Below are 57671 nucleotides of genomic sequence, written 5' to 3'. Positions count from 1 at the left end.
AGCAATCACGAATAGGATCTTGATATATGAGTTCTTTGCATTGTTCGCTGCGCGCATGAGCATCACCAATAGAGCCGACTTCTACACCCAGTAATTTTAATTTGGTGCTCATATCTGCACCACTAAAAGATAAATCACCACCGATTAGATGACTAGCCGCCACACGTGCCATATTATAGCCAGGGGCAACTAAACCGAATAATTTTTTATCCCATAAAGCACATTCACCAATTGCGTAAATAGACTCATCTGACGTTTGGCATTGATCGTTTATCACAATACCACCGCGTTCACCTAAGGTTAAATCGGCCACTTTCCCTAATTGATCATAAGGGCGAATACCGGCTGAAAACAGAACAATGTCGGTCTCAAGAAACGTGTCGTCCGAAAAATTTAACCGATAGCGTAACGTTTCGCCGGCCACTATTTCAGTTGTTGCTTTTGCGGTATGTACACTAACGCCTAATTTTTCAATTTTATTTCGTAATAAGGTACCGCCTTGCTCATCAAGTTGTACTGCCATTAATTGTGGCGCAAACTCAACAACATGGGTATGTAAGCCTATTTGTTTAAGTGCATTCGCTGCTTCAAGACCGAGTAAACCACCACCAATAACTACGCCGACTGTGCTTGATTGGGCGCTACTGTGTATTTGTTCTAAATCTTCAATTGTTCTGTATACCAAACAGTGTGCTTGATCATTACCAGGGATTGGTGGGACAAAAGGATAAGAGCCGGTTGCCAGTACTAATTTGTCATAACCATATTCATTACCCTCTTTTGTAATGACTAATTTTTCTTGGCGGTTAATATTTTCAACCCATTGCTTAGTATGGACATTAATATTAAGCGAATTGTAATTTTCCAAGGTGGTTAATGCTAAGTCGTCGACTGTTTTACCATCAAAAAAGCTTGATAAATAAACTCGATCATACGCTAGGTTTGCCTCACCACATAGCACAGTGATTTCGGCTTGAGGATCACTTTGGCGCATTTGTTCAACAAAATGGTGCCCAACCATGCCGTTACCGATAACGAGAATTTTTTGAGATGCTTTCATTTGGCATTCCTTAAATGACGGTTTAATTTTAGCCAACAAAAAAGCCCACACTATTAAATACAAAATTTGTATAAATAGTGTGGGCTTCTTTGCCTAAAGTGACTTTACAAATAATTGCAAAGGAACTTTTATGTAAACTCAATTAAATGAGCATTAATAATCAATATAAAGCAAAATAGCGGCCAAAGTTATAATGCATTGATTTTAAATGTCTTTTAAATTTAAAGACGATATCAATCATAAATTTTGTCTACCTTTGGTGCATCTTTAGCACTATTTGAGTGCGTTTTATACAAGTGCTAAAGTTGTAATTTGCTCATATACATTTACGTTTAGTTTTCAAGCTTCCCCGTAGCTGACTCAATATGTGCTCTAACAAACCATTGAAATTGTTCTAATTCAGCAAGTTGCGCAATAATCATATCTTCGGATACTGGATCGGTTTGTGCTAATGTTTCCAGTGCTTTTCTGTGATCTGCATTGATACCGTTATATACCTTATTTAACGCGATTAAATGCTCTTTTACATTGCCCTTACCAATTGGGTAGTCATTCCATGAACGACGATCGACAATTGACTGAACAGTCCCCACTGGTTCACCCCCTAATGTTGCTATTCGCTCGGCAATGGTGTCGGTCATTTCACGGATCACCGCCACTTGAGGATCTAACATTTCATGGACACTAATAAAATTAGGCCCAACTACATTCCAATGAATGTGTTTTAGTGTAAGTTGTAAGTCAATTAACGAGACCATTCTATTTTCAAGCTGTGCGATGGTTTTTTCAGCAGAAGGTTTATCCATACCTGGCGCGGTGAAATCAGCTACTTTATTCGTTTTCATCTACTTATCTCCTAATTTAAACAAAAGCTTATTTAATTTTAATTGATTGTTTTATATTTAAAGCAACCGTCATGCCGATTAAAAATTAGATTTAATATCAAGGGGTTATGATTTAATGTTGGTAGAGGAATTACTATAAAGCAGGGTCTTTCTGAATTTATTTCAAGTTTTTGTAATATATACAGATAAGAATTTAAATATGACATTTTAATTAAATTACGACTTAGCATCGTATTTATTGCATGATTTAATTTATTATGTGCACAAAGCTAATAACAATAGAGAACGTTATGATCACAAGAAGAGAGTTTATTTTAGCCGCGGGAAGCCTTGCATTTGCTGGGTTATCGCGCAGTGCGTTTGGCAAAAAGCCACTTCCTGAGTTATCTAACAGTTTATTTGCATATGGTGCGTTACTCCCAGATGAAAATAAACTGTTAGATTTACCTGCTGGGTTTAATTATCAGATTATCTCGCAATTAGATGAACCAATGTCAGATGGTTTTACCGTCCCAGATAAAGCAGATGGAATGGGGTGTATAGGCCTAGATAACGACACCGTGGCATTAATTCGTAATCACGAACTTAAACCAACTGATTTAACAAAGAGCCATGGAGCCTTACAAAATCATAAAACATCATTAGCTTATGACTCAAATGAGCAAGGTGTTGCCTTACCTGGGGGCACCAGTCATATTATTTATAATGTTAAAACGAGAAAAAAAGAGCAAGAATTTTTATCGTTAGTCGGCACAATACGTAATTGTTCAGGGGGAATAACCCCATGGGGTACTTGGCTAACATGTGAAGAAACAACACTCACCACTGCAGATGGCTTTAATGAAGATCATGGTTATATATTTGAAGTACCGGCCAGTGCAAAAGGATTAGTAAAGCCAGTACCGTTAAAAGATATGGGCCGTTTTAATCACGAAGCCGCAGCGGTTGACCCAAAAACAGGCATTGTTTATTTAACCGAAGACAAAGGCGACAGCTTGTTTTATCGCTTTATTCCTAAAGAATATGCAAAGCTCTCAAAAGGTGGGCAGCTACAAGCTATGGTTATCAAAAGCAGCGCTAAATTCGATACACGTAATTGGGCTGGTAATAACATGCCTTTACATCAAAGTATGGATGTTGAATGGATCGATTTACAAAATCCACACAGCCCTAACGATGATTTAAGGTTGCAAGGTTATGAAAAAGGCGCAGCACTTTTTGCTCGTGGAGAAGGTATTCATTGGGGTGACAACGAATTATATTTTTGTTGTACCAATGGGGGCAATAAACAACTAGGCCAAGTAATGAAATACCAGCCCTCAGAATTTGAAGGGCAAGCTAACGAGCAAGAATCGCCAGGTAAAATTCAATTATTTTTAGAAAGTACAGATAAGTCTCTTTATAACTTTGGCGATAATTTATGTGTTGCGCCAAACGGACACTTAATTGTATGTGAAGACCAATACACCGATGTGGTCGATAATCACTTACGTGGTGTAACCCCTAAAGGCGAAGTATATAATTTCGCTCGTTTAAGTGCACAAACAGAACTTGCCGGAGCATGTTTTTCTCCCGATGGTAGTACATTGTTCGTTAATGTATATAAGCCAAGTAAAACCATTGCCATAACAGGCCCATGGGAGCGCTTTAAAAAATAATCACTAATCCTCTTATAAACGCTGTTGCATTTGATACTAAAATATTTAAAACGTGTTCAGGTGTAACAGCCTCCGTTTTTCAATGAATAATACACAGTAGAATTATATTACTGGCCTTCAATGTTAAATGGAGTCACACAAGTTTAAAATACTTCATTTAGCGTTGTATAAACACTTAGCAAAAGAGTGGATGAGATACAAACAACTCGTTATTAAGCGAGTCGTTTAGTGATAGATTGAGACTAAGCGATTAGTTATAAAACTTGCCACAAAGTGAAAGCCCATACCGATAAAGAGGTTACTAAGTCAAACCTAAGACTGACGACTTAATTAAAAAAAAGTGAGTAAATAATAAAGATGAATAACGTCTTGTATACGCAAGATTAAAAAAATAAAAGCGAATGATGTATATAAATGTTGGTACGACTGAGTGGATTCGAACCACCGACCCCTACCATGTCAAGGTAGTGCTCTAACCAACTGAGCTACAGTCGTACAATAATGAATGCTTAAATGTAATTTATTCGTAGGTGGAGGAATAAATTTGGTACGACTGAGTGGATTCGAACCACCGACCCCTACCATGTCAAGGTAGTGCTCTAACCAACTGAGCTACAGTCGTATTACCGATTTAAGATTTAGTAATTAAATTACTAACCGGCGCTAATATATAGCGTGGCGGGTGTTGAATCAAGCCTGTTTTACATTTTTAAGTTTGTTTGATGTTTTTTTATCCGCATTTGCTTGTTTAAGATACGATTTATTTTTATTTTGAGTGAGTTTGAGTTTTTTCACATACGTTATTTAATACATTGGGGGAGTAATATTTACCCATACTATAATGAGCGTTTATTTTATTAAGGAAATGTTTTTGATTAAGAGGGATGTGATTTGTATTAGATATGTTGATTTAGTCAGTGTTAATTTAAAGCTTATTTAATAGCGTAAATATCACTTTTATCTAGGGTGGTTTTATATAAAAGGCCGATACGACCTTTTATATAAAATGAGTAGAGTTTAGTGGCTTTTTTTCATTCGGCTCATCTGAGTATGGCAACCTTGCATTGTTAACAATGTTTTTGCTAGGGCTGCTTCGCAGTCTGCTGGTTGAGTTTTATCCATTGCAGATTTAATTTCTTCCAACGTTTTATCTTCAACTTCTTCAAGTTCATCGATATAGGTGTTGGCGTTATCTGAGCTAAATTTTGTAATTAATGATGTATAAGCTTTACGTGCTTGCACTGCAAATGATGAACCATTTTCACGCTCACCTTGCTCATTGATTGCATAAGGTTGCAAACGTTCAATGCTTATTTTTCGTGCGTCGATCATGTCTTGAAATAGAGATACAACAGCAGGCTCTTGTACTTTAGCCTGTGCTTTTTCATAAAACTCAATACCACTGTTCATTACTTGGATTATATCAGTAATATTTTTTGGCTCTTGTGTTTGATAAGTATTCATAGGGACCTCTCTAATAGTAAATTAGGCATTAACGCTAGGATGCTTTAAATATATAAAAGCGGGTTGTGCTTAATATAAAAAATCATCCACAGTGTTAATTTATTTATGCTAAATTTTAAATTCACTAATACAAAAGCAATCTATATTCCATTTTTCTATTATATTTTAGTTCATTGATTATAAAGAGTTTTATTCTGTTTAAAGAAAAGTAAGCTAAGATGCTTATGGTATACTTTAAGAAATATTTACACACTTTTGTAATTGTGTTACTTCAATTCTAATGCGACTTCTGCGACTTTTTGTCGCAACCATACATGGCTGGCATCTCGGTGTAATAATGGGCTCCAAATCATATCTAATTCAAAGGGTGGAATAGGGAATGGGGGTTCTAATATTGCTAAACCTGGATCATCTGAATATATATTAGCGGCTTTTGATGGCAAAGTGGCTATGAGGTTTTGCTCTTTTGCTAAGTGAATAGCGACATGATAATTACGCGTAAATGTTGCGATATTACGTTGTTTAGCAAAGTCGGCTAATGCTTCATCTACCCACCCTAATTTTTGTACATCTTTTGGGTTCATACCAACCCCTACACCAAAGCCTGTTTTACTCACCCAGATATGCCTCGCGTTTAAATAGCTATCTAAGGTAAAGTTTTTAATTATTGGGTTATCGGCTTTTACTAAACAGCAAAAACTATCTTTCCAAATACGCTTATGATGAAACGATTGTGGTAAATTTTCGAAGCGATTGATAGCCATGTCTACTTTACCATTTTCAACATCATGAAAAGTAACATCACTGGGTGTTAATATATCTAATGTTGTATCGGGGGCTTCTTCATGTAATTTACTTAACAACTTAGGTGCTAAGGTACTTGCTGCGTAATCGCTAGCCATTATTCTAAATACGCGTTTACTTTGACTCGCTTCAAACTCTCGATTAGGCGCTAATGTTTCTTCAAGGGTCATCAATATCCCACGAATAACAGGCTGAAGCTCTATGGCTCTTTCGGTCGGTACCATACCTTCACTGGTGCGAACTAAAATTGGATCGTTAAATAAGTTACGTAGGCGTTTTAAACCATTGCTCATAGCTGGCTGCGTAATACTTAATTGGTTAGCGGCGCGTGTGACATTACATTCTCGTAATAACGTATCTAAATACACTAATAAATTTAAATCTATTTTACTAATATTCATATGTTCTCCATCTTATGCCACGGATTATGTTTGAACGTCGATAATAAAAAATACATTTCGTGGGATCATAAGTACTTTAGTGATTGCGTTAACACTTATGTTTAACTTGTGACGCAAAATTATTCTATATTCAGCTAGCCTATGGTACTGCACTTCATAATAATCACAAATTATAATATATGTTTACTTTAGCAAGGCGCTCTGACAGGCTGAGATTCAATTTCAAATTGAAAAAGCGCTTTATCTATAGTGTTATAAATGAGGGGTTTATTGTTCAAGCGGTTGTCGTTTAATCGATTATTTGGCCCGTACATCATAATGAATGCTATTTATTAAGTAATGACTTAAAAATAGCGCGGTCCGATGAAAAAGCATTGCTGAGGATTTGTTTTACTACAATTAATTTTTAAATAAAAAGTGACTGATTAACAATAAAAATTATTGATACAGCTTTATTTTATTTTCAAGTTTGTTAATGCGCTTTGTAATATTTTTAACTTGGGTTTTGTAGTGTTTGGCAATATTGCTTAGGTTCTTATTAATATCTTTAGCGAGCTGCTTTTTGTCTTGCTCACTTAGCGTATGATTTAAGCGTTGATGTTGCTTAAATTCTTGTTGATCTTTTTCTCGATTTAATAAGATTAATTTATTTTTATTACTCTTTAATTCTTTCTCTAAATCTTTAATGATTCTTTTTCTTTCTAATGAATTTAATGCTTTGGTAACGTTTTTTGTTGGGCCAGTAATATCATCTTGCGTATTAGTAATGGTATAGCTTTTGGCGTTTTTTTGACAAGGAAACTGTGAAAAGGTGGTACTTTCTACGGTGACACATTTATAATATGTGGTGTTTGCTTGGCTTGTGGTACTAAATAAAATGGTAAAGGTAATAATAAAAAAATAGTGCATAGTGCTATCCATAGCAAAATAAAATCATAGTAAAACTATAACCTAGCTTAACGCTTAATCAAGCTAGGTTTATCGTTATTATTGAGAAAAAGTTTTTAGCCTTTTAATACTTTGTACTAAAAATGGAACATCTAGCCCTTGCTCGATAGCAAAGCCTTGCGCAGCAGAAATATTTCTATAATTTCCATCAGAATCAATTAATGTAATGCGATCTTTTTTATAGGCAATAACAACGCCTTGAGAATAATTTACACCTGTATCATCTTTTTTATTATATAAATTAGCGCCGAGCATTGTTTGTTTAACAACTGTTGGGCAGTTTAAATACTGTGCTATGCTGGTGGCAATTAAATCACTTGGTTGTATTAAACCGGGCATTTCGGTGATTGTTTTATCGTTACTGTACAGAGTTGATGTGCTAAGTAATTCATTAGATTCATTGAGTAAACTAAACGCAAAAACCTGATCTGCATCAGCTCTCACTTTACTGTCACTGTTCGCTTTTACAATTCGGATTGCACTGTTTGTAAAGGCATGTTCATTTATATATTCAAACTCACTGATCCCTTCTAATGATAAGCTGCGGCGTTGTGAATGCCAAGCCGGTAACGTTTTCATCATAAGAATACTATTTTTATAAAATGCAGGTAATCCATACACTAAGCTAAACATTAAATCACTGCGATTTGTTGTTTGTAAAAATTGATCAGTTTTATGTAAGTTAGTATTACTGTTGGCAAAAGCTTTAAGTTGTACCTTGTTATCGAAAACTAAAATATCGACTTTTTGTTGTTTAATATCAGGACAACTCGCAATCAAAGAAGGGGGGGTGTAATTAATATTTTGACTGTTGATAATTACTTTATGCGCTTGTTTATAATTATCTATGTCTAGTAAGTCATTTTTTGCAAGTAAGCTTTTAGCGGTTGTTGGGTATGATAACGGCAGTACATTATCTTGTTTGGTAATATCAAACTTTAAATTTGCATCAGCCCAAATATGAATGCTGTGGCTTAACGCAAAGCAAAGTACTAAAAACGAACTGGCATATCGAGCAAACTTAAGTTGCTTTAATTGTGCTAAATGATGCCATGTGTAATTACTAACAATAAGTTGAAATACAAATATTAATAATACAATTGCGCTAGCTAATAGTGTGGTTATCGCAGGAGAGCTTGTTAAACGATGCCATAATAAAGACACTATTTCAGGCAGTGCACTCGCATTTATATGATAGCCTAAATTAAAATAGACGTAGGCATCGAGAGTTAAAATAGATGCGCCTACAGTAGCTAAAATAGCCGCCATTCCACGAATGTGCTTAGGGTAGGGGAAAACTAAGCTCATGGGGAAAATCGTCAGCACAAATGCTAAAAAGGTAATAAAGCTAGTATGGCTTAACCATGTAACTAGCATATATATAATACCTATAAAACTGGTTGGTTTTGCATCGGCAAATAAAAAGCTCAGACTAATAAAGAGCGCTAAACCTATATTGGCAAAAGTAAACCAATGTCCCCAACTTAGTAATTGACTTGCTTTAGATGAAAACTGATTGTGCTGCGATAAATTCATATAGTTTATTTAACCGATTGAGCGAGGGCTTTTGCAAAGTTCTCGGTCACGGCTTGTCTTTTCCCTTCTGGCACATGCTCTTTTAAGATATGCGTGATAGAATTTCCTAAACACATTAAACTTAAATCAACTGGCGATTTGTGTTTTGTTAACACATCAATAAGCTGGTCGACGATTTGTTCTACTTCATCATTAGTATATTTTGATAAGATTGGCATTAGTTGGTTCAATAAAAAATTATATTTTCATATTTTAACACTAGAGGCGTGAAAAACAAAGATGGCAACAGACGTTAAAAAGTTAGTCGTTCATTATGTAGACAAAAAAGACGATAATACTGAAATCCACCTTCGCAATGACGAAATGGCAATAAACGAAAAAGTAGAAGTGTTTATTGAGCAAATTCATCATGCTTATAATGGTAAGCCAGGAAAAGGGTTTTGTGCCTTCAGTGGTGAAAAAAATAGTGTAGTTGCTTCTGCGATGCAAAGTTACCGTAATAATGAACTTGGTTTTTGGCACATGACGGAGCAAGCAACAACGGTACTAAAAGAAGAACTAAATAAATATGCTTTTAATGAAACAGGTTATTTAATTTTTTGTCATTATCAATATGTGGCTACTGATTATGTTTTGATCGCAATGATCAATATCAAAGAGCATTACTCAATTACCTCAGAACTTGATTTAGCTTCTTCACGTCATTTAGATATCTCTCGAATGCAGCTGGCCGCGCGTATAGATTTAACCGCATGGGATACACAAGCTGAAGAAAACAAATATATCTCTTTTATAAAAGGTCGTGCGGGGCGTAAAGTTGCCGATTTCTTTTTAGATTTTTTAGGTTGTGAAGAAGGTATAGATGCAAAGCAGCAGAGCCAAGTGATGCTTAGCGCTGTTGAGGATTACTTATCTGAGAAACAGTTTGATAAAACCGAAAAAGATGATTTAAGAAAGCAGGTTTTTGATTACTGTAATGACTGTGTGAGCACGGGAGAAGAGGCCAATGTGAGTGACATTTCTGCTACTTTAACAAAAGGCGAAGACAGTCCCTTTGATAATTTTTGTAAAGAGCAAAGTTATGATCTTGAAGACACTTTCCCCGTTGATAAAAAAACCGTAACTAGCATGGTTAAGTTCTCTGGCTTAGGAGGAGGTGTAAGTGTGAGTTTTGAACGTAAGCACTTAGGTGAGCGTGTTACTTATAATGAAGCAACAGATACATTGGTAATTAAAGGAATACCACCAAATTTAAAAGATCAGTTGCAACGTTTTATGGAACAAGAGCAATAAAAATAACACTTAAATATAACTAATTAAAAAGGCCGCATTAAATATTAATGCGGCCTTTTTTAACTAATATAGAGTGGTGTTTATTAATCAACACTCATTGTTTTAGTCATATCGGCACTTGCACGACCAGCAGGCTTGATAGAGCCCGCGCGTAATCCACTATCAGGGATTAGTTCACGTTTATCATGCGCCATTGCCGTAACAACCTGTTCGCTAGCCGTTACAGGAACAGCCGTTGGTTGTGCCATCGGTGCACTTGCAGAACCTTGCTTAATAACTGTTTTAGCAGAGCCCGCCGTTTTTTCAGTCGTTACTGGTGCTTCAGCGGTTACTGGTTCTTCAGCGGTTACTGGTTCTTCAGCGGTTACTGGTGCTTCAGCGGTTACTGGTGCTTCAGCGGTTACTGGTGCTTCAGCGGTTACTGGTTCTTCAGCGGTTACTGGTGCTTCAGTGGTTACTGGTGCTTCAGTGGTTACTGGTGCTTCAGTAGTTACTGGTGCTTCAGTAGTTACTGGTGCTTCAGCGGTTACTGGTGCTTCAGTGGTTACTGGTGCTTCAGTGGTTACTGGTGCTTCAGCGGTTACTGGTGCTTCAGTAGTGACTGGTTCTTCAGCGGTTACTGGTGCTTCAGTAGTGACTGGTGCTTCAGTAGTTACTTGTGCTTCAGTAGTTGCTGGCGCTTCAGTGGTCACTGGCGCTTCAGTGGTCACTGGTGCTTCAGCGGTCACTGGTGCTTCAGCGGTTACTGGTGCTTCAGCGGTAACTGGTACTTCAGTGGTCACTGGTGCTTCAGTAGTGACTGGTGCTTCAGTGGTTACTGGTGCTTCAGTGACTGTATTTTCTTGTTCTTTTTTCGCTTTAAGCTCAGCTTCATACTCCGCAGCGGCTTGATCTGCTACTGGTACAAATGCAGGTGATTCATCAGATTTTGTTTCTGCTGCATCATTTTCAGGGCGCTTGCGACGTTGACCTGATGCACGAAGATGGCGAGGAGAACGACGTGAACGTGTTCTTGTCTGCGAATCATCTTCGCTATCGCTTGTATCAGCTTCAACATTTTTAGGCTGTACTGCTTTTTCTACTGATGGCTCAGATTTAGCTTGAACTGGTTTATTTTGTTCTTTAGATACAGCTTGAACTGGCGTGTCGACGTCTGTTTTAGCAGTACTTTGCTCTAACGTATTATCAACAACTGCTTTTTGTTCTGCGTTTTCATCTTGAACACGTACTTTCTTACGGATATTTCTACGTTGACGACGCACCTTAGGCTTGCTTTCTTTCGGCTCAGGTGACGTTTTAGCTTGAGTAGAACTATCGTCTTTTGTTTCTTGTACTGGTTTATCATCACGTTGTTCGTGACGTTTACGAGCGTTTGGATTACGACGACGCTTATTGCGATTTTCGTTTTTATCCTGTGTCTCATTTGTTGCAACCGTTTCGTTTTTTGCTGTTTCGTCAGCCGGCTTTTCGTTACGAGGCTTTGAACGATTATTGTTGCGACGGCGATTATTATTACGACGACGGTTATCGTTGTGGCCACCACGTTGATTATTACGTGATTGTGGTTTCTTTTCTTCTGTTTTAGTCTCTGGACTTGGTTGCGAGCTAAATAACGCTTTTACCCAGTTACTAATTACAGTAAAGATACTTTCTTGTGAGCTAACATCAGCTTTTGTTTCTTTAGCTGCAGTCGCTTGTGGAGCTGGAGTAGAAGGCATTACTACACCTTTTAAAACAGGCTCTTCACGAACAGGGGCTGCAACCGTTTTAGAGGTTGTAAATACTTCTTGCTCAGGCTCTACTACTTGTTCGTAGCTAACCGCTTCAATTGTTTCATCTTTACGTAATCGCAATACTTCGTAGTGTGGCGTTTCCATATGTTGATTTGGGATAATCACCACATCACATTTATGATCTTTTTCAATACGATGAACGCTACGACGTTGTTCATTTAATAAATACGCAGCGACTGCAACGGGCACTTGTGCATTAACTTGTGCTGTATTGTCTTTAATTGCTTCTTCTTCGATTAAACGCAAGATAGAGAGTGCAATCGATTCGTTTGAACGGACTGTACCTTGGCCGCTACAACGAGGACAAACGCCTTGGCTTGCTTCACCAAGTGATGGACGCAGACGTTGACGCGACATTTCAAGTAGGCCAAAACGTGAAATTTTACCTATTTGTACACGTGCACGATCTGGGCGAGCCGCATCTTTTAAGCGATTTTCAACTTCACGTTGATGGCGAGGTGGTGTCATATCAATAAAATCGATAACGATTAAACCACCTAAATCACGTAAACGTAATTGGCGAGCAATTTCATCAGCTGCTTCTAAATTAGTATTTAGGGCAGTCTCTTCTATATCGCCACCTTTAGTTGCTTTAGACGAGTTGATATCTATAGAGGTTAACGCTTCTGTTGGGTCAATTACAATTGAACCACCAGAAGGAAGGCGAACTTCTCTTTGAAATGCCGATTCAATTTGGCTTTCTATTTGATAGTGAGTGAAAAGTGGTGTATCGCCTTGATATAACTTAACACGGCTCATAAAGTCGGGGCGAAAACGTTCAATGTGCGCTTTAGCTTCTTCAAAAACACGTGGTTTATCAATTAATATCTCGCCAATGTCACGACGTAAATAATCGCGAATTGCGCGGAAAATTACATTGCTTTCTTGGTGGATTAAAAAGGGGGCTTTAGCACTGTCAGCAGCTTGTTGGATTGCTTCCCAGTGAACTAATAATGCTTTTAAATCGTAGTTAAGTTCTTCAAACGACTTACCAACACCTGCAGTACGTACAATTAAGCCCATACCTTTAGGTAATTCTAAACGGCTCAATGAATCTTTTAGTTCAGTTCGCTCATCACCTTCGATACGGCGTGAAATACCACCGGCACGAGGGTTGTTTGGCATTAATACTAAGTAACTACCCGCTACACTGATAAAGGTGGTTAAAGCAGCGCCTTTTTGGCCTCGCTCTTCTTTATCAACTTGAACGATAACTTCTTGACCTTCTTTGATCACGTCGCGAATATTTGGACGACCGTGAAAAGTATAGCCTTGTGGGAAATAAGTACGAGCAATTTCTTTTAAAGGTAAGAAACCATGACGATCTGCACCGTAGTCTACAAATGCCGCCTCTAATGATGGTTCTATACGGGTAATTTTGCCTTTATAAATATTGGCTTTTTTCTGTTCGTGACCAGGGCTTTCTATATCTAAATCATATAGGCGTTGGCCATCAACCAGTGCTACGCGCATTTCTTCTTGCTGCGTTGCATTGATTAGCATGCGTTTCATATTATTACTCTATAAGTTTGTGTCGCTGACATGACGAATTTGTCGCCTGTTCAGGTGTTCCTTTTTTAGCATGTACAACCTCACGGCTGGGTCTTTTTGGAACGACTTAAAATACATTAAACAGTGTTGTAATTAATTGCGGGCCGACAATAACGTTCATTCACATTATTAAATTCATATTGGGTATAAAACTGTTGGCTTTTTATGTAAGCGGCATTTTGCAGTTTTATCCAGAAGTCGGCCTGTTGTATAAATCGTTTTTAATACGCTAGTTAATATCAAACTGTGCTCAGGGAGTTGTAAATAGTATATGACTATTTTTTACTCGTAGAGGTATAAAAGACAGTATGTGTTTTACTGGTTGTATCAATGCGATTTTAATTTAAATAAACTAATTTATTTGTTTTTAAGCTATTTCTGAACGACGTATTTTACGTCGTCACTATCTGACAAATTAATTCTTCATTGCTTTTTTATCACATTAAAGGTGATTCATGTTCAAACTTAAGCAGCAATATATTACACGCATTGCTGTTAATTGAGCGCACGTGATTTTTAAGTATGTATAAAAGCTTTGGAAAACTTAACGTGGATCTGTATGATCACTTACTCAAAATGTGCATCACGAATGTTTTAATGTATAAAAAGCACCGTTGTTATGTGCAAATAACTTATATTTGCGCCGCTGATTATCCCATTAATGTTACCGTGTTAGCAACTAAATTATTTTACTTAAATCAGTGATTAGGCAATGTCAGAAAATACCGGCTTACAAGTTACCTTTGTTACTATTGATGAAGACCATTTAGGTCAACGAATCGATAACTTTCTTATTACCCATTTAAAAGGGGTGCCAAAAAGCGCTGTTTATAAAATTTTAAGAAAAGGGGAAGTACGCGTTAATAAAAAGCGGGCTAAACCAGTCTATAAACTTCAGCTAAATGATATTGTACGTATTCCGCCTATTAAAGTTGCTGAACGCGAAGAATTTGTTCCAAGTAAACTCGATAAAGTGACCCAATTAGAAGATGCCATTTTATTTGAAGATAAATATTTAATTGTGATAAACAAACCTTCAGGTATGGCTGTACATGGTGGTAGTGGTTTAAGTTATGGTTTAATTGAGGCACTAAGGGCATTACGTCCTCAAGAAAAAAGCCTTGAGCTTGTTCATCGCCTTGATAGAGATACTTCGGGCTGTTTGTTAATATCGAAAAGGCGCTCTGTTTTAACAGCGTTACATGAGCAGCTTCGTGAAAAAACAATGGAAAAAAATTATTGGGCTTTAGTTGAAGGGCAGTGGGAGTCAAAAACTAAAAATGTGACCGAGGGCTTGCGTAAAAATACTCTTAAATCGGGTGAGCGAGTTGTACGTGTTGATAACGAAGAGGGTAAACCTTCGCATACACGCTTTAGGGTACTTGAACGTTTTAGTGATTGTTCTTTAGTGCAAGCATCACCTGTAACAGGGCGTACACATCAAATTCGTGTGCATACCCAATGTAAAGGGCATCCTATTGCTTGCGATGATAAATATGGCGATCAAGGTTTTGATGCATTAATGCGCAAGCGTGGACTAAATCGATTATTTTTACATGCACACGACTTAAGCTTTTATCACCCAAAAAATGAGACAACTATGCGCGTAGAGGCACCTTTAGATAAAGCATTAAAAAAATGTGTATTAGCGTTACGAGACAATAAATAAAACTAATTTAAAATAAAAAAGAGTCTGAAATTTCAGACCCTTTTTTATTATGTCACTTTTATATTTTAAATTGATTAACTAACTTGGTTAACTCACTGCCCAAATTATTAACGCTTGCGGCATTTTCTTTCGTTTCTTCTATTGATTTAGACACGCCTTGCGCTGAAATAACAATGCTGCTAATGCTTTCGTTAATACTTTCTGTTGCTTCATTTTGTTGCTGCATAGAGGTGTTTGTATGCATAACGAGGCCATCAATATCTGTAATAGCAGCACTAATTTTATCTAAATACTCTCCCGCTTCAACCGCTTGTGTTACTGTCACCTCACTGGTTTTTTGGTTTTTCTCCATACTCATCACAGCTTTTTCAGATCCTGTTTGCAGTTTTTCAATCATCTTTTGTATTTCTTCAGTACTAACTTGAGTTCTACCTGCCAGCGTACGCACTTCGTCTGCAACAACAGCAAAGCCTCTTCCTTGCTCTCCTGCACGGGCTGCTTCTATGGCTGCATTGAGTGCGAGTAAATTTGTTTGATCAGCAATGCCCCTGATAACCGTGAGTACTTCACCAATCTCGTTAGATGATTCATTTAAATCTTTTACGACCACAGTGCTGGTTTGAATTTCTTGTGCTAAATTACGAATCGAACTCACTGTACTTTCAACGACTTTTTTTGCTTGTTGGCCTTGTGAATTAGCTGATGACGTAGAAGATGTCACATTTTCAATATTGGCGACTATTTCAGAAGAGGTTGAAGACATTTGATTGATTGCAGCGGCAGTTGAATCTGTTTCAGTACTTTGGTTTTGGATTGAGGTTGTGACTGAGTTCAGTAATGAGTCCATTGAAGTGACGGATTGATTTAGTTCTTGCGATGAATTTGAGATTTGTTTTACTAAACCTTGAATTTTTTCTATAAAAACATTAAACCCTGTTGCTAATTGACCTATTTCATTTTTTGCTGAATCATCAACTCGTTGCGTTAAATCGCCTTCACCTTGCGCAATATCATTAAGCCTGTCTGACAGTTCATTGATTGGGATTATTATTAATCTAACAAAAATGAATACCATAACAGTGCCGACAATAATTGCTGAAAACAGAAATACAAATTGTATCGTCACCGCTCCAGCAACATACTCAGCAGCACTTTCATCAGCACTTTCCATAAAATCATCAGATGTTTTTGCTATCTTTTCTAAAATTTCATCTGCTTTATCTACATCTATTTCAAGCAGCTCAGTTAATTCGTCAGCTTTGTACTCTTGTTGTAACTGTGTACGGTAGGAGTCAAAAAGTTGATCGTCATCGTAAGCAAGCTTTTTCCAGTCAGAAAACAGTGAAAGTAATTGCTTGGCATATATTGTATCTTGTTCGGTTTCGGCTAAATCTACAATAATATTAAAAAATGGGGTGGTGTTGTTTGCTAGGGCATTAAATTCATTCGAAATAGATGCTAGGTATTTTGGATTTTCTTCTGCTAAGTACTCTCCTGAGGTATCTTGCATTTCTATTATTAAGCGCTGCAGTTTAAGTGCAGCCTCCACGACTGGGTAATCTTTCTCAAAAAGCTCTCCCAATAAGTCGTTCACTTGTTTTGCGCTACCCCCCGTGGCGATAATTCTGTCGCCAGCATCTTCAGATGTTTGCATTTCGGATTCATTTTCGTTCGCAAACTTTTCTAAAATAGTGATTAGCTCAGCTCCTTGGGCATCAAATTGAACTAACAAGTCTTTCGCTTTTATTTCAGTTAATAACTCTAAACGGTGGGCCGCTATCATGTCTTTGGAATGGATGATGAAAGAAGTATGTTTTTCAAATGCCTGGTCGATTAATGCTTTATATTTTTCATCATCAACAATTGAGCGCAGTGATTTGTTTATTTCGGTAAAAAGTGTTTCTAACTCGATAAGCTCAGTGGCAAGGGTGTCTATTTCATCTAATTCTTCACTGGCTAATATTTCGTTTGCTACTTTGGCTGACTCCCAAAGAGTGGCAATTAAATCATCAGTTTCTTCTATTGTAGGACCGGCTTCATCAGTTATTGCATTAATTTGCTCTTCGAGCGTTTTTAAAGATATTAAACTGCTAAAAGCGGTAAGTGCAACAAAAGCGGTCATTAAGGTTAATGCGATAATTAACCGAGCTTTAATTGATAGATTCATTGTATCTCTTTTCTATAATGGGAACTTAAGTAGATTAAAGATATAGTTAAGAACACACATTAATACAATTATTTAGATTATATTTATTATTGTGCGTCTTAACGATGGGTTATGATGAATTGTTAGCGTTGAATTACTTGTTGTAAGTTAAAACATCAATGCCAAATTCATTGAGTAAATTACATAACTTAATTAAAGGTAAACCTATTAATGCATTAGGATCATCACCTTGAAGCCTCTCAAATAAACTTATACCTAATCCTTCGCTTTTAAAACTGCCGGCACAATTATAGGGTTGTTCCATATCGCAATAGGCAGATATTTGTTTTTGATTGAGGTGTTTAAAAACAACATTAAAGGGTTCGACAATTGTTTTATATTTTGATGTATCAATATCATAGACACATAATCCAGTTAAAAAGGTGACTGTTTGACCACTAAATAAACTTAATTGTTTGATTGCATTTTCTTTATTGTGAGGTTTTCCTAAAATTTGATTATCAAAAATGGCGACTTGGTCTGATCCTATCACAAGCCCTTTTTTAAAATGTTGTTCTGCGGCTTTAGCTTTTTGCCAACTTAAACGTTTAACTAATTGTTCGGGAAGTTCATTGGGTTGTGCACTTTCGTCTATATTAGGTGAAAAAGTATCAAACTCTAGATGAAGTTTTTTTAATAAAGACTGCCGAAAGGGCGAGCTTGACGCTAAAATAAGCGGATGAGACATCGATTTATCCTATAAAATATACATTTCAGTTAGGATAAATCAGATCTGAGACGAAAACACGCGAAAAACTAGGTAAAAACGGTTTTTTATTTTGACTAACCAACTAACTATCTATATGATGCAGCCCCTATGCAAAAGGTAAAAATTCCTATCACCCTTCATCCTGGGAAAGCAGCGCAACACCGTTTATCATACGATGGTATTGTACCGCTTGAGAAACTTGCTCGTTTACGAGGTGTTGTACAGGAAGAAGAAGGTGAAATAGCGGTAAAAATTCAGTGTAAATATGATGAGCAAGGTTTAGTTGTGATTAAAGGCAATTTGTCGACACACGTAACTGTAACTTGTCAACGTTGCAATGATGATTTAGGGTTGGATTTGGATCAAGACTTTATGTATTCGCCAATTGGTTTGGATGCTGAGTCAGATGATCTTCCAGAAGTCTACGATGAAGTAGCGCTTGATGAAAATGGTGAAATTAATGTGTTTGAGTTAATCGAAGACGAGTTGATTTTAGCAGTGCCTATAGTGCCTACACACAACGAAGCTTCGTGTAATTACTCAGCAAAGCCTGCCAGCTTTGGTGTGTTAAAAGCAGAAGATGATAAACCAAATCCATTTGATATTTTGAAACAACTTAAGAAAGATTCTTAGGAGAAGACTAATGGCTGTACAAAAAAGCAAAAAGTCTCGTGCAAGACGCGGCATGCGCCGTTCACACGATGCGATCAACGGTCCAACTTTAACAGTTGACCAAACTTCAGGTGAGACTCATCGTCGTCACCATGTAACTGCTGACGGTTACTACAAAGGCGTTCAAGTAATTTCTAACTAAGAGATTGCTTTTATGCTGACTAATCTAACCATTGCGTTAGATATGATGGGGGGCGATTACGGCCCCCGTTCATCTATCCCCGCTGCAATAAATGCAGTAAATTCCCATGCCAACTTGACGTTGATTTTGTGTGGTAATGAACAAGTTTTAACCCAAAGACTTGCCAATTTCGATTCTGTTTCTCATCCTCGATTAATTATTCGCCATTGTAGTGAAGTTGTAACTAATGCTTGTGAACCTGCCAGTGCTGTTAGAGCTAAAAAAGACTCTTCAATGCGTGTTGCGCTTGATTTAGTTAAATCTGGGGAAGCACAAGCTTGTGTGAGTTCAGGTAATACTGGCGCGTTATTCTTTATGGCGCATTACGTATTGAAAATGCTACCAGGTGTAAAACGTCCTGCATTAATTTCTGCTGTTCCTACTGAGAAAAAAAATCCTGTTTATTTACTTGATCTCGGTGCCAATGTTCACTGTGATGCTCAAACCCTTTATCAATTTGGTATTATGGGCTCTGTTGTGGCTGGCCAAGCTCTTGGTTGTGATAACCCTAAAGTCAGTTTATTAAACATCGGTGCAGAAGATATTAAAGGTCACGATGAGATAAAACGTGCCGCTCAATTAATGCAACAATGCCCACATTTAAACTACAGTGGTTATAGTGAAGGTAGTGATATTTTTACAGGGAAAGCGGATGTAATTGTTTGCGATGGCTTTGTCGGCAATGTGGCTTTAAAAACCTGTGAAGGGATTGCTAAACTTATTATGAAAAAGTTTAGTTCAGCATTGGAAAAGCATTTAATTTATAAATCATTAGCATTTATGTTGGCTCCAATAATAAAAAAACTCTATAAAAGGGTGAACCCCGACCAGTATAATGGTGCTTCTCTGGTAGGATTGCGCGGTATTGTGGTGAAAAGTCATGGTAATGCCTCTGCAAAAGCGTTTAATGAGGCAATTAATGAGGCTGTACGCGAAGTTGAACGCCAACTACCTGATAAAATAGCTGCTATGTTTGAAAAACAGCAAATCACAGATAATGATATTGCTAATGATTAAAGATTAGTAATATACAAAATAAAAATTGTTAAATAAAAAGAGCAAACTATGTCACAAAAAATTGCACTTCTTTTCCCAGGCCAAGGCTCTCAAAGTGTTGGTATGCTAAGTGAATTATTAGCTTCATCTGCTGTTGTTAAAGCGACATTTAAAGAAGCATCTGATGCTTTAGGTTATGATTTAGCTGATTTAGTTTTAAATGGCCCTGAACAAGACTTAAATGAAACCCACCGTACTCAACCTGCTTTATTAACTGCAAGTGTTGCTATATATCGCCAATGGCGCGCTATTAATCCAGATACTGACGTTGTTATGGCCGGACATAGCTTAGGTGAATATTCGGCTTTAGTATGTAGTGATGTTGTAAGCTTAAGCGAGGCTGTAAAGCTGGTAGAAAAACGCGGACTATATATGCAAGAAGCGGTACCTACGGGTGTAGGTTCTATGGCTGCGATTATTGGTCTTGATGATGATAAAATAAAAGAAGCATGTGAGAGTTCGGCGCAAGGAGAGGTTGTCTCTCCAGTTAACTATAACTCACCTGGTCAAGTTGTTATTGCAGGTCACAAAGCGGCCGTTGATAGAGCCTCTCAGGCATGTAAAGACGCGGGTGCTAAACGTGCTCTGCCACTAACTGTAAGCGTACCTTCTCATTGTGAACTAATGAAGCCTGCAGCGCAAAAATTAGCAAACGATTTAGCATCTTTAACTTTAAAATCACCAACGTGTGATGTGTTTAATAATGTAGATGTAAAAGCACAACACTCTTGTGATGCAATAAAAGATGCCTTAGTACGTCAGCTATACAGCCCGGTACGTTGGACAGAAACAGTTCAAACACTTGTTGCGCAAGGTATTACGCAAAGCTATGAATTTGGTCCTGGTAAAGTATTAACGGGCTTAGCGAAAAGAATTGATAAAACATTGGTATGTGGCTCAGTAAACGATACTGCAGCTATAGAAGCAGCAAAATAAGAGTATTTAATATGACGAATCTATTTTCTTTAGAAGGTAAAGTTGTGCTGATCACAGGCGCTAGCCGTGGTATTGGCAAAGCAATTGCAAATACGTTAGTTGCTCAAGGCGCTACAGTAGTTGGTACAGCAACAAGTGAAAACGGTGCACAAAAAATTAGTGAATATTTAGCTGATAACGGTAAAGGTTATGCATTGAATGTCACTGATCCTGCCTCTATTGAAGCGACACTTGCCGCAATTAAAGCTGATTTTGGTGATGTTGATGTATTAGTTAATAATGCAGGCATAACACGTGATAATTTATTAATGCGTATGAAAGAAGGTGAATGGGATGATATTATTGATACTAATTTAAGTTCAATTTTCCGTTTATCAAAAGCAGTGTTACGTCCAATGATGAAAAAGAAAAATGGTCGTATAATTAATATTGGTTCAGTTGTCGGTACTATGGGGAACGCGGGCCAAGCGAACTATGCAGCAGCGAAAGCAGGGGTCATTGGTTTTTCTAAATCGCTAGCTCGCGAAGTCGCCTCTCGTGGCATTACTGTTAATGTGGTTGCACCTGGTTTTATTCAAACAGATATGACTGATGAGCTAACGGAAGATCAAAAATCTGCAACTCTTGCCAATGTACCTGCTGGGCGTTTAGGGCAACCTGATGAAATTGCTGCAGCAGTGTGTTATTTGGCGTCTGATGCGGCTGCTTATGTATCTGGTGAAACTTTGCATGTAAATGGTGCGATGTACATGGTTTAATGCTTTTTATAAGCTTTAAATATTGAAATATGTTTAATTAGTTTATTTAAATAGATTGAAATTTTTGTGAACTTGCTTTAAACATACTTGAAATCGCTATTAAAATAAGCGATAAATGATTAAATAGACATTCAGAGGTTTGACCAGACAATTATTTACAGTCAAATCATTGAATCAGAGAATTATGCCGCGTAAACTACGCGACAATCTGAAAATAACGCATTGGCGTTTTTATTAAAGGAAAAAAGAATGAGCGATATTCAAGAACGCGTAAAAAAAATTATCATCGAACAACTAGGTGTTAAAGAAGAAGAAGTTAAAAACGAAGCTTCTTTTGTTGATGACTTAGGTGCAGATTCTCTAGATACTGTTGAATTAGTAATGGCTCTTGAAGAAGAGTTCGATACAGAGATCCCTGATGAAGAAGCAGAAAAGATCACTACAGTTCAAACTGCAATCGATTACGTTACAGCTCACGCTGAGTAATTAATAGCATACACAGGGCAGCATTCGCTGCCCTTTGTTTATCTATCCAAACCACCTCAAAGTTCATGATACAAATCACACTAATACTCATCAATGCTTATACCTATTTAAGCGGTAGCTTTGTTGTATTTGTGACTCGCACTTTGAGGTTGCTTGGATATCTCGTAATTCCCACAATGGAGGCAAACCGTGGCTAAACGTCGTGTTGTTGTAACAGGCTTAGGAATGTTGACGCCGCTAGGTAATGATGTGCAATCAACCTGGCAAGGTTTATTAGATGGTAAAAGTGGCATTCAAACAATTAGCCACTTTGATACAACTAAATTTGGAACCAAATTTGCAGGTTTGATCAATGATTTTGATGCATCTGCTTATATGCCAGCAAAAGATGCTAAAAAAATGGATTTATTCATTCAATATGGCATTGCTGCTGGTGTTCAGGCATTACAAGATTCTGGTTTAGAAGTCACCGAGCAAAATGCAGCACGTATTGGTGTTGCTGTGGGCTCGGGTATCGGTGGGTTATCTTTAATTGAAGAAAACCACATTAAATTACTTAATAGTGGACCGCGAAGACTTTCTCCGTTTTATGTGCCTTCAACTATCATTAATATGATTTCGGGTCACTTGTCGATTATGCATGGCCTTCGTGGACCGAATATATCAATTGTGACGGCATGTACTACTGGTTTGCATAATATTGGCCATGCTGCACGTATGATTGCATATGGCGATGCGGATGCGATGGTTGCAGGTGGCGCAGAAAAAGCGTGTACACCCATTGGGATGGGTGGATTTAATGCTGCACGTGCTTTATCTACACGTAATGATGATCCGCAAGCTGCATCTCGTCCTTGGGATAAAGATAGAGACGGCTTTGTGCTTTCAGATGGTGCGGGTGTGGTGGTTGTTGAAGAATATGAGCATGCCAAAGCACGTGGTGCAAAAATTTATGCTGAACTGGTTGGTTTTGGTATGAGTGGTGATGCTTATCATATGACCTCACCGCCTGAAGATGGTGCTGGCGCTGCGTTAGCAATGGAAAATGCATTAAATGACGCACAAGTTAATGCTGAGCAAGTTGGTTATATCAATGCTCATGGTACATCGACTAATGCAGGTGACAAAGCTGAAACCTCAGCAGTGAAAAGTATTTTTGGCGATGCGGCTAAAAATGTAATGGTAAGTTCGTCTAAATCGATGATGGGCCACTTATTAGGTGCTGCCGGTTCTGTTGAATCTATCATTTCTATTTTATCTTTAACCGAACAAAAAGTGTCACCTACTATTAATTTAGATAACCCTGATGAAGGCTGTGATTTAGATTATGTTCCCCATACTGCCCGAGATGCAAAACTAGAGTTCTCTTTATGTAACTCATTTGGTTTTGGTGGTACTAATGGCTCGTTACTATTTAAAAAGGTATAATACTTTTTAACAACGATTCAATGATAAGAGCCCAGTTGTTTAGCTGGGTTTTTTTTTATGCATAAAAATACTCAAACAATATTAACAAATGACAATAGCGGCGTTAATGTAAGAGACCGTGGTTTTAATTATGGGGACGGCTTTTTTACTACGGCTAAAGTCGTTAATGGCGTTGTGCAATTATGGGCACTTCATAAAAGTAGATTAATAGAATGTGCTTCTCGGTTAGATTTTCCTGAGATTGACTTTGCACACTTAGAAGCCCGTATTGGAAAATACATAGCCACTCAGACTTTATGTGTGCTAAAAATCGTTATTACACGTGGTTTAGGTGGTCGTGGCTATGCTAGCCCAAAAAGCTGCCATTTAACTATCGTATTAACGATTACTCAATTCCCAGAACACTACCATTCGCTACAAAAAACAGGCATTAGCTTAGGTGTTAGTAATATAAAATTAGCATCGCAACCTTTACTGGCTGGTTTAAAAACGTTAAATCGTTTAGAGCAAGTATTAATTAAAAATGATATGAAAAATGTGCCTTACGATGATGTGCTGGTATGTGATCAGCAGAACCAAATAATTGAAGTTTCTGCTGCTAATATCTTTATTATAAAAGATTCCATAATTTATAGCCCTTTGCTTAATGAGTGCGGGATTAATGGGGTTTATCTGCGCTCATTATGTGATAAGTTATTGATTCAATTTAAAACCCTTTCTTTAAATGATGTACTTCAAGCCGATGGGGTGTTTATTTGTAATAGTTTAATGGAAGTAGTGGCTGTGAATTGTATTTTAGATTGTCAGTTTAATGTGAGTAATAGCGTATTGATATTTAAACAACTTTTAGCCAAGGAGAGCCAGTGTTAAAGATCATACTTTCTACGTGTATCGCTATTTTAGTTGTATTATGTGTTGTGTACCAGCAGTGGCAAACGGCACTATTTGCACCGCTTAATGTAGATAAAGCCACGCAGTTTGAAGTAAAAAAAGGAATCGGTTTTAATCAGTTATGCATGCAATGGCAAAAAAATGGCTGGCTTGAACATTGCTTACCTTATCAACTGATGGCCAAGTTAAATCCAAGGTTGACTGACTTAAAAGCAGGCCTTTATGAATTGACTAATGAGTCGATTATACAAAATATAAAAAAAATAAATCAAGGTCAGCAAATTAGCTTTAGTTTTACAATTATCGAAGGGCAAACACTCAACGAAGTGATCGCCAATATTACTAAACACGATAAACTGACCGATGATTTAGATAGAAATAACTTATCGACTCAGATTGCAAATAACGAAGAGAATTTGGAAGGCTGGCTCTTTCCTGAAACGTATCATTATCACAAAGGTGATACGGCCAGTAGCGTATTAAAACGGGCCAGAAGCAAAATGGACAATGTATTATCGCAAGCATGGCAGCAACGCCAAAGTGATTTACCTTTAAATAATGCTTACGAGGCACTCATTTTAGCGTCGATTATTGAAAAAGAAACGGGTGTGGCAAGTGAAAGATCAACGATTGCATCCGTTTTTATAAACCGCCTAAATAAAAATATGCGACTACAAACAGATCCGACTGTGATTTATGGGTTAGGTGAGCGTTATGATGGGGATATTAAACGTAAAGATTTACGAGAGTATACGCCATATAATACCTATCGTATTAATGGGCTACCACCGACACCTATTGCGATGCCATCTGAAGCCGCTATATTTGCAGCGGTTAATCCAACTACATCATCGTTTTATTATTTTGTTGCAAAAGGTAATGGCGATGGAAGTCACCAATTTTCAGTCTCATTAGAGCAACATAATGCGGCAGTAAGAAACTATTTATTAAATAATAAGAATTAAATTTTTATGAAAGCAAAGTTTATTGTTATAGAAGGGCTTGAAGGAGCAGGTAAATCAACTGCTATTTCATTATGTCAGGAATTTTTGAATCAAAATGATATTAATTTTATTAATGTTCGTGAACCTGGGGGTACACCGTTAGCTGAGTCGTTGCGTACTTTAGTTAAAGCTGAACATAGCGAGCAGGTGGCGCCTGAAACTGAGTTGTTAATTATGTATGCGGCGCGCTCGCAATTACTACATAATGTAATTAATCCGGCACTAGCAAACAATCAATGGGTGTTAGCCGATCGTCATGATCTCTCTTCACAAGCTTATCAAGGGGGTGGGCGTGGTATCTGTGCTGATACTCTTAATTCATTATCTGACATGGTTTTAAAAGGTTTAAAACCCGATTTAACGATTTATCTTGATATAGACCCTGTTGTTGGCCTTGAAAGAGCAAAAGGGCGCGGTGAACTCGATCGTATAGAGCAAGAAGCCGTCAGCTTTTTCACCCGTACGCGTGAGCGCTACCTTATGTTAGCGAATGCCGATGAAAATATAAAAACAGTGAATGCAAATCAACCTATATCTTTGGTACACAATGATATTACTCGTGTGTTAACTGAGTTTTTTCAAGGGTTAAAATAATATGTCTTTACCTTGGCTGCACAATGTTGAATTACGTTTAGCTAAAAGCTTTGTATCACAACGTTTTCATCATGCTCAGCTTTTTAGTGGTTCAGTGGGGGTTGGGAAGTTTTATTTAGCTGAACAACTTGCAGATGCTTTGTTATGTCAAAATATAACTTCCCAAGTAAGTGGGGGAACTGGCAAGTTAGTCGCTTGTGGTCATTGTAAAAGTTGTGGTTTAACCAAAGCGGGTACTCATCCTGATAAACGATTAATTCAGGCAAATGGTCACAGCATTGGTGTTGATGATATTCGAAAGATTAGTGAGTTTATGAATCACTCATCAGCACAAAATGGGAATAAAGTTGCGGTGATAGAAAATGCCGACAAAATGACAACGGCTTCAGCTAATGCGTTATTAAAAACATTAGAAGAGCCTAGTAATAGGCGTTATTTAATACTAACGACAAGCCAGCCTTCACTATTACCTGCAACGGTATTGAGTCGGTGTGTTAAAACACCTATAGCGGTGACCGATACACATTTATCGCAAAGTTGGTTAACATCTTTAAATATTCCTATTTCACCTGCGCTAAGTTTGTTTTACACTCAACCTTTGTTAATTTCGCAATGGCAGCAATTAGAACAACTAGAAAACATTGAAAAGTTGTATGAATTAGCTATAAATTTTACACAACTAGAAGACTTTGATAACTTAATTGTGCTTATTAATAAGCAGCCTGAATTAATAAAGATTTTTATATTATTTTTAACACAAGAAGTAAAAAATAAGCTTGCAACAGTAAATGATTACGATACTTATCAACACCTACAACAAACACTTACTGAGTTTTCAAAAAATAGTAATCAAGTACTTGGGTTAAATTTACCTTTAGCGATTACTAAATTAGCCTACTGCTTACGTAAAATAGAATAAATTAGGAGAGAGTGTGCAAGAGTTATTAGTAGATATTGAAGATACAGACGAATTATATCGCTGTTATATGCCTTTTGTAAAAAAGGGTGGGTTATTTGTCCGTACTAATATGCATTATGATATCGGACATTCTTTAGCTTTAAGAGTAACACTCCCTGATGCACTAGAGGATGATGTTGTTACAGGTAAAGTTACTTGGATAACCCCACAAGGCGCGCAAAGTTCCAATCCTCCAGGAATTGGTGTTAGTTTTATTGATGATAAAACGAATCTTAATATCAAAATCGAAAAGTTATTAGGGACTATGTTAAACTCTGCTAACCCGACTTATACCATGTGAAGAAAGAAAATATTGTGATTGTAGATTCTCATTGCCATTTAGATCGTTTAGATTTTGAAAAGCTCGACTTAAATTTAGATCAAGTATTAGATAATGCCCGTGCAAAACAGGTTGAACATTTTTTATGTGTGAGTGTCACACTCGAGCAATTTCCTGCCATGCTTGAAAAAATTAATGCTTACAAAGATGTTTCTGCATCATGTGGTGTTCATCCATTGGATCAGAAAGATGCCCTTAATAAGCAACAGCTCATTGAATTAGCATCGCATGATAAAGTGGTCGCGATTGGTGAAACTGGTTTAGATTATTATTACAGTAAAGATACCCATAGCGTGCAACAAGCTAGCTTTGTTGGCCATATTGAAGTGGCAAATGAGTTACAAAAACCATTAATAATTCATACCCGTGATGCACGTCAAGACACAATAAATTTAATGCGTGAACATAATGCAGAGAATTGTGGTGGTGTTTTGCATTGCTTTACAGAAGATTGGGATATGGCAAAAAAAGCGATTGATATGGGGTTTTACATTTCAATTTCTGGGATTGTTACTTTTAAAAATGCAGTTGAACTGAAAGAGGTTGTAAAGCAACTCCCGCTAGATCGTTTGCTCATCGAAACAGATTCTCCCTATCTTGCACCTGTACCGTATCGTGGAAAAACGAATCAACCCGCTTATGTTGAAGATGTTGCTTATTATATTAGTGAGTTAAAAGGCATTAGTTTTAATGAATTAGCACATGCGACAACAGAAAACTTTTACTCTTTATTTAAACTGGCAAAGCAAGTTTAAATATGAATCACAAGACGATGCACTTACCTGATATTCTGATGGGACCTATGGTGCGTCGTGTTGAAACTGACTATGTTTGTATTCAACTTATCACTACTAAAGCGTTGGTTTGTAAGATTGAATTAACGCAGTTTGAAAGTTATAGTCAGCAAGAAAGTATTGCATTAGGTACTCACTTATTTCTTCATTTTTTAATTATAAAGCCAGTCAATGGCAGCTTTCCTGTAGATACTTTACTAGAATATTCGTTATATATTAATTATGAATTAATCGATCCAACGCCTTGGTGTTTAAAAGGCTGTGACTCTTTAGGGTTTGTGATAGGAAAACAGCTAACCTCAATTTTACATGGCTCATGTAGAAATGCTCATCATCCTGCAAAAGATAGCTTGGTTACAGCAAGTCATTGGCATGCACAACAGCGCAGTGATAATGAGGTTGGGGCGCAATTGCTTTTACTCAGCGGCGATCAAATTTATGCTGATGATGTGGCTGGGCCTATGTTATTGGCAATTCATAAGATTATTAATGTTTTAGGAATATACAAAGAACAACCTTTGGATCTCAATTTACCCAACGATATTGAACTGCAACTCTATAATCGCCAAAATTTATTACCAAAAACCCCTTGGCAAAATCGTTCTAAATTAGGTGTTGGCTATTGGTTAAAAAAAGATGAACCACATTTTTCGAGTGTTAAAGCGTTTAACCATTTAATTCATTTTGAAGAATTTATTGCATTATATGTTTTAAATTTTAGTGCGAGTGTGTGGCAATTAATTAATACAGAGCAGTTAAATTATAAAGGTTCAGATCCTAAGTATCGTGTTATTTTTGATTTAGAAAAACAGGCATTAACAGAGTTTATTACTGGCTTAAAGTCAGTAGAGCAATTATTTGCGAATGTATCTAGCTTGATGATTTTTGATGATCATGATGTGACTGATGATTGGAATTTAACGGCGGGTTGGGAACAAGCAATAAACCAAAATCACAGTAGTAAACGAATTATAAATAATGGCTTAACAAGTTATTGGCTGTTTCAGGGAATGGGGAATGACGCACTTATTAAAACGGAGTCTTTGCTTTCACCGTTTAAAGGCTGCCTTATAGACAATACTTGGTGTTTTAAAGACTTCGATACACTATTGAATCAATTTAATTATTGGCATTATGAGCTTTCTACAATTCCCAAAGTGGTTGTACTTGATACCAGAACACACCGTTGGCGCAATGAAAGTAATTTTAATGAACCCTCGGGCCTACTTGATTGGGAAAGATTAGTTGAATTGCAAGAAAGCTTATTAAGCCATAATAAAGTCATTATTGTTTCTGCGGCCCCCGTATTTGGAGTTAAATCGATAGAAGCAATACAAGCCTTATTTAATATGTGCGGACAACCATTAATGGTTGATGTAGAAAACTGGATGGCACATGAAGGCTCTGCAAAAAAGCTATTAGATACCTTTAGACGCAATGATACACCAAGCGAAACACTTATTTTATCTGGGGACGTTCACTACTCTTTTTGTTTCTCCGTGCAAAAACGTTTTAAAGATCACCCCAATAGAATTTGGCAATTAACTGCCAGTGGTATTAAAAATGAATTTCCGCGTAAATTAATTAATATTCTCGATAAATTAGATTCAATTTTATATGGCCCTAAAAGTCCGCTAAACTTTTTTACCAAACGCTGGCATATGGAAGTGGATAAACACCAAACAGTGGGGGAAGGGCAAAAGTATTTAGTTAGCGATTCTGCTATTAGTTTAATCGATTTACAGCAAGGGGATTTAGCACGTTATAGGCTGCTTCATGGGGCTGGACATATTACAGAGTTTGATTTGCAAGACCAATAAAAATGCCCAAAGCAGGTTTGGGCACAAAATGGCTAGGGGCCGAATAGGGAAAACTTTCAATTTCAATGGGAGAAGTAGAAAGTAATTTTAAGTTTAGCCAATAAGATTGAAATTGCATAAATAAATTATGCAATGAAAAGTTATTAACCACTCAGCCTTAATTAAATTATGCGTTATAGCTTTGAATCCCAAGTAATTAGCTTTGTATTTTGTACTAAATCTCTGGGTAGGGAATTTTTTATCTTGTTTTTCTGCCACTTCCCTAAGCCAATAGGGCATCCGCATAAATTTAATATTACTTCTCCTGATGCGTTTATTGATTGCTCTAAGCGAATGTCTTTACCGTTAAAATAGTCGTTAGCTTGTATGCTATTGAGCTCGTATACATTTTTTGTACATTGACTACCTAATACCGTTGCAAATTCGTGAGTTAATCGAACACCATTTTTATGAATAATCCCAACTTGTATACCAAGGCGGGCATACTTTATTTTATTTTCTATACTCGAAAAACCAGCAGGGAATAGCCATAACTCTTTGTCTCTACGCATCAATTTTCCAGGCAGCGCAATTAAGCCAAACTGCTTTTTAAGATCAGCTAAAAAACTATTCGTTGCTTTGTTATCAAATAAAGTAAACGGGAAAGCGCCTTTTTTAGTTGTTATATTTGGGTTTGAACAACTGGCTATTTTTTTAAACTTAGCGATGAAAAAGCCTTCACTGTCAAAGGTTTGTGGCCAAACATGCAAGTAACCTTGTTCTGTGCAAGCCTTGTGGGCGTTATCAAACACAGAGGCTAATGATTCAGTTTCGATATATTGACCAAATTCATTGAGTAGGTAATCACACACATCTTGATTTTCTAGGGGAGTTAACGTACATGTTGAATATACCAGTGTTCCACCTGGCTTAAGTGCATAAAACGCACTTTTAATTAACTCTTTTTGTACTTTAGCAATATCTCTATTTGACTCGATGGACCAGTTTTTTAATGCATCACTGTCTTTTCTGACAGTCCCTTCACCGGAGCAAGGTGCATCAAGTAAAATTTGATCAAAACATTCAAACATGTAGTTACCAAATATAACACCATCAAAGTGCGATAATGCACAGTTACCGACTCCCATTCGTTTTAAAGTAGCACTGAGTACTTTGAGTCTAGATGATGATAATTCGTTTGCTACCAGCACACCTTGGTTATTCATTAATGCAGCGAGTTGAGAGGTTTTTGATCCCGGCGCTGAAGCCATATCTAAAACATAGTTATGTTCATTTTTTTCAATGTTTTCTTTAAGTGCCAAAGGAGGAAGCATTGAACTTGCTTCTTGAACATATATTGCACCGCTAAGGTGTAGATCAGTATTGCCTAAGGCTAAATTTTGTTCTTCTTCTTGCGGGCGTTCAAGCCAAAAACCTTCAGTACACCAGGGTATTGGTGTTAGTTGCCAGTTTTTTTTATCAGCATATGCTTTAAATTGAGTTAGTGATATTTTTAACGTGTTAACACGAATAGATTTTCTAAGTGGGCGACGACAAGCCGCAATAAAATCATCTAAATTGAGGTGCGCAGGTAAATAAGTTTTAACATCATTAATAAAATGTTCGGGAATATAAGTATTAGCATTCACGCGTTAGGTCGCTCGAAGATAAAATTAGGACAGCAATTTTAGCATTATTATTAAAGCTTGGCTGTGATAAACACCACTTTGTGATTTAAAAATTTAATGTAGAAGCATTGAACGGTTATCACTTTTACATTGGAATAAAAAAATACAAGGTTTAATAGAGTAAAATAGTAACCAAAGTAGTGAGTGTACCGATTTTCGTTAGTAATCTTGCACTTAAACAAAATAAGCCAGATATTTGTTTATATAATATAGGTTAAAAGTATTAATTTCAGTCCTTTTAGATGGAATTGTTTTTTGTAATGCAAACTTAATAATCAAAATGTAACCTAAAATACATTATATTTTTATTGATAACGTGTTAGTTTATGTAAACGGATGTTATTTTTAATTATTATTTTTATCAAAATCAATTAAAAATAATACTAAATAACTAATCTTTTTAAAGGGTTTTCTAAGGTTATTTATTTTGAAATTAAATTGTAAAACTAAGCAAGTACCTTTTTTATATACTACATTGGTAATTGTAAATTAATCGATGCTATCAAGGAGAAATAAATGGCAAGTCATAAAAATAAGTTTACACCAATTGCTGCTACAGTTGCATTATCATTAGGATTAGTAGGGTGTGGTTCAGATAATGATAATAATGTAACTGTTGATAAAGCGGTTACTTATAGCTCATCTGAGACTATTAGCTTTAGTACTGAAGTAAGTGGTAAAGCAATCAAGGGTGCATTAAATAATGCGGTTGTTAGTGTTTCTATGTTAGATGAATCTGGTGAAAGTACACCCGTTGCATTTCGTTTAGAGCCTTCAACAGACGGTGAAAGTTTTACAGGAGAAGGTTTATCACAAGAAAGTGCCGATAGTGAACTTGCTTCTGCCATTCTTGCTTCTAATCCAGAAACTGTTTTAACTGATGATAGTGGCGCTTATAGTATTTATTTAGAAGATAGCTTTACAGGGGCGGTATATATTACAGTAACTGCTTCTGCAGATGGCGATGATAGTTTAGTTCGTTGTGATTCATACACAGGTTGTGGCACATATGATCAAGCTTATACCCCAGAGTTACCAAATGATGGTGATTTAAATATTGAATTTGGTGAGTGGTTTAAAGCTGATATTGAACTTTCTGTTGTAAAATATATTGCTCCAGCTGATGCTGATTCTGGCTCTGCTTTAGGTGATTTAGGTGTTACAAGTGCTAATACCGCGAATGTTAGCTTTTTAACATCAATCATCTCTAATCTAATGTTAGGTTCATCTGTTGATAGCTCGGCTGTATCAACATCAACACTTCAAGCTGTAATCCAAATACTTGGCCGTGATGCGGCATTAACACTAGCGCCTGTATTGGCTGATTTATCTCTTTCGGGCGGTACAGATATCAGTTCGCCTGATGGTACTGAAGAGTTAAATGCTAGTAACTTACTTATGGCGCAATTCTCATCTGCTGTACAAAGCATGACTGGTGAATCAATTAATGATCTTATTAGTACATTCTCTTCAGCTGTAACTTCAGGTTCATCTGTTGACAGTGATGATGCTTCAATTGCTGCTGATGATGATGATGTTGCTTCAATTACAGCGTCATTACAGCAAGCTGTTACAAATACAGTAAATATCTTTGTAGCTATTTTATCAGGTGATCAAGCGCAAATAACAGCTGCATTAACAGCGGCTTATTTAGCTAATAACCCTGATGCATCTGAGGCAGATATTGCAGCTTATATTTCTGAAACTCAAGCAGCCGTTGAAGCATCTATAACTGCAGCGATTGAATCTGGCTCAGCAACAAGAGAAAGCTTATTAGCTGCTGCTGAAGAAGCACAATCTGCTCTAGAAACTTTAGGATGTACTTCTGATTGCGAAATTGACGATGCATTTTATGCTGATTTAGCAACTACAGTAACAACGGGAATAACAGCTTCTGAAGTAACACTTGATAGCATTGAAGAAATGGTTATTACAGCTCAAACTGATTTAGAGACGGCTCAATCATATAATGCTGAAGGTGTTATTGTTGATGATGCGTCGGCATTAGCATTTACTGTAGCAGTTGATTCTTTAGTTGCTTACAGTGAAGCTGCTGATTTATTAGTTAAAACAACTCGCCTATTCACGACAGCTCAAGGTTATGTGTCGGTAGCTGATTTACTTGTAACACAAAACAGCGATTATCAATCTATTGCTGATTCTGCTTCTGATTTACTAAGCGGTGCGGAATCTGAAAATAGTAAAGTGCTTACATTTAACGATGATTTAGCTGACTTAGTTGCAGAGGCTGATGCAGTAAAAGAAGAATATGATGTTGTGGTTGCTTCAGCAAGAGAAACTGCAAATTCTTTATATGCTGCAGCTATGCTTAGTGAAGAGACTGCAACTGCTGCTGAAGTAGCTTCAGAAAATGCTATCTTAGCGGCTGATGTTAGTTTATCAAACGCAGAAGAAGCAGCTGCTGGGTTAGTTTTAGCTGAAGCGGCGGTTGTTGCATCTTCAGAGTTTGAACTTGCTATTATGGAATTTGAAACTGCGCTTGAACAAGCAATCTCGGCGGCAACTGAGTATGCTGGTGTTGCTGAAACGGATGAAGATGTTGATGCTGCAGCTGAATTATTAGCTTCGTTAGAAGCTTATGATACTGACGCGCAAAGCGCACTTGCTACTGATCAATTTGCACAAGCACAAGCTTTAAAACTTGCTGCAGAAAATGCTGTTGCTAAATTTACCGTGTTAGAATCTGTTGTTTCAACAACTGATTCAGTTGCTACTATGACAGTTTTAACTCACACAGGCACTGAGTCTGTAGTAGATGCTGCAGACTTAATCATTGATGTAATCGATGAAATTTCTGATATGGGTGATAATGCTTCAGGTATTTCAGCACGTAATGAAAACTGGACTTATGACTACAGCGTTGATGAATTACGTCTTTCATTAACTAACGAAACGTCAGGTGAAATGATTACTGCTAATGCTTCATACGAAGGCGAAAAATTAGTAATTGCTTGGGGTGCGACATTAGTAGCTGAGTCAGGCGCAACTATTGAGTTTACAACTCAAGACGATACTGAAGCTGCGTTAACTGAGTGTGTTGCATACGACACAACAGCGATCGTTGGTTCATGTTTAGTAGTTTCGTTTGATAGTGATGTTACTGCAGATACTGTCGATGATGCTGAAATCGTAATGACTCAGTCTTACAATAATGTTGTTATTACTGATGGTGATTCTGGCTTTAGCGGTACTTTAAGTCATTCTACCGATGAAACAGCAATGGTTGACTCAGTAACACTTGACGGAATGTCAGGTGATGTTGATTTCTCTGTAATGGGGACTTACAACTACGCTGATTCAGAAGCTGAAATGGATATGATTGATATCATGGTTGATTCTGTAGCGGGTGTAAGTGCTATGGGTTACCACCTATCTGTAATGCGCACTGAAGGTGCGGATTTTGAAGGTTCTATCTCTGCAGATTATGCTGATAGTTCAATGGTATTTGGTACAGTTACTGAAATTGTAAATGGTATTTCTGTAACATACATTGACGAAACAACGATTGATTATACAGATGTTACATTAGTCGATATGACTAAGTAATCGCTATAATATTAAAGGGAAAAGCCAAGCTTTTCCCTTTTTTTATGGAAAACTATTAAATATGAAAAAAAAAATTCTGCTTCTAGGATTTTCAACCAGCTTATTATCTCCATTTTTATCTGCAAATAATCAATTTGAAGTTTTTACAAATTTTGATTCTGAAATTTATACCGAAGCTCAACCAATCAAAGCATTTATTGATGATTTCGATGCCCCTTTAACATCCGGTGATAGTGCGTTCACTTATAATTTATTTGAAATCGGTGCGGGTTACGGTGGCTTTAAAATAGGTTTACAAAGTCGATTTGATTATGTACTTAATTTTGATCCCGATACAGCTTTGTATACGCATACAGAAAAAAATGACTTACCTTTTGAAGAGCGTTTTTATACTTATTATTTAGATGCAAAACAGGTTACTTCAAATGGGGTGTTTGTTTCTTATGATTTTAAGTTATTAGAAGATAATGCACTAACAATTACACCTAAGCTATCGGTGTTTGCAAGTACCCATTATCAAGATGGTACAGTTGACGGCCATATCTACAGCGATGAAGTAGAAGGCGACATTGATGTTGATTATTATTTTTCAAAAGATATTTTATTTAAAAAATACACACCGTCAAATAACCCCGAAAGTATAGGTTATAGTTTTGATATTTTTGCAAACTGGCAGGTTAATAATGATTTACAAATTGGTGTTAGCGTAAAAGATTTATTTTATAAGGCAAAATACGATAACAGTGGTTATGTTACAGGACAAGCAGTTGAAGTGCCTTATGGGGTTAATAGTGATGGTAATGTAATTAGTCAACCAACGGTTTCTTTATCTACATCCGACAACAATAATACACAATCCCATGACTTTGAAATGAAAATGAGGGTGCAGGCTTTTGCCGATTATCGTATTAACGATTGGTTTTCGACAGCCCTTACTGTTAAACAATACGATCAGGATACGTTCTCACAATTAAAGGGGCGTATACATTTTTGGGACCATTGGAAAGTACAAGCAGGGTATGAATCTAAAAGTGAAGCAATGCTTTTTGGTATTGAAAATGATTATTTTGGTTTAAATCTACAAACTGATAATTTTGATTTAGATAAAGCTTATTACGCCAATATTAATTGGTACATTAACATAAAGTTTTAAGGATTTAAGATGTTAAATAAACTATTACCTTTAGGGCTTGCATGTTTTCTTTTTGGTTGCGGCGGTTCTTCAGATAGTGCCAGTTCAAATGAAATCAGTACATCAATTACTTCATCACCCGCGACAGTTGGTTTTTACTTGCCTAACTGGCAATCTCCTAAAGGAACGCTTGTAACCAAGAATTTTCAGGGAGATGTACTGAGCACAATCGAAGTTGAAGATATAAATGCATATAGTTATAGCAGTGACGCACTTACATACCTTGTTTTTGAGTTTATTCCATTAGATTCAACAGTTACTTGTCCTAGCTTTACTGGATGTGGTCGGGTTGCGAGAGGTGATGACAATGATGTAAATGATAATGCGCTCATTGATTATCAGGAAAATACAGATAGTGTTTTAACTTATCAGACCCAAGCATTTATGGCGCCTGGAGCAAATGAAGTATTTTTCTCACCGATGAGTACTTTATTAGTACAAAAAACATTATCTGCAGAGCTAGCAAGCCTTTCTGCTACAAGCTTTAATCATGTATCTCATAGCGCCCTTAATGATACACAAGAGAAAGAAATTATTGCAAATGCATATACTTATGCTGCTATCGTCGCACCATCACTTGATAGTAACTTTAGTTTATCAGATGCCTTCACTGATTTTGTAGTAAATGGTAAACCTGACGAATCATGGGATTTATTTAATCAACTTGCGAAGCAATACTTATCAAGTAATTTATTTAACGAACAAGGTAATGTACTGATACAAAGTGTTGTCGGGGATGCACTACAAACACTATCTAGTATCTCTACATTTTCTGATTGGGAACAACGCACTAACGATACACCTGAATTAGAGTCCCGGGATCTTCTGGTTAATACGCGTAATGTTTTAGCTATAGCGAGATTACAAGAAGGTACTTTTAATGAAGAGTTAGATATTAAACTGTCTGAGTTAGAAAATGCATTTGATGATGAGGCGAAAAATACATTAACGGTACTATCGAAAGTAGTGAATATCGTTCTTAGTGAATACTCTCCTTTGAGCGATAATCCCCCTTCATCAGGGGTGTATATTTTAGAAGACCTTACTATAGAATATAGTAGTTCGCCTTATTCTTGGTCAATAATAGGCTCTTTTGATGGTCTTCCTTTAAATATTGATTTATCAATACCTAGTTTTCGTATTAGTGGAGTTTTAGGAAATCGTATTGAAGGCGTCATGAATGCATCAATAATAGATAACGATACGATATTAAATGTTGATGTTTCCGATTTCGTCATTGAGCTTGATGGTATCAATGATGCTGTTGATGAAACTGATACAGGCATTGCTGAACTTAACACTGATATTGTGATTATAAAACCCGATAGTGAATTCACCGCTAATTTATTTGTAAGCTTTGATCGTTCAATTACATCTTCAAATAGCGAATCCACAACCTTATCAAGTTTAGAATTGATTGGTTTATATTCAAGCAGTGTACAAACGACAGGTTTTCATATAACAGCAATCGAAACAACTCCGTTTATTGGTGAAGACAACGATGATTTAGTATTTTCAATCGAGCTAGATATGCCAATTGGTGGTGCTAGTGACTTTGTATTCGGTTATGTTGGAAATGTAACGCAGTTATCAGATATTTCTTCGGGTGATGTATACATAAGTATAAACCAAAACGCATTAGACATCTCAGTTCGAGAAGTAAATGATAATATTAGTTTAGTTATTAAAGGCCAATATGGTCGTTGGTTAGATGTAAAACAATCTGGCAGTGATTATAGTGGGGGTCTCTATTTTGGTGATACTAAAATAGGGGATGTCACCTCAGTTAGAGGTTTACCTGGAGTCCAGTTTGATAATGGCGACTTTGAGTCATTATTTTAATTGTTTAGCCTATTTAGTTTAAACTAAATAGGCTTTAAATTCGGGTGATTGTTTAAGCCATATTTTTTAAATTATGGCTTTTTTATTGCCAGATACTCCCAGTGATTTTAACTTTTTATGTACCGTGTACATTAATAAAACGGCAGCAAATGTTAAACCGACAATGATCCCTACCCAAAAACCATGTGGCCCCATTGGGGAGGTGATTAAATCCGTTCTCGCTAAAATAAAACCTAAAGCAAATCCAATTAACCAATAAGAGATAAAGGTAATATATGAAATGGGGGCTGTATGTTTTAAGCCTCTTAAAATACCATTAGCAGAAACTTGTAGCGCATCAGGAAGTTGATAAAGACACGCAAGGATCATAATAGAAGAGGCAAGCGCAATGACTTGTGGACTATCGCTATATAATTCACTAATTCTTGTACGGCCTAAAAAAGTAAATGTGGCTAAGATGATGGCAATCGCAATAGCTAATATATAGCTTGTGCTAACGAATGTTTTTAATTGCTTAATGTTATTTTGCCCATATAGGTTTCCGATTCGAATACTTATAGCAATAGATAAACTCAAAGGCATCATAAATAGCAGTGTAGTGACACTGCCCGCTATTTGATGACCTGCAATCGCCACCGCTCCTAAGTGAGCTATAAATAAAGGGATGCAGGCAAATAATGTTACTTCAAAAAAAGTGGCTAATGAAATCGGAATGCCAAGTTTAGTCATTGTTTTAATGGTACTAAAATCGGGCTTTGCAAATGGCGACAGTAATTTTTTTGCATCAACTTTTTTACTATAATGACAAAAAATCACTTGAGCAATCGCCATAACTGTTAACACCAGCGTTGTTGCGATCCCACATCCTGCTCCACCATAAGATGACACACCAAGCTTTCCATGAATAAAGATATAATTAGCTGGAATATTAATGGCTAAGCCAAGTAAACTTATATAAAAGGCAGGCTTAGTCATTCCCATCCCTTCTGTGACGTTACGATAGCAAGTAAAAATAAGAAAGCCAAAAATCCCCCACTTAACAAAACGAATATAATCATTCGCTAAGCTTGCAATAGCGGGGCTGGTATCTAGATTTGAAATAACGACATCAGAAAAACTCGCAATAATAAATCCAATAATGGCTAGGGCGGCTGTTAAATATAAGGCTTGCTGGAAGTAATGACTTATTGCAGATTTATTATTTGCACCATAACACTGTGCAATAATGCCTGTTAATGCAAGTAAGATTCCTTGAATAGCTAATAATAATGGATTCCAGACGCCGGTAGCAACTGAGAGTGCGGCTAAGTCCGTCGGACTAACTTGTCCTGCCATAATTGTATCGACTACTGACATTAATATCAGTGTAACTTGTGCTAAAAATACAGGGTAAGCTAGCGCAAGTAGCTTTTTAGCTTCCCATTTACAAAATGTCATAATAGCTAATTGTTAATCCTAAAGAATACTATTGTAATTGATAAAGTTATTAATAAAAAACAAACTGCTAGTGATTTTTATATTTGTTCGGTTAAAATTAGCTTTTGATTATTTAAAAGTAAAATTATGTTTACCGGTATCATTCAAACTCAGGCTAAAATTGCTCAAATAACCAAAGACGATGGAATCGTAAAACTCGTTATTAACGTTAAACCACAATATGCAACTAAGTTAGAAATTGGGGCGAGCATCGCTATAAATGGTTGTTGTTTGACCGTGACCGAATTTAAATCAATATTAGATGGTGTTGAGATCCACTTTGATATAATAGATGAAACGCTAGCGCTTACCAATTTAAATGATTTAGTTGTTGGGCATAGGGTTAATTTTGAACGCTCTATGACATTTGGTAAAGAATTAGGTGGGCATATAGTCTCTGGGCATATTCATTGTAAGGCTACCATCGCTTCGAGAATAAACGAGGGGAATAATTGTAAAATTAAATTAAACGTGCCAGCAAACTGGAAAAAATATGTACTTTATAAAGGTTTTATTGCAATTAATGGTGCGAGTCTAACTGTCGGTCATATAGATGATGAAGGTTTTTGGTTACATCTGATCCCAGAAACATTATCAATTACAAATTTAGGTATTGCACAGCAAGGTGACAAGTTAAATATAGAAGTTGACCAGCAAACTTATACCATAGTTAATACTGTTGAAAATTATATGCAGCAAAAAGGCTAAAAGATTTGTTCATCGTCACTATCAATATGTAATTCTAGTTTTTTATTAATATGATCAATATGCATATTTAAATGAATAGGGTTGCAACATGCAGTACAGTCTTCAATATAATCTTGATCGCCCATACTTGCATCTAAGTCTAAGTGTATATGATGTCCGCAATGAGGACATGTTATACGTTGTGATTTAAAGTCTTTCATTTTCATCTCCAATGACGTAGCTAAATAATTTAACGATTGGATACCTTTTAAATATAGCGGTCTTTTTATTTTTTAACAGATTTAATTAAATTTATATCGTGTTGTCGCTTTTGCTATCCATTTAGTAAACGCAGGTTTTATATTACGGAATACATTATGAATAAAAGTTTAATAACTAATACACTCGCGACAATCTTTGTCGTTTTTGGCTACTTAACAGCTCAATCAGTCATTTTATCGATTGGTTTATTTGCCTTATCTGGTGCTGTAACAAATTTAATTGCTATTCATATGCTATTTGAAAGAGTGCCATTTATATATGGTTCAGGGGTGATCGCATTAAAGTTTGAAAGTTTTAAAGCGGCCATTCGTAACCTCATTATTACTGAGTTTTTTTCTCAACAAAAAATAGCTAACTTACTTAAAACCGTTAAACCAAATATTGATTTTTCTGAGATAATAGCAGGCGTTGATTTAAACCCTGCATTTGATAATTTATTACAGGTTATCGAACAATCTCAATTTGGCAGCATGCTCGGTATGTTTGGTGGTACTGAGGCCATTGAACCCATGCGTGAAAAATTTATTGAGAAAATGCAGTTATCTTTATCACAAATAAGTGAAACAGAAGAGTTTTCTGATTTAGTTAGCACGACCTTAATGGGTAATAACAGTCATGAGCAATTATACGACACCGTTATAAAATTAGTTGATGATCGACTAGAAGAGCTCACGCCAAAAATGGTCAAAGAAATCATTCAAACTTTGATAAAAGAGCACTTAGGCTGGTTAGTGGTTTGGGGTGGTGTATTTGGTGGCTTATTTGGTTTAATTGCCGCAATAATATAATAATTACATACTTAGTCGCTGACAAAAACCTTCAGGCTGTTCTGATTTCAGCGGCCATTGCGAATCAATATTTTAGGAACGAACGTGAGCAAATCATTAGCAAATTACTATCAACATGCCTATGCATGCGATCACAAGAACTTTAATCAGTGTTTTTATTGTGGCTGCGAAGCGACTAAGCGCGATCATTGTCCACCGCTTCATATGCTACAAAGCATTGTAGATTTAGGCGAAGAAGCTGATTTTGTGTCGATTGCAGCATGTTATGAATGCCATGCATTACTTCATAATGAAAGACTGATGAGCATAGATGAGCGCTTTACTAAACTGAAAAAAAAGCTCTCAAGTAAATATGCCAAAGCATTGCGGGTATACAGTATGTGGGAAGAAAGTGAGCTTAGCGAAATGAGTGATGAGTTTGCGCATAGTATTCAAGCGGGTATGAAGTTAGGTAAAGAAGCTGCCGAGCGCTTAGCTTTTACAGGCTTTAGTTACGCAACCGAGGAAGCACGTGTCACTGTACGCGAAAAAACAAAAGAGTTTGATGTAGAAGGTATGACTTTCACCGACTTCAAGGAAGCTTTAAACTATTGTATAAATACACTTAAAGTACAAAAAAGTGATTTTTATAAAATTTTAGTTGAAGATTATAACGGCGACTTTAATAAAGCACTGAGTCAATATCATCATCGCCATGATAAAGTAACCGCCGCGAAAGACGGTAATACTCTAATTAAAGATTTTTCAAAGCAGTATAAACAAAACTCAGATTTTGTAACACGTACCGTTAAGCACTTTATAAGCAAAGATCCGTCACTGACTACTGAAGGTGCGCTTGAAAAACTTTATAACAATTATATAAAAAAATAATTACAGCCATTTAACTCAATTAATCGCTTTTTTACCTGTTTTTTTAGCTTTATTACTTAGCTTTCGCTAAAGTAACAAAAAAATAGGAGAATCGAACAAAATGCAAAAATTTGCTCCCTCATTGTTAGCAGTAGGTTTAGCTGCTGCACTCGTTGGTTGCCAAGAAAATGGCCCTCAAAATCCAAAAATAACAATTAATAAAAACCCTTACCCAAGTACTTACAAGCCCGTAGCGATAAGTAGTACATTAATTACAAACGCGACGGTACTTACTGGTACGGGTGAGCGTTTAGATGATACAGATGTTTTACTTGTTGATGGTAAAGTAAAGCAAGTAGGCAAAGACTTATCAGCTGATGCAGATACGACCATTGACGCAATGGGAAAATGGGTAACTCCGGGGATTATTGATGTTCACTCTCATTTAGGTGCTTATCCAAGCCCGTCTGTTGAGTCGCATCAAGATGGCAATGAAATGACCAGCCCAAATACCGCAGAGGTTTGGGTAGAGCATTCTGTATGGCCACAAGATCCAGGCTTTAACCGTGCTCGTGAAGGCGGTATTACCTCATTACAAATTTTACCCGGCTCAGCTAACTTATTTGGTGGCCGAGGGGTTACGCTTAAAAACGTACCTGCGCACACTATGCAAGCAATGAAATTTCCTGATGCACCTAATGGCTTAAAAATGGCCTGTGGTGAAAACCCTAAACGTGTTTATGGTCGCCAAGGTACATTACCTTCAACCCGTATGGGTAACATGGCAGGTTACCGCATGGCATGGGCCGAAGCGCAAGAGTATAAGCGTGCATGGGACAAATACGACGCTGATTACGAGGCTGGTTTAAACCCAGAAGCACCTATTCGTGATATTAAGCACGATACCTTGCGAGCAGTGCTTGAAGGTGAAGTCCTGATCCATAATCATTGTTATAAAGCTGAAGAAATGGCCATGATGATTGACCTTTCTAAAGAGTTTAACTACCACGCAGGTACATTTCATCATGGGGTAGAGGCTTACAAAATTGCCGACCTTCTTGCTGATAATGGCTCGTGTGCTGCACTTTGGCCAGATTGGTGGGGCTTTAAAATGGAAGCCTACGACATGGTTCAAGAAAATGTAGCAATTGTTGATGCGGTTAAAAATTCGTGTGCGATTGTGCACTCAGATTCAGATACAACGATTCAGCGCTTAAATCAAGAAGCGGGTAAAGTGATGTACCGTGCAAATGAAAATGGCTTTGATATTTCAGAGCAACACGCTATTAAGTGGATCACATCTAATGCTGCTAAATCATTAGGTATTGATGATAAAACAGGGTCGCTTGAAGCAGGTAAACAAGGTGATGTCGTTATTTGGAATCAAAGCCCGTTTAGTGTTTACGCAAAAGCTGAGCAAGTGTTTGTTGATGGTGCAAAAGTTTATGATAGAAACGATAGCGCATTCCAAGCACAAAGTGATTTTATGTTAGGTCAACAATAAGGAGCCCAGAATGAAAAATTTATCACGTTCGTTTTCGCTATCTCTGGTTGCTGCTGGATTATTAAGCTCAGGTTTTGCCAGCGCACAATCGCTTGCTATTGTTAATGCCACTCTGCATACCTCAACTGAGCAAGGCATTTTAGAAAATGCGAGCATAATAATGGATAACGGGAAAATTACCGCCATTAATCCAACTCAAGTGCAAGCAGACAAAGTTATAGATGCAAAAGGCCAAATTGTTACGCCTGGTTTTATTTCAAGTATTAATCAGCTAGGCCTTGTTGAAGTGAGTGCTGTTGCGGGCTCTCGTGATGCAGGCGAAGAAAAAGCGGGTATTGATTTTGATGTAAGCCTTGCTTATAACGCGCATTCAAGCTTAATACCTTACGCTCGCAAAGGTGGGGTTACACGCGATGTCATAACCCCTCACGGTGGCGATAGTATTTTTGCTGGTCTTGCAAGTGTTGTCGATTTGAGTGGTAGCTTTGACAGCGACATTCAAAAACAAGCGGCTTTAATTGTTGATTTAGGTGAACGCAGAAAAGGCTCTCGTGCTTTTACATTGCAAACACTAATGAATAAGCTTGAAGAGCATCAACGTAAAGCTTCTAAAAAATCTAAAAAAGACGACGATAGCAAGCCAAGTACTGAAGATAAAGTAATGGCTAAAGTATTGAGTGGCCAGATGCCACTTGTCGTAGGTGTATCGCGTGCGGCAGATATTGTCGAGCTTCTTAAAGTTAAAAAACAGTTTGGCATTAAGTTAGTGCTAAATGGTGCCCAAGATGCTGTTGTAGTAAAAGAGAAGCTCGCTCAAGCACAAGTCCCTGTGATCATCAGTGCAATGGACAGCTTACCTTCAAGTTTTGACTCATTACATGCAAGTTTAGATAACGCAGCGGTGCTTGAAAAAGCAGGCGTAAAGGTTATTTTAACTGTAGGCGGAGATGCCAGTCATAATATCTATCAGCTTCGCTTTGATGCAGGTAATGCTGTTTCGTATGGCATGAGCCAGCATGGCGCATTAAAAGCTGTTACGTCTAATGTAGCCGATGTTTTTGGTATTAATGCAGGTCGCCTCGAAGTGGGTAAAGCGGCTGACGTGGTAGTATGGAGTAATGATCCATTTGAGCTAAGTAGTCATGTAAATACAATGATTATTAACGGCGAAGAAGTGTCTACACAATCGCGTCAAGATAAACTACGTGACCGTTACACTACAGAGTCAACTATGCCGCGAGCTTATACAAAATAATTTATAAGTAATCGTAAAATAAAGGCCGCAATTTTATATAAATAGCGGCCTTTTTATATAAAATTAAGACACAAAAAAACCGCTTACTTTTAAAGTAAGCGGTTTTTAAATTTAATCTTAAATTATACTAATTTAGATAAAATTTCATTGAATGTAGCACTTGGGCGCATTGCTTTAAATGCAGCGTCATCATTTGGTTGGAAGTAACCAGATAAGTCTACAGCAGGACCTTGCGCTTCATTAAGCTCGCTTACGATTTGATCTTTTTGTGTCTCTAAATCGCTAGCAATTTGCGTGAACTGTGCTTTAAGCTCACTGTCTTCATCTTGTTTTGCAAGCTCTTGAGCCCAGAATAAAGATAGGAAGAAGTGAGAACCACGGTTATCAATTTCTTTTACTTTACGTGAAGGCGACTTGTTTTCAGCAAGGAAAGTACCTGTTGCTTTATCAAGGGTATCAGCAAGTACTTGTGCTTTTTTGTTACCCGCAGTCACACTTAAATGTTCAAGTGATGCAGCAAGTGCTAAAAATTCACCTAGAGAATCCCAACGTAAGTGGTTTTCTTTTTCGAATTGCTGAACGTGCTTAGGTGCAGAACCACCTGCGCCAGTTTCAAATAAGCCACCACCATTCATAAGTGGAACAATTGAAAGCATTTTAGCACTTGTACCCAACTCTAAAATTGGGAATAAATCTGTTAGGTAATCACGCAGTACGTTACCAGTTACAGAGATAGTGTCTTTACCTTCTTTAATGCGCGCTAAAGAGAAAAGAGTTGCTTCAAGCGGAGCTAAAATTTGAATATCTAAGCCAGCTGTGTCGTGATCCGGTAGGTATTTGTTCACTTTTTTGATTAGTTGTGCATCGTGTGCACGGTTTTCGTCTAACCAAAAAATTGCTGGAACACCCGTTGCACGTGCGCGGTTTACTGCAAGTTTAACCCAATCTTGGATTGGTGCATCTTTAACCTGACACATTCTCCAAATATCGCCTTGCTCAACAGTGTGCTCAAGTAAAGTTGCGCCATTTGCGTCAACAACACGGATAGAGCCGTCAGCTTTTGCTTCAAACGTTTTATCGTGCGAACCGTACTCTTCCGCTTTTTGAGCCATAAGGCCAACGTTTGGAACGCTACCCATAGTTTTTGGATCAAACGCGCCATTTACTTTACAAAAATCAATCGTTGCTTGGTAAATACCTGAGTAACAACGATCTGGAATAACAAAACTGGTGTCTTGTAATTTACCATCGTTATTCCACATTTGACCGCTTGAACGGATTGCAGCAGGCATAGATGCATCAATGATCACGTCACTTGGTACATGTAAGTTTGTAATACCACGGTCAGAATCAACCATAGCAATGGCAGGGCGGTTAGCGTAAACAGCTTGAATATCTGCTTCGATTTCTTCGCGCTTAGCGTCATCTAAAGTTTGAATTTTAGCGTATACGTCGCCTAAACCGTTATTTACATCAACGCCTAGCTCTGCAAAAAGCTCACCGTGTTTAGCAAACACATCTTTGTAGAATACTTTAACAGCGTGACCAAAAATAATTGGGTCAGAAACTTTCATCATTGTCGCTTTCATGTGAAGCGAGAATAAAACGCCTTTTTCTTTAGCCGCATCAATTTCAGCTGCTAAAAATGCTTGTAACTTAGAAGCACTAATGCGTGATGCATCAATCACTTCACCCGCTAAAAGTGGTGTGCTTTGCTTAAGTACAGTGATGTCGCCGTTAGTTGCAACGTGTTCAATACGAACATCTGTTGCAGTGTCTACAGTAACAGATTGCTCAGAACCAAAGAAATCGCCTTCGTTCATACTTGCAACGTAAGACTGAGAATCTTTACTCCATGCACCCATTGAATGTGGATTGTTACGTGCATACTCTTTAACAGAACCTGGCGCGCGACGATCAGAGTTACCTTCACGTAATACTGGGTTTACTGCACTACCTTTAATTTTATCATAAGTAGCTTGAATTGCTTTTTCTTCATCTGTTTGTGGCTCAGCTGGGTAATCAGGTAATGCATAACCTTTACCTTGAAGCTCTTTGATAACAGCGCGTAATTGAGGAACAGATGCACTGATATTTGGCAATTTGATGATGTTAGCTTCAGGTGTTTTAGCAAGCTCACCTAATTCAGCCAGTGCATCACTAATGCGTTGTTCTGGTGTTAAGTAGTCTGGGAAATTTGCAATTACACGCCCTGCTAATGAAATATCACGTGTTTCAACTTCAACACCTGCAGCGTTAGTATAGGCTTGGATAATTGGAAGCAACGAATACGTTGCTAAAGCTGGAGCTTCGTCTGTTTTAGTATAGATAATTTTTGATGTCATCATCATTCCTAGATAGTAGGCCTTAGGCCATATTCAACAATGCAATAAGTTCATAACCGAACTGGCTACGAACAGTTTGTTAGGTGTCGGTACTCATATCATTATAAATAGCTACACCTGACTAACTGAATCCTAATTTTAAATATCAATTTAATTAAATATAAGGAATACATCCTGTTCACCAAATTTAGGTGAAAGATATTTAAGCTTATAATTTAACATACAGAGTGTAACAAGCTTAACTAAAAAGGGCTAGAGGTAGCATTAGGTATAAATACATTCAAATCTTCATTTTATAGAATTAATAGGTATAACTAATTTTTAATCAGCTTGTATTCGCCAATTTTTAAAATGAAAATCACTTTTTGTAAGAAAGAAGAGGAAGCGAGAAACTTTAATAAGCAGCTCGCTTAAAGGGGATATTTTTAACTATTCTATAATATCACCGTTAGGGGCAATATTAGTAGCATGCATGCCTTTAGGCCCTTGTTGTAATTCAAAAGTAACATCTTGACCGGCTTTAAGGGTTTTATATCCATCCATAACTATTGTTGAATAGTGTGCGAATATATCATCCTCAGAACCATCTTCTACAATGAAACCAAAACCTTTAGCATTATTGAACCATTTAACCTTACCGCAAGCCATACTCGTACATCCTTCTATAAGTTGACTAAATTAGTTATTCTAAACTGTATAATTTGCTAGACTGATTTAGGGATAACCAATCTACAATTTAAATGTAGATTATTTAACCAGTGAGTCAAGGGTTTTAGTTACAATTTTAAACATTTAATTTATTTTTTATTCAAGTTTGCTTGAGTTACAAAGACAAGACTATATTTAATTATGAGTGGTATGAAAGATTCAGGTGTAATAGACACTGTTCGTGATAGTGAGAAGCAAAAACTGCAACCACCACGAAAATATAAAGTAGTATTAAATAATGATGATTACACACCGATGGATTTTGTAATCGAAATTTTAATGACTTTTTTCAATATGGATAGCGATAGAGCAACTGATGTAATGCTACAAATACATCAACAAGGTAAAGCCATTTGCGGTGTGTATAGTGCCGATGTTGCTTATACTAAAGTGGAGCAAGTTAATCGGTATTCACGCGATAATGAGCATCCATTGTTGTGTAGTTGTGAGCAGGAGTAATGACCAATTAACGGTTTCGTTTAATTGATGTGGTACATAATTTTATCTCTGTAAGGGGTTGCCAATGCTAAATAAAGATTTAGAACTAACTTTAAATGTCGCATTTCGTGAAGCGCGAACACGCAGACATGAATTTATGACAGTAGAACACCTTTTACTTGCACTGCTAGATAATCCATCTGCTGCAGATGCTTTAAATGCATGCGCAGTAAATATTAGCGGATTAAAAACTGAGTTATTAGAGTTCATTGATGAAACAACACCGGTTATCCCCGATTTAGAAGAAGAACGTGAAACTCAGCCTACATTAGGTTTTCAACGTGTTTTACAACGTGCTGTGTTTCATGTGCAATCTTCAGGAAAGCAAGAAGTAACCGGTGTTAACGTATTAGTTGCTATGTTTTCGGAACAGGAAAGCCAAGCAGTTTACTTACTTAAAAAGAATGATATAAATCGTTTAGATATTGTTAATTTTATATCTCATGGTGTTTCAAAGTCAGATGATGAATTAAGTGATGATACCGATGACATTCATGATGAAGTGCAAGAAGTTCAAAACGAAGAGAAAACCAAACTAGAAAGCTTTACTACTAACTTAAATTTACAGGCCAAAGAAGGGCAAATTGATCCCTTAATTGGTCGCGATAGTGAAGTGGAACGTACAGTACAAGTATTATGTCGCAGAAAGAAAAATAACCCCTTATTAGTGGGAGAAGCAGGCGTTGGTAAAACAGCAATTGCCGAAGGCTTAGCCTATCGAATTGTAAACGAACAGGTGCCTGAAGTGATTGCTGATGCCGTTGTATATTCGTTAGATATGGGAGCTTTACTTGCGGGTACAAAATATCGCGGTGATTTTGAAAAGCGTTTTAAAAGTTTGCTTAAAGAGTTGCAAGCCCAACCCGGTTCTATATTATTTATAGATGAAATTCATACGATTATTGGTGCAGGAGCAGCTTCTGGTGGGGTAATGGATGCGTCGAATCTGTTAAAACCGTTACTTTCTAGTGGCCAATTAAGATGTATGGGCTCGACTACCTACAACGAATATAAAAATATATTTGAAAAAGATCGTGCCTTAGTTCGTCGTTTCCAAAAGATTGATGTTTTAGAGCCGAGCGTCTCTGATACAACTAAAATTTTAAACGGATTAAAAGATCGTTACGAAGAGCATCATGGTATTCGTTATACTCAAAAAGCGCTAAAAGCAGCTGCAGAGCTTAGCGCTAAATATATTAATGAACGCCATTTACCTGATAAAGCAATAGACGTTATTGACGAAGCTGGGGCTAGTCAACGTTTACAGCCTAGCTCTAAACGCAAGAAAACAATTGGTGTATCTGATATTGAATTAATTATTTCGAAGATGGCCAGAATACCACCACAAAATGTTTCTTCTACCGATAAAGAAACCCTTAAAAACTTAGACCGCAATTTAAAAATGCTCGTATTTGGGCAAGACCAATCGATTGATGCATTAACCTCTGCAATTCGTTTATCACGTTCTGGATTGGCAAATGAAAATAAACCGGTAGGTTCTTTCTTATTTGCAGGCCCAACGGGTGTCGGTAAAACAGAAGTCACTAAACAGCTTGGTAAGTGCATGGGGGTTGAGTTTATTCGATTTGATATGTCTGAATATGTTGAACGTCATGCTGTAAGTCGATTAATTGGTGCACCACCAGGTTATGTTGGTTTTGAGCAAGGTGGATTACTCACTGAAGCTGTTATAAAAAATCCTCATGCTGTCGTGTTGCTTGATGAAATAGAAAAAGCGCATCCTGATATTTATAATATTTTATTACAAGTAATGGACCACGGTACATTAACCGATAACAATGGCCGTAAAGCAGATTTTAGAAATGTTGTTGTGGTGATGACAACAAATGCGGGCGTGCAAGAAACAACTCGTAAATCGATTGGTTTTTCTGAGCAAGATCACACTCACGATGCAATGAGTGAAATTAATAAAGTATTTTCACCAGAATTTAGAAACCGCTTAGATAACATCATATGGTTTAACCATCTTGAGAAAGACGTTATTTTACAAGTGGTCGACAAATTTGTTGTTGAGTTACAAGCGCAGTTAGATAAAAAGTCGGTTAATTTAGAGCTTTCAGCGAAAGCAAGAGAGTGGTTAGCAGATAAAGGCTACGATAAAGCGATGGGAGCGAGGCCCATGGCACGTGTGATTCAGGATGAGCTGAAAAAACCACTTGCCAATGAAATATTATTTGGTGATTTAATTGATGGGGGCACAGTAAAAGTGTCAGTTAAAGAGAATAAAATTGATTTTCAGTATGAAAACTCGTTAACGCCCGCATAGCCATTTATTATAAACAACAAAAAGCCCAGCATAAGCTGGGCTTTTTGTTTATTAAATATAATTTATAGAAAACCATGCATTATATTTAATAAAAGTTAAAGCTGATAAAATAGCTAAAACTAAATCTCGTTAACGCACTTACTTAGCGAGCACGGAATACGATGCGACCTTTCGATAAATCGTAAGGTGTCATTTCTACCGTTACTTTATCGCCGGTTAAAATACGAATATAGTTTTTGCGCATTTTTCCAGAAATATGAGCCACAACTACGTGACCATTTTCTAACTCAACTCGGAACATTGTATTTGGTAAAGTATCAAGGACAGTTCCTTGCATTTCGATTACGTCTTCTTTCGCCATGTTTAGCGTAACACCTCTTTAATAGTTAAACGCTGCAGATTTTGCCCAAAATACAACAATAAGTAAAGCTACACGGGCTATTTTTGCAAATTAAATAGTCAACCAAGCGTTGTTGTCGTATTTTTGAGCAGGTAAAAACTGTGTTTTGTACTTCATTTTAGTACATTCATCTATTTGATACCCTAAGTAGAGAAATTGCTTTTGGTGTTTTTTTGCAAACTCAATTTGAGCAATAATCATCACACTACCCAAACTAAAGTGTGCATAATCAGGATCGAAAAATGTATAAATGGCTGATACTGCATTGTTCATACAGTCGGTGACTGCAACCGCAATTAATTTATCATTATCCCATAACTCAATAAATATGATTTCTAACCAGTTACACAGTAAAAAGCTTTTGTATTGCTCTAGGTTAGGTGGAAACATCGCGCCATCGTCGTGACGTTCGCTGATATACTTACTATACAGTGAGTAGTATTGTGGTTTTTCTACGTTTGAATAACGCAAGGTAAATTGTTTTTTAGTTTTATTAACTTTGCGCTTTTGAGATTTAGATGGAATAAATTTATTCGCCAACACACGTATAGATTTACACGCATTACAGCTAGGGCAGTGGGGTCGGTAAATTTGATCACCACTGCGTCTAAATCCCGAAGCTAAAAGTTGCTCATATTTATCGGGATTATAATAGTGTGGTTCTAAAATTAATAATACTTGCTCTTGCCTATCAGGCAAGTAACTACAGGTAAATTCTTGGCTTACACCGACTCGCATTGAAGTTTGATCAGTCATAAATGTTTTTTAACTCTTGTGATTTCCACATATTAGACGACATTGTATAATTTTTTGCCTTTGCAAGTTTATCCAAAAAATCACTCCGAGGAATAACCACTGCACCTAAAGACATTAAATAAGGGTTTTCTAATTGGCAATCAATAAAATGAACATTATGTTTTTGTAAATAATTTACAAGTGCCCACATCGCAAGCTTAGAACAATTTGTTTCACGATGAAACATCGACTCACCACAAAAAACACCGCATTGCATTATACCGTATAAGCCTGCGACTAATTTATTGTCTCTCCATACTTCAAGGCTATGTGCTATTTCACAGCGATGCGCATTGCAATAAGCTTGTTTCATTTGCTCTGTGATCCAAGTTCCTTCATTATCAATACGTTGATTAATACACTCGCTAATAACCTGTTCGAATGCCGTGTTTATAGTGACCTTCACAGGGCTTTTTTTTAATTGCTTACGTAATGATTTACTGACGTGAAAATCAGCTAATTCAATAATTGCACGCTCACTTGGAGACCACCACATAATGGGTTCACAATCACTAAACCATGGGAAAATACCGTTGTGATAAGCCTCTTTTAAACGTTCGACAGATAAATCGCCCCCTACAGCAAGTAATCCATCTGGGGAGTTAAGGGCGTGTTGTGGATCTGGAAATCGGATGTCGTTTACATTTAATTGATATAACTGGTGCGTCATAAATTGACTTTTTCACTTAAAACATAAATTTATCATAATAAAAAAGGGCTGATATTTCAGCCCTTTATTATAGTATTTTTGATTTAGTCTATAAGTTATCTAAAAACCTTTCAGCATCAAGTGCAGCCATACACCCTGTACCTGCTGATGTGATTGCTTGGCGATAAATATGATCTGATACATCACCGGCTGCAAATACACCTTCAACGCTTGTTTGTGTCGCGTTACCATTTAGGCCTGATTGAACCACTAAATAGCCATCTTTCATGTCTAATTGATCTACAAACATGTCAGTATTTGGTTTATGGCCAATGGCTATAAATACACCCGCTAACTCTAATTCTTCCGTTGTTTGCGATTGAGTGTCTTTAATTCTGACACCTGTAACACCCATTTGATCACCAAGGACTTCGTCTAGTGTACGGTTATAATGTAAAACAATATTACCATTCGCTGCTTTTTCAGCTAAACGATCTGCTAATATTTTTTCGCTACTAAAACTATCACGACGATGAATTACATGCACTTCATCGGCAATGTTAGATAAATATAGCGCTTCTTCAACAGCCGTATTACCACCACCGACTACTGCAACCTTTTGGCCTTTATAAAAGAAACCATCACACGTTGCACAGGCAGAAACACCACGGCCTTGAAAGTTAGTTTCTGACTCTAGGCCTAGGTATTTAGCTGAAGCGCCTGTAGCAATGATTAAAGCATCACATGTATATGTACCTTGATCGCCTGTTAATGTGAAAGGGCGTTTTGAAACATCAACTTTATTTATATGGTCAAATACAATCTCAGTTTCAAAGCGTTCTGCATGCTCTTTCATTCTATCCATTAAAGCAGGGCCTGTTAAACCGTGTGCATCACCTGGCCAATTTTCTACTTCAGTGGTTGTTGTTAGTTGGCCACCTTGTTGAATGCCCGTAATTAATACCGGATTTAAATTAGCGCGAGCTGCATAAACCGCGGCGGTATAACCTGCAGGGCCTGAGCCTAATATAAGTAATTTACAATGTTTTGCTTCAGTCATTATTTTATTCCTAAACGTTTAATACTTTCTTAATGGATGCGATTCTAAGTAAAACAAGGCGCAAGTAAACAAAAATAGTGATTATTTTTTCTTTGTGTCATTTTTTAAACACGCACTGTTAATCTACTGATTTTCGTATTTGTTATCTACAAGATAATGTTGGCTGTGAAATTTAATCGCTTATTAAATATTTTATCACTATTTTATCGCTTTCTATTTGTGTTAATTAAAGATAGATAAGCTTTTTTAGCATACATTTTGTTTAATTAAACATCAGAATTAAAACAAAATGTCGTTAATTCATGACCAATTCGCTTTTTTTTGTTATGTTTTACCTAATTTTATTTGTCGCTGTAGTTTAAGTGACCTAAGTTAACAGGCAACTATGTTATTTTGGCAGGAAACACCCGCATTTGGGTTGACTTCAAAAGACGTTACCGTCTTGACCAATGCGAAACAATTTCACACACAATTATTAACTTTGATACGTAATGCACAATCACGAATTTATATCACTGCGTTATATTTACAGGACGACGATGCTGGCCGCGAAATTTTGCAGGCACTTCACCATGCCTCTCTAGAAAATCCAGCACTTGAAATAAAAGTTTTGGTTGATTTTCACCGAGCTCAGCGTGGGTTAATTGGGGCAGATAAATCCGAAGGTAATGCAAGTTTATATTGTGATAGCCTTACGCAACATAACTCTAATGTACAAGTATATGGCGTACCTGTAAAAGCAAAAGAGTTATTTGGGGTATTGCATTTAAAAGGATTTATGATTGATGATACTTTGCTTTACAGTGGCGCAAGTATTAATAATGTTTATCTAAATGTCGGTGAACGTTATAGGTTAGATCGTTACTTTTTAATCAAGCAAGACAAATTATGTGACGCGATGATTGATTTTATCGATAACAAATTACTTGCTTCCATAGCTGTACCTAGAATCGATAAACGTCCATTACCTCGCTTAGCCGAATTTAAAAATGAGCAAAAGCAGCTAATGCGTGATTTAAAATCGGCAAGTTATAAACATGGCGATATTAATCAAAGTGAACAAATTGGTATTAGGGCTTTACTTGGCTTGGGGCGTCGACATAATAGATTAAATCGTGTTATTAAAAATTTATTTGATACAACGCAAAATGAATTAGTTCTGTATACACCTTACTTTAATTTTCCGGCACCACTTATGCGTTCATTACGTCGATTATTAAAAGCAGGGAAACAGGTGACGATTGTTGTTGGCGATAAAACCGCTAACGATTTTTATCTTCCCCCAGATCAACCTTTTAGCAAAATAGGGGCTTTGCCTTATCTGTACGAAACTATTTTATATAAATTTGTGAAAACACAAAAACGTTATATAGATAATGGAAACCTAAATGTGTACTTGTGGAAGCACGACAATAATTCGTTTCATTTAAAAGGGATTTGTGCAGATAGAAAAGTTCACTTACTCAGTGGCCATAACTTAAATCCAAGAGCGTGGGGTTTAGATATTGAAAATGGGATTTTAATAGACGACCCTAAGCAAAGCTTAATGGCAAGTATAGATAATGAACGCAATGAAATTTTACAGCATTGTCGTCGGTTAACAGGGCCTTGTGATATCGAAACAGTTGCAGATTATCCTGCGGCGGTTAAAAAACTGCTGACACAGGTTAAACGGGTAAAAGTTGACGCAATTATAAAACGATTTATTTAATTTTATATATAAAAAAAGCAGCGTTAGCTGCTTTTTTTATTTTTATTTAAAAGTGCAATTAAGCATTTTCAATCGCAGAGCGAGGCTCAACATATTGCATGTTAAATGCTTCAGCAACTTCTTTGTAAGTTACTTGACCTTTAATTACATTTAGGCCATTTAAGAAATGTTCATCTTCAAGTAATGCTTGTTTATAACCTTTATTTGCAAGGCTAATAATAAACGGCAAAGTGGCATTATTTAATGCAAAAGTAGATGTACGTGGAACAGCGCCTGGCATGTTAGCAACACAGTAATGAACAACCTCATCAACAATGAACGTAGGATCAGCATGCGTTGTTGCTTTAGATGTCGCAATACAACCACCTTGGTCAATAGCAACATCAACAATTGCAGCACCTGGCTTCATCGCTTTAATGTGCTCAGCAGTGACTAACTTAGGTGCCGCAGCTCCTGGAATTAATACACCACCAATGACTAAATCAGCTTCTAGTACATGCTTTTCTAATGCATCAGCAGTTGAGTAAATTGCTTTCACTTTATTGCCAAATTGTGCATCTAACGCACGTAAAACATCAATGTTACGATCTAGAACGACCACATCAGCACCCATACCAACAGCCATTTGAGCTGCGCTACGGCCAACCATGCCACCACCAATGACCACTACTTTAGCAGCTTCAACACCCGGTACACCACCTAATAACATACCACGACCGTGGTTAGATTTTTCAAGTGCTTGTGCGCCGGCTTGAATTGACATACGCCCAGCTACTTCACTCATAGGTGCTAATAATGGTAAGCCACCACGAGCATCAGTGACTGTTTCATATGCAATACAAATTGCTTTAGATTTAACTAAGTCTTCAGTTTGTGGTAAATCTGGTGCAAGGTGTAAATAAGTAAATAAGATTTGATCTTCACGTAACATTGCACGCTCAACCGCTTGTGGCTCTTTTACTTTTACAATCATGTCTGCTTTAGCAAATACTTCTGATGCAGTTGATAAAATAACCGCTCCAGCTTGAATGTAATCTTCGTTAGTAAAACCAATGCCCATACCAGCATCTGTCTCAACAAATACTTGGTGGCCGTGGTTTATTAGTTCACGAACACTAGCAGGAACCATACCTACGCGGTATTCATGGTTTTTTATTTCTTTAGGTACACCAATAATCATTTAAATAGCCTTTCATTAATTGAATTGAAACTATTGACTATTATATTCATCATATCCTAGTGTGTCTCACCTTTTTAAAGTTATTTTCTAGTGTTATAATCTGTAATAATAAAAATGACAGAGTAATAAACTGGAATAAAAGTGCATCAATTACTTGACCGAATAGATAGAAAAATAATAATGGAATTACAGTTAGATGGCCGCGTTTCTAATGTTGAATTAGCAAAGCGAGTTGGTTTGAGTGCAACGCCTTGCTTGGAACGTGTTAAAAAGCTTGAAAGGGAAGGGTATATTTTGGGGTATAAGGCTGTTATTAACCCCGAAAAGTTAGGGCTTGGTTTATCGGTTTATGTTGAAGTGACCATCACTAAAACATCGCCCTCTGTATTTGATGAGTTTAATGCGGCCGTTAAACGCCATGATGAAATTATAGAGTGTCATTTAGTGTCTGGGAATTTTGATTTTTTATTAAAAACACGAGTAAATGATATGTCAGAGTATCGAGGCGTATTAGGTGATATTTTATTAAAACTCCCCCATGTTAGTGAAAGTAGAACGTACGTTGTAATGGAAGAAGTAAAGGGAGAATTAGGATTAATTATTCGCCCATATACTCAATGAACTTATAAATAGTCGTTCATAATCAGCTAATCATGACTAAGATACAGTGCATCAAAAAGTAAATCCTGATAAGGTATTTACCTATTAAAAATAATACATTATTAAAAAGTAAAATAATAAAGAGGAATAGGGAATTATGCGCCTAAACGGTGTACAAAGACTATTAGAAACAGGACTTATTGTTAGCTCGTTTGCGGCAGTGTTTATTTTATGCGCATTAATTAGTTTCGATCCAGCCGATCCTGCATGGTCACAAACAGGTGAATTTGTTCATGTAAAAAATATAACCGGCACAGCCGGTGCGTGGATTGCAGATATTTTATTATTATCATTTGGTTGGCTTGCTTATTTAGTGCCAGCCGTTATTCAATTTTTTGGTTACTTACTCTTCAAACAACCTCATAAAATTTTCCAACTAGATTATACAACGTTAGCTTTACGTGTTATTGGCTT

50 protein-coding genes and 2 tRNA genes (2 of these 52 only partly in view) are annotated in these 57671 nt (G+C 36.9%); 30 read left to right on the top strand and 22 right to left on the bottom strand.

The annotated features are described in order from the left end of the window. Positions 1–1060: the start of a nitrite reductase large subunit NirB gene (nirB, locus tag J8L70_RS04770; RefSeq protein ID WP_211054330.1), read on the bottom strand. Its footprint begins 1517 nt before the window's first position; only the first 1060 of its 2577 coding nucleotides appear in the window; it begins with the start codon at positions 1058–1060; its stop codon lies off the left edge, out of view. Positions 1061–1392: 332 nt separating this feature from the next. Continuing rightward, a complete protein-coding gene (gene dps / locus J8L70_RS04765) occupies positions 1393–1905 on the bottom strand; it encodes a DNA starvation/stationary phase protection protein Dps (protein WP_211054329.1) in 513 nt (170 codons plus the stop codon). A 290-nt stretch (positions 1906–2195) separates the two neighbouring features. Here dps and J8L70_RS04760 point away from each other — a divergent pair, with 290 nt between their 5' ends. Continuing rightward, positions 2196–3563, top strand: a complete 1368-nt coding sequence (locus J8L70_RS04760) for an alkaline phosphatase PhoX (RefSeq protein ID WP_211054328.1) — start codon at positions 2196–2198, stop codon at positions 3561–3563. A gap of 418 nt (positions 3564–3981) precedes the next feature. Here J8L70_RS04760 and J8L70_RS04755 read toward each other — a convergent pair. The 7 genes from J8L70_RS04755 to J8L70_RS04725 form a co-directional block, all read right to left on the bottom strand. Then, positions 3982–4058: transfer RNA gene (locus J8L70_RS04755), tRNA-Val, on the bottom strand. Positions 4059–4108: 50 nt separating this feature from the next. Beyond that, positions 4109–4185: transfer RNA gene (locus J8L70_RS04750), tRNA-Val, on the bottom strand. Between the two features lie 395 nt (positions 4186–4580). After that, on the bottom strand, positions 4581–5027 hold the full coding sequence (locus J8L70_RS04745) for a PA2169 family four-helix-bundle protein (protein ID WP_211054327.1): 447 nt from the start codon (positions 5025–5027) through the stop codon (positions 4581–4583). 266 nt (positions 5028–5293) lie between these two features. After that, positions 5294–6232 (bottom strand): LysR family transcriptional regulator, encoded by a 939-nt coding sequence (locus tag J8L70_RS04740; RefSeq protein ID WP_211054326.1) that lies wholly within the window; start codon positions 6230–6232, stop codon positions 5294–5296. A gap of 438 nt (positions 6233–6670) precedes the next feature. Continuing rightward, a complete protein-coding gene (locus J8L70_RS04735; protein WP_247664682.1) occupies positions 6671–7141 on the bottom strand; it encodes a DUF4124 domain-containing protein in 471 nt (156 codons plus the stop codon). A gap of 78 nt (positions 7142–7219) precedes the next feature. Then, positions 7220–8716, bottom strand: coding sequence for a DUF3413 domain-containing protein (locus J8L70_RS04730; RefSeq protein ID WP_211054324.1), 1497 nt, complete (start codon positions 8714–8716; stop codon positions 7220–7222). A gap of 5 nt (positions 8717–8721) precedes the next feature. Beyond that, entirely contained in the window at positions 8722–8934 is a 213-nt protein-coding gene (locus J8L70_RS04725; protein WP_211054323.1) for a DUF1414 domain-containing protein, read from the bottom strand. Between the two features lie 61 nt (positions 8935–8995). Here J8L70_RS04725 and yejK point away from each other — a divergent pair, with 61 nt between their 5' ends. Continuing rightward, on the top strand, positions 8996–10009 hold the full coding sequence (gene yejK, locus J8L70_RS04720) for a nucleoid-associated protein YejK (RefSeq protein WP_211054322.1): 1014 nt from the start codon (positions 8996–8998) through the stop codon (positions 10007–10009). A gap of 83 nt (positions 10010–10092) precedes the next feature. Here the strand turns inward: yejK and rne are convergent, their stop codons facing one another. After that, a complete protein-coding gene (gene rne, locus J8L70_RS04715; protein WP_211054321.1) occupies positions 10093–13314 on the bottom strand; it encodes a ribonuclease E in 3222 nt (1073 codons plus the stop codon). Between the two features lie 751 nt (positions 13315–14065). Between rne and rluC the strand changes: the two genes are divergently transcribed. After that, the gene (gene rluC / locus J8L70_RS04710; RefSeq protein WP_211054320.1) at positions 14066–15022 is read left to right on the top strand and encodes a 23S rRNA pseudouridine(955/2504/2580) synthase RluC; all 957 of its coding nucleotides are present in this window, start codon (positions 14066–14068) and stop codon (positions 15020–15022) included. A 58-nt stretch (positions 15023–15080) separates the two neighbouring features. Here rluC and J8L70_RS04705 read toward each other — a convergent pair whose 3' ends face one another. Beyond that, the gene (locus J8L70_RS04705) at positions 15081–17189 is read right to left on the bottom strand and encodes a methyl-accepting chemotaxis protein (protein ID WP_211054319.1); all 2109 of its coding nucleotides are present in this window, start codon (positions 17187–17189) and stop codon (positions 15081–15083) included. 133 nt (positions 17190–17322) lie between these two features. Then, the gene (locus J8L70_RS04700) at positions 17323–17916 is read right to left on the bottom strand and encodes a Maf family protein (RefSeq protein ID WP_211054318.1); all 594 of its coding nucleotides are present in this window, start codon (positions 17914–17916) and stop codon (positions 17323–17325) included. Positions 17917–18045: 129 nt separating this feature from the next. On the opposite strand from J8L70_RS04700, the gene yceD reads away from it, so the two are divergent. From yceD to J8L70_RS04630, 14 genes are all read left to right on the top strand, one after another. Further along, complete coding sequence (gene yceD / locus J8L70_RS04695) at positions 18046–18570, top strand: 23S rRNA accumulation protein YceD (protein WP_211054317.1); 525 nt, start codon at positions 18046–18048, stop codon at positions 18568–18570. 10 nt (positions 18571–18580) lie between these two features. Continuing rightward, complete coding sequence (gene rpmF / locus J8L70_RS04690) at positions 18581–18751, top strand: 50S ribosomal protein L32 (RefSeq protein WP_004587686.1); 171 nt, start codon at positions 18581–18583, stop codon at positions 18749–18751. Between the two features lie 12 nt (positions 18752–18763). Beyond that, positions 18764–19807, top strand: a complete 1044-nt coding sequence (gene plsX / locus J8L70_RS04685) for a phosphate acyltransferase PlsX (protein ID WP_211054316.1) — start codon at positions 18764–18766, stop codon at positions 19805–19807. Positions 19808–19855: 48 nt separating this feature from the next. Further along, complete coding sequence (gene fabD / locus J8L70_RS04680; RefSeq protein WP_211054315.1) at positions 19856–20782, top strand: ACP S-malonyltransferase; 927 nt, start codon at positions 19856–19858, stop codon at positions 20780–20782. A gap of 11 nt (positions 20783–20793) precedes the next feature. Then, a complete protein-coding gene (gene fabG, locus J8L70_RS04675) occupies positions 20794–21540 on the top strand; it encodes a 3-oxoacyl-ACP reductase FabG (RefSeq protein WP_211054314.1) in 747 nt (248 codons plus the stop codon). A 249-nt stretch (positions 21541–21789) separates the two neighbouring features. Further along, positions 21790–22026 carry an acyl carrier protein gene (gene acpP / locus J8L70_RS04670; RefSeq protein WP_211054313.1) on the top strand — a complete coding sequence of 79 codons (237 nt, stop codon included), beginning with the start codon at positions 21790–21792 and terminating at the stop codon, positions 22024–22026. 189 nt (positions 22027–22215) lie between these two features. After that, a complete protein-coding gene (gene fabF, locus J8L70_RS04665) occupies positions 22216–23454 on the top strand; it encodes a beta-ketoacyl-ACP synthase II (protein ID WP_211054312.1) in 1239 nt (412 codons plus the stop codon). Positions 23455–23511: 57 nt separating this feature from the next. Then, a complete protein-coding gene (pabC, locus tag J8L70_RS04660) occupies positions 23512–24324 on the top strand; it encodes an aminodeoxychorismate lyase (RefSeq protein ID WP_211054311.1) in 813 nt (270 codons plus the stop codon). Further along, positions 24318–25310 carry an endolytic transglycosylase MltG gene (gene mltG / locus J8L70_RS04655; RefSeq protein WP_211054310.1) on the top strand — a complete coding sequence of 331 codons (993 nt, stop codon included), beginning with the start codon at positions 24318–24320 and terminating at the stop codon, positions 25308–25310. Before pabC ends, mltG begins: the two co-directional genes overlap by 7 nt. A 6-nt stretch (positions 25311–25316) precedes the next feature. After that, the gene (gene tmk / locus J8L70_RS04650) at positions 25317–25943 is read left to right on the top strand and encodes a dTMP kinase (protein ID WP_211054309.1); all 627 of its coding nucleotides are present in this window, start codon (positions 25317–25319) and stop codon (positions 25941–25943) included. 1 nt (position 25944) lies between these two features. Beyond that, positions 25945–26862, top strand: a complete 918-nt coding sequence (locus J8L70_RS04645) for a DNA polymerase III subunit (RefSeq protein ID WP_211054308.1) — start codon at positions 25945–25947, stop codon at positions 26860–26862. A gap of 13 nt (positions 26863–26875) precedes the next feature. Continuing rightward, positions 26876–27202, top strand: coding sequence for a PilZ domain-containing protein (locus tag J8L70_RS04640; protein WP_211054307.1), 327 nt, complete (start codon positions 26876–26878; stop codon positions 27200–27202). Between the two features lie 14 nt (positions 27203–27216). Beyond that, entirely contained in the window at positions 27217–27996 is a 780-nt protein-coding gene (locus J8L70_RS04635; protein WP_211054306.1) for a YchF/TatD family DNA exonuclease, read from the top strand. A gap of 2 nt (positions 27997–27998) precedes the next feature. After that, the gene (locus tag J8L70_RS04630; RefSeq protein WP_211054305.1) at positions 27999–29855 is read left to right on the top strand and encodes an alkaline phosphatase D family protein; all 1857 of its coding nucleotides are present in this window, start codon (positions 27999–28001) and stop codon (positions 29853–29855) included. A 173-nt stretch (positions 29856–30028) separates the two neighbouring features. Here J8L70_RS04630 and rsmF read toward each other — a convergent pair whose 3' ends face one another. After that, on the bottom strand, positions 30029–31483 hold the full coding sequence (rsmF, locus tag J8L70_RS04625) for a 16S rRNA (cytosine(1407)-C(5))-methyltransferase RsmF (RefSeq protein ID WP_211054304.1): 1455 nt from the start codon (positions 31481–31483) through the stop codon (positions 30029–30031). Between the two features lie 555 nt (positions 31484–32038). Here rsmF and J8L70_RS04620 point away from each other — a divergent pair. The 3 genes from J8L70_RS04620 to J8L70_RS04610 all read left to right on the top strand — a co-directional run bounded on the left by J8L70_RS04620 (position 32039) and on the right by J8L70_RS04610 (position 38123). Continuing rightward, positions 32039–35089: a hypothetical protein gene (locus J8L70_RS04620; RefSeq protein WP_211054303.1), complete on the top strand. Its 3051-nt coding sequence runs from the start codon at positions 32039–32041 to the stop codon at positions 35087–35089. A gap of 61 nt (positions 35090–35150) precedes the next feature. Beyond that, on the top strand, positions 35151–36242 hold the full coding sequence (locus J8L70_RS04615; protein WP_211054302.1) for a hypothetical protein: 1092 nt from the start codon (positions 35151–35153) through the stop codon (positions 36240–36242). Positions 36243–36251: 9 nt separating this feature from the next. Further along, positions 36252–38123, top strand: a complete 1872-nt coding sequence (locus tag J8L70_RS04610) for a hypothetical protein (protein WP_211054301.1) — start codon at positions 36252–36254, stop codon at positions 38121–38123. A 66-nt stretch (positions 38124–38189) separates the two neighbouring features. Here the strand turns inward: J8L70_RS04610 and J8L70_RS04605 are convergent, their stop codons facing one another. Beyond that, positions 38190–39560, bottom strand: coding sequence for an MATE family efflux transporter (locus tag J8L70_RS04605; RefSeq protein WP_211054300.1), 1371 nt, complete (start codon positions 39558–39560; stop codon positions 38190–38192). 126 nt (positions 39561–39686) lie between these two features. Here J8L70_RS04605 and J8L70_RS04600 point away from each other — a divergent pair, with 126 nt between their 5' ends. Beyond that, positions 39687–40307: a riboflavin synthase subunit alpha gene (locus J8L70_RS04600; RefSeq protein ID WP_211054299.1), complete on the top strand. Its 621-nt coding sequence runs from the start codon at positions 39687–39689 to the stop codon at positions 40305–40307. Here J8L70_RS04600 and J8L70_RS04595 read toward each other — a convergent pair. Continuing rightward, entirely contained in the window at positions 40304–40507 is a 204-nt protein-coding gene (locus tag J8L70_RS04595) for a CPXCG motif-containing cysteine-rich protein (RefSeq protein ID WP_211054298.1), read from the bottom strand. The genes J8L70_RS04600 and J8L70_RS04595 overlap by 4 nt on opposite strands. A 156-nt stretch (positions 40508–40663) precedes the next feature. Here J8L70_RS04595 and J8L70_RS04590 point away from each other — a divergent pair, with 156 nt between their 5' ends. The 4 genes from J8L70_RS04590 (at position 40664) to J8L70_RS04575 (ending at position 44964) form a co-directional block, all read left to right on the top strand. Then, positions 40664–41356, top strand: a complete 693-nt coding sequence (locus tag J8L70_RS04590) for a DUF445 domain-containing protein (RefSeq protein WP_211054297.1) — start codon at positions 40664–40666, stop codon at positions 41354–41356. An 84-nt stretch (positions 41357–41440) separates the two neighbouring features. After that, the gene (locus J8L70_RS04585) at positions 41441–42226 is read left to right on the top strand and encodes a hypothetical protein (protein WP_211054296.1); all 786 of its coding nucleotides are present in this window, start codon (positions 41441–41443) and stop codon (positions 42224–42226) included. Positions 42227–42326: 100 nt separating this feature from the next. Continuing rightward, on the top strand, positions 42327–43709 hold the full coding sequence (locus J8L70_RS04580; protein WP_211054295.1) for an amidohydrolase: 1383 nt from the start codon (positions 42327–42329) through the stop codon (positions 43707–43709). 10 nt (positions 43710–43719) lie between these two features. Continuing rightward, positions 43720–44964, top strand: coding sequence for an amidohydrolase family protein (locus J8L70_RS04575; RefSeq protein WP_211054294.1), 1245 nt, complete (start codon positions 43720–43722; stop codon positions 44962–44964). Positions 44965–45086: 122 nt separating this feature from the next. Here J8L70_RS04575 and J8L70_RS04570 read toward each other — a convergent pair whose 3' ends face one another. Continuing rightward, complete coding sequence (locus tag J8L70_RS04570) at positions 45087–47309, bottom strand: NADP-dependent isocitrate dehydrogenase (protein WP_211054293.1); 2223 nt, start codon at positions 47307–47309, stop codon at positions 45087–45089. Positions 47310–47738: 429 nt separating this feature from the next. Further along, positions 47739–47957 carry a cold shock domain-containing protein CspD gene (gene cspD, locus J8L70_RS04565; protein ID WP_211054292.1) on the bottom strand — a complete coding sequence of 73 codons (219 nt, stop codon included), beginning with the start codon at positions 47955–47957 and terminating at the stop codon, positions 47739–47741. Between the two features lie 210 nt (positions 47958–48167). Between cspD and clpS the strand changes: the two genes are divergently transcribed. Next, positions 48168–48476: an ATP-dependent Clp protease adapter ClpS gene (clpS, locus tag J8L70_RS04560; protein ID WP_211054291.1), complete on the top strand. Its 309-nt coding sequence runs from the start codon at positions 48168–48170 to the stop codon at positions 48474–48476. Positions 48477–48540: 64 nt separating this feature from the next. Continuing rightward, positions 48541–50802 (top strand): ATP-dependent Clp protease ATP-binding subunit ClpA, encoded by a 2262-nt coding sequence (clpA, locus tag J8L70_RS04555; RefSeq protein WP_211054290.1) that lies wholly within the window; start codon positions 48541–48543, stop codon positions 50800–50802. A 142-nt stretch (positions 50803–50944) separates the two neighbouring features. On the opposite strand, the gene infA is transcribed toward clpA, so the two are convergent. The 4 genes from infA to trxB all read right to left on the bottom strand — a co-directional run bounded on the left by infA (position 50945) and on the right by trxB (position 53706). Then, positions 50945–51163 carry a translation initiation factor IF-1 gene (gene infA, locus J8L70_RS04550; protein WP_002962494.1) on the bottom strand — a complete coding sequence of 73 codons (219 nt, stop codon included), beginning with the start codon at positions 51161–51163 and terminating at the stop codon, positions 50945–50947. Between the two features lie 90 nt (positions 51164–51253). After that, positions 51254–51958: an arginyltransferase gene (locus tag J8L70_RS04545; RefSeq protein WP_211054289.1), complete on the bottom strand. Its 705-nt coding sequence runs from the start codon at positions 51956–51958 to the stop codon at positions 51254–51256. Next, positions 51951–52667, bottom strand: a complete 717-nt coding sequence (gene aat, locus J8L70_RS04540) for a leucyl/phenylalanyl-tRNA--protein transferase (RefSeq protein ID WP_211054288.1) — start codon at positions 52665–52667, stop codon at positions 51951–51953. The genes J8L70_RS04545 and aat overlap by 8 nt, the downstream gene beginning before the upstream one ends. 88 nt (positions 52668–52755) lie before the next feature. Then, positions 52756–53706 (bottom strand): thioredoxin-disulfide reductase, encoded by a 951-nt coding sequence (gene trxB, locus J8L70_RS04535; RefSeq protein ID WP_211054287.1) that lies wholly within the window; start codon positions 53704–53706, stop codon positions 52756–52758. A gap of 385 nt (positions 53707–54091) precedes the next feature. Here trxB and pssA point away from each other — a divergent pair, with 385 nt between their 5' ends. Further along, entirely contained in the window at positions 54092–55417 is a 1326-nt protein-coding gene (gene pssA / locus J8L70_RS04530) for a CDP-diacylglycerol--serine O-phosphatidyltransferase (RefSeq protein WP_211054286.1), read from the top strand. A gap of 58 nt (positions 55418–55475) precedes the next feature. Here pssA and ald read toward each other — a convergent pair whose 3' ends face one another. Beyond that, a complete protein-coding gene (gene ald / locus J8L70_RS04525) occupies positions 55476–56597 on the bottom strand; it encodes an alanine dehydrogenase (protein WP_211054285.1) in 1122 nt (373 codons plus the stop codon). 141 nt (positions 56598–56738) lie between these two features. Between ald and lrp the strand changes: the two genes are divergently transcribed. Both lrp and J8L70_RS04515 read left to right on the top strand, forming a co-directional pair. Beyond that, a complete protein-coding gene (lrp, locus tag J8L70_RS04520) occupies positions 56739–57218 on the top strand; it encodes a leucine-responsive transcriptional regulator Lrp (RefSeq protein ID WP_211054284.1) in 480 nt (159 codons plus the stop codon). A gap of 136 nt (positions 57219–57354) precedes the next feature. Continuing rightward, on the top strand, positions 57355–57671 hold the 5' end (the start) of the coding sequence (locus J8L70_RS04515) for a DNA translocase FtsK 4TM domain-containing protein (protein ID WP_211054283.1). It continues 2167 nt past the right edge of the window; 317 of the gene's 2484 nt are visible here — the first part of the coding sequence; its start codon is at positions 57355–57357; the stop codon falls past the right edge of the window.

This window comes from Pseudoalteromonas sp. MMG010, assembly GCF_018100905.1.
Classification (GTDB): domain Bacteria; phylum Pseudomonadota; class Gammaproteobacteria; order Enterobacterales; family Alteromonadaceae; genus Pseudoalteromonas.
The sequence above is the reverse complement of the archived record's forward strand: the minus strand, read 5'-3'. Positions and strand labels throughout refer to the sequence as shown.

What these genes read in the sequence shown, in the direction of transcription:
- J8L70_RS04740 (WP_211054326.1), bottom strand. Translation starts at nt 6,232, where the DNA reads ATGAATATTAGTAAAATAGATTTAAATTTATTAGTGTATTTAGATACG.
- dps (WP_211054329.1), bottom strand. Translation starts at nt 1,905, where the DNA reads ATGAAAACGAATAAAGTAGCTGATTTCACCGCGCCAGGTATGGATAAA.
- J8L70_RS04645 (WP_211054308.1), top strand. Translation starts at nt 25,945, where the DNA reads ATGTCTTTACCTTGGCTGCACAATGTTGAATTACGTTTAGCTAAAAGC.
- acpP (WP_211054313.1), top strand. Translation starts at nt 21,790, where the DNA reads ATGAGCGATATTCAAGAACGCGTAAAAAAAATTATCATCGAACAACTA.
- J8L70_RS04620 (WP_211054303.1), top strand. Translation starts at nt 32,039, where the DNA reads ATGGCAAGTCATAAAAATAAGTTTACACCAATTGCTGCTACAGTTGCA.
- J8L70_RS04545 (WP_211054289.1), bottom strand. Translation starts at nt 51,958, where the DNA reads ATGACTGATCAAACTTCAATGCGAGTCGGTGTAAGCCAAGAATTTACC.
- clpS (WP_211054291.1), top strand. Translation starts at nt 48,168, where the DNA reads ATGAAAGATTCAGGTGTAATAGACACTGTTCGTGATAGTGAGAAGCAA.
- pssA (WP_211054286.1), top strand. Translation starts at nt 54,092, where the DNA reads ATGTTATTTTGGCAGGAAACACCCGCATTTGGGTTGACTTCAAAAGAC.
- J8L70_RS04630 (WP_211054305.1), top strand. Translation starts at nt 27,999, where the DNA reads ATGAATCACAAGACGATGCACTTACCTGATATTCTGATGGGACCTATG.
- infA (WP_002962494.1), bottom strand. Translation starts at nt 51,163, where the DNA reads ATGGCGAAAGAAGACGTAATCGAAATGCAAGGAACTGTCCTTGATACT.
- pabC (WP_211054311.1), top strand. Translation starts at nt 23,512, where the DNA reads ATGCATAAAAATACTCAAACAATATTAACAAATGACAATAGCGGCGTT.
- J8L70_RS04615 (WP_211054302.1), top strand. Translation starts at nt 35,151, where the DNA reads ATGAAAAAAAAAATTCTGCTTCTAGGATTTTCAACCAGCTTATTATCT.
- fabG (WP_211054314.1), top strand. Translation starts at nt 20,794, where the DNA reads ATGACGAATCTATTTTCTTTAGAAGGTAAAGTTGTGCTGATCACAGGC.
- J8L70_RS04605 (WP_211054300.1), bottom strand. Translation starts at nt 39,560, where the DNA reads ATGACATTTTGTAAATGGGAAGCTAAAAAGCTACTTGCGCTAGCTTAC.
- ald (WP_211054285.1), bottom strand. Translation starts at nt 56,597, where the DNA reads ATGATTATTGGTGTACCTAAAGAAATAAAAAACCATGAATACCGCGTA.
- plsX (WP_211054316.1), top strand. Translation starts at nt 18,764, where the DNA reads ATGCTGACTAATCTAACCATTGCGTTAGATATGATGGGGGGCGATTAC.
- J8L70_RS04570 (WP_211054293.1), bottom strand. Translation starts at nt 47,309, where the DNA reads ATGACATCAAAAATTATCTATACTAAAACAGACGAAGCTCCAGCTTTA.
- J8L70_RS04580 (WP_211054295.1), top strand. Translation starts at nt 42,327, where the DNA reads ATGCAAAAATTTGCTCCCTCATTGTTAGCAGTAGGTTTAGCTGCTGCA.
- J8L70_RS04735 (WP_247664682.1), bottom strand. Translation starts at nt 7,141, where the DNA reads ATGCACTATTTTTTTATTATTACCTTTACCATTTTATTTAGTACCACA.
- trxB (WP_211054287.1), bottom strand. Translation starts at nt 53,706, where the DNA reads ATGACTGAAGCAAAACATTGTAAATTACTTATATTAGGCTCAGGCCCT.
- rpmF (WP_004587686.1), top strand. Translation starts at nt 18,581, where the DNA reads ATGGCTGTACAAAAAAGCAAAAAGTCTCGTGCAAGACGCGGCATGCGC.
- fabD (WP_211054315.1), top strand. Translation starts at nt 19,856, where the DNA reads ATGTCACAAAAAATTGCACTTCTTTTCCCAGGCCAAGGCTCTCAAAGT.
- J8L70_RS04610 (WP_211054301.1), top strand. Translation starts at nt 36,252, where the DNA reads ATGTTAAATAAACTATTACCTTTAGGGCTTGCATGTTTTCTTTTTGGT.
- cspD (WP_211054292.1), bottom strand. Translation starts at nt 47,957, where the DNA reads ATGGCTTGCGGTAAGGTTAAATGGTTCAATAATGCTAAAGGTTTTGGT.
- J8L70_RS04595 (WP_211054298.1), bottom strand. Translation starts at nt 40,507, where the DNA reads ATGAAAGACTTTAAATCACAACGTATAACATGTCCTCATTGCGGACAT.
- J8L70_RS04705 (WP_211054319.1), bottom strand. Translation starts at nt 17,189, where the DNA reads ATGAATCTATCAATTAAAGCTCGGTTAATTATCGCATTAACCTTAATG.
- tmk (WP_211054309.1), top strand. Translation starts at nt 25,317, where the DNA reads ATGAAAGCAAAGTTTATTGTTATAGAAGGGCTTGAAGGAGCAGGTAAA.
- J8L70_RS04575 (WP_211054294.1), top strand. Translation starts at nt 43,720, where the DNA reads ATGAAAAATTTATCACGTTCGTTTTCGCTATCTCTGGTTGCTGCTGGA.
- clpA (WP_211054290.1), top strand. Translation starts at nt 48,541, where the DNA reads ATGCTAAATAAAGATTTAGAACTAACTTTAAATGTCGCATTTCGTGAA.
- J8L70_RS04725 (WP_211054323.1), bottom strand. Translation starts at nt 8,934, where the DNA reads ATGCCAATCTTATCAAAATATACTAATGATGAAGTAGAACAAATCGTC.
- J8L70_RS04745 (WP_211054327.1), bottom strand. Translation starts at nt 5,027, where the DNA reads ATGAATACTTATCAAACACAAGAGCCAAAAAATATTACTGATATAATC.
- yejK (WP_211054322.1), top strand. Translation starts at nt 8,996, where the DNA reads ATGGCAACAGACGTTAAAAAGTTAGTCGTTCATTATGTAGACAAAAAA.
- J8L70_RS04700 (WP_211054318.1), bottom strand. Translation starts at nt 17,916, where the DNA reads ATGTCTCATCCGCTTATTTTAGCGTCAAGCTCGCCCTTTCGGCAGTCT.
- yceD (WP_211054317.1), top strand. Translation starts at nt 18,046, where the DNA reads ATGCAAAAGGTAAAAATTCCTATCACCCTTCATCCTGGGAAAGCAGCG.
- J8L70_RS04760 (WP_211054328.1), top strand. Translation starts at nt 2,196, where the DNA reads ATGATCACAAGAAGAGAGTTTATTTTAGCCGCGGGAAGCCTTGCATTT.
- aat (WP_211054288.1), bottom strand. Translation starts at nt 52,667, where the DNA reads ATGACGCACCAGTTATATCAATTAAATGTAAACGACATCCGATTTCCA.
- rne (WP_211054321.1), bottom strand. Translation starts at nt 13,314, where the DNA reads ATGAAACGCATGCTAATCAATGCAACGCAGCAAGAAGAAATGCGCGTA.
- J8L70_RS04600 (WP_211054299.1), top strand. Translation starts at nt 39,687, where the DNA reads ATGTTTACCGGTATCATTCAAACTCAGGCTAAAATTGCTCAAATAACC.
- J8L70_RS04590 (WP_211054297.1), top strand. Translation starts at nt 40,664, where the DNA reads ATGAATAAAAGTTTAATAACTAATACACTCGCGACAATCTTTGTCGTT.
- J8L70_RS04730 (WP_211054324.1), bottom strand. Translation starts at nt 8,716, where the DNA reads ATGAATTTATCGCAGCACAATCAGTTTTCATCTAAAGCAAGTCAATTA.
- rluC (WP_211054320.1), top strand. Translation starts at nt 14,066, where the DNA reads ATGTCAGAAAATACCGGCTTACAAGTTACCTTTGTTACTATTGATGAA.